The sequence below is a fragment of the Brasilonema octagenarum UFV-OR1 genome (assembly GCF_963888615.1).
GTDB classification, from domain to species: Bacteria; Cyanobacteriota; Cyanobacteriia; order Cyanobacteriales; family Nostocaceae; genus Brasilonema; species Brasilonema sennae.
Genome location: NZ_CAWPKW010000262.1, coordinates 1 through 47,344, shown reverse-complemented (window position 1 = coordinate 47,344; position 47,344 = coordinate 1). Strand labels below are relative to the sequence as shown.

The window sequence follows — 47,344 nt, the reverse complement described above, 5'->3', positions numbered from 1 at the left end:
ACTGGCTCACGCCACATGCCTCAACGCGGGGAACCCGCGCACGGCAGTGGCTCCCTTACACCCCCACACCCCTGTGTTTCTTGAAAGGCTACGCCAGCACAAAGCATGTCTGGAGGATACAGCCAGTCTGCTCTTTGGTAAGCGAGCTAATTCTTAAACTTTTCGATACCTCTTTAGGAGTAAACTTGATTGGTATAGACCAAAGAATGCTGTTACGTAGTCAATTTTCTTGGTAGATTTTGATTATAGGGGCACGCTTACCAGCCAAGAGAGAAAAAAATTAACATTACTAAACTGGAGGACAGCGACTACTCAAATGCTTCCGTCGATTTTTTAAATGCTAGAGGTTAGATAAAAGCTATATATGACAATATATAATTTATAGATACCACCAGAATTAATATTTTCTAATTGCTGCTATCATCTATTGTTAAATCTAAATTGCTTATATATTATTAGGTGTAACTTTACTATGGGTTTTACGATGAATCGTCTGTCTATTTTTGTAGACGGAAACAATATGTTCTATGCTCAACAAAAAAATGGCTGGTTTTTTGACCCACGAAGAGTCTTAGAATATTTCAGGCACGAACAATCAGACACAACCTTAATCAACGCTTTTTGGTACACTGGCTTAAAAGACCTACAAGATCAACGAGGATTTAGAGATGCTCTCATTAGTTTAGGTTATACAGTTAGAACGAAAATTTTAAAAGAATATTATGATGATTCATCTGGTCGTTACTCACAAAAAGCTAATTTAGATATAGAAATTGTTGTAGATATGTTTAATACAGTAGATCAGTATGATCGAGTTGTTTTATTTAGTGGAGATGGAGATTTTGAAAGAGCAATAGAACTGTTACGGGGAAAAAATACGCATATTACAGTAGTATCAACAGAAGGAATGATAGCTAGAGAACTACGTAACGCTACTGATAGATATATAGATTTAAATGATATTCGGGACAGAATAGAAAAAGTAGATTCTCAGTTACCTTAGCAATAATTTACAAGAGGAATTGCAAAGAAACTAAGGTAAAAAGTATTTTAAGTCACAAGTAAGAAGTCAACAACAAGCCGCAAATGAACACGACACAAGATAGAATCATCATATTTGACACCACACTTCGAGATGGTGAGCAGTGTCCGGGAGCAACACTGAACATAGATGAAAAACTAACTATCGCTAAGCAACTGGCACGTCTGGGTGTGGATGTAATAGAAGCAGGCTTTGCGTTTGCCAGTCCTGGAGATTTTGAGGCTGTGACTAAGATTGCCCAAGTTGTGGGGACACAAGATGGTCCTGTGATCTGTAGTTTAGCAAGAGCGCGACACGAAGATATTAAAACTGCAGCCCAAGCAATCAAGCCAGCTGCCAAAGGGAGAATTCATACTTTTATTGCAACAAGCGATATTCACCTCAAGTACAAACTGAAAAAGACAAGATCAGAAGTAATAGCGATTGCTGAAGAAATGGTGGCTTATGCCAAAACATTCACTGATGATGTAGAATTTTCTCCGGAAGATGCAGGACGCTCTGAGCCAGAATTCCTCTATCAAGTTTTAGAGCGAGCGATCGCCGCCGGAGCAACAACAGTTAATATTCCTGACACGGTAGGTTATATCACACCGAGTGAATTTGGGGCACTCATAAAAGGGATTAAAGAAAATGTACCAAACATAGATCAAGCAATTATTTCTGTTCATGGACACAATGATTTAGGAATGGCTGTCGCCAACTTCTTAGAAGCTGTGAAAAACGGTGCCAGACAGTTAGAATGTACTATCAACGGTATTGGTGAACGTGCAGGAAATGCAGCATTAGAAGAATTAGTGATGGGTTTGCACGTCCGTCGACAATACTTCAACCCCTTCTTTGGACGTTCCATTGATTCGGAAGAACCATTAACAAATATTGACACCAGACAAATTTACAAAACATCCCGTCTGGTTTCTAACTTGACAGGAATGCTCGTTCAACCGAATAAAGCAATTGTGGGTGCGAATGCTTTTGCTCACGAGTCTGGAATTCATCAAGACGGTGTGCTCAAAAATAAGCTCACCTATGAAATTATGGATGCCCAACTAGTTGGCTTGACAGAAAATAAAATTGTCTTGGGCAAACATTCAGGAAGAAATGCTTTCCGGACACGTTTGAGAGAATTGGGATATGAACTCACAGAAACTGAATTAAATAAAGCATTTGTCAGATTCAAAGAAGTCGCAGACAAAAAGAAAGAAATTTCTGATTGGGACTTGGAAGCAATTGTTATTGATGAAATCCAACAAGCTCCGGATTTATTCCGTGTAGAATTAGTGCAAGTTTCTTGTGGTAGTAATGCTCGTCCTACCGCAACAGTCACACTTCGGACTCCAGAAGGCGAAGAATTAATTGATGCTGCGATCGGTACAGGACCAGTAGATGCAGTTTACAAAGCCATCAATCGTGTTGTCAACGTACCGAACCAGTTAATTGAGTTTTCTGTACAATCAGTCACAGCGGGTATTGATGCGATTGGTGAAGTCACTATCCGTCTAAAGCATGAAGGTAGAGTGTTTTCAGGTCATGCAGCCAACACAGATATCATCGTAGCATCTGCTCAAGCTTACGTGAATGCATTGAATAGACTGTATGCATCCTTGCAAAAGAAACAACAGCAAGTCGTTGCAAAGAATGTGTCATGAACTAGGGGTGTAAGGGGGTAAGGGTATAAGGGTGTAGGGGATGCAATTATTCTCGTTACCAGGCTGCAGCCTGGTAACGAGCGTTGGCAGGCTCTGCCTCCTTAATCGAAGCTAAATAACAATAGTGCAGGATCTGAGTTATGATGACTTTTACAAGAAGTCTATTTAACGAGGATCATCCTCTGTAAAAGCGAAAGGTTGAGGTTCTCTCAAACGCATTTCGATTTGCTCTCGTCGATATTTAGCAAGTTCTTGGTAAATTTTTTTCCGAGCTAAATTCACGCTACCAATTGGTTCATGTTCAGGTAAAGTATGCCAAGGGTTGAAAGACAAACCCTCATCCAATCGTTTTCGCTCATCAAAGTCAAATTTTTGGCTAGGAATCTTGATAGTAGCTACCTTGATGAAAGGTGAATCTTCCTCTTTCCACTCCTGCATTGGATTTTCAATAGAAGTTTTTTCTTCATCTACATAAAGCTGAATGAGAAAGTCAAAAAAAGCATCCTGACCTTCTTGATCCAGATATTTGACGGCTGCTTCACGTAAATAATTATCAGCATCCGGTATTGAGTCGGGAACTGCTTCTATTTGTTGAGGTTTGACAGAAAACTTGATAGCTTGAGAACCTAATTTGTATGGTGTCGTACTCCAGTACTGAATGAAAAGTGGATTGCTGATTTTTTTACTAGCAATTTCCTGGAGTATTGCAAAAGAAGGTTGCATGGCTTGCGTTAATTCTGGATCAGCTTGTCCACTTGCTACTTTGGCAAGATCAACATAACCCTTGACATCTCGTAGGAAAAAGACTGGATGATTGAGAAGAATAAAATCCTGAGTTTTGTCTTCATCATCAAGAACTTTTTCGCCTTCAACACTCATCAATTTTATTGCCAAGCCATGAGCATTAGGTTTTTTATCTGAAGCGAACTTACCCCGCTTTTCTGCTTGTGCAGCATTAGAAAAACGAACCCAGATGGGATAGGTTTGAACTGTAGCGAATACGCCAACTTTTAGTGCAGCAGGAATGTCATTCTCGACGATAAATTCTCCCCAAACTAACGCATGGCTTTTCGGGTGTACTTGGCGTAAATCTGGTCCTTTTTCTTGCTGACTTTTTAAGTTAGCAGCTAAAACCGCATCTGTGATTGTTTCTTGCTCTGAAGCAGATAATTTTGAAATGGTCATACTTTCCTCCTCTCAATGTGTGCAATCAATGAAAAAGGTGGGTAGTGCCTACCTAAGCAATCACCAAGGAATCGGCTTGCGGGAATTAAAGAAACCACCTGTTGGACCATCTTCTGGAAGTGTAGCAAGCCATACGGGAGTGTCAGCACCTTGCTCTGCAGTGTAAGTAGCCTCATCAGTTCCCATGTCTGTTTTGCACGAATCTGGATCAGCAGAATTGACCTTTATGGGGGTGTCTTTCAGTTCGTACGCCAGCGTAACTGTAAAAGCATTAAGCGCTGTCTTAGAGGAATTGTAGCCCAATAATTTTGTATCGTATAAGGCATGGTTCGGGTCACTGTGTTGCGTCAGGGAACCAAGCCCACTCGACACATTAACGATGCGTCCTGCTGGACTTTTGTGCAAAAGCGGTAAAAACGCCTGAGTCACAGAAATGACACCGAAGAAATTTGTCTCAAATATCTCTTTGACCGAAGCTACAGAAACAGAACTTGGGAGTTGTTCCCGACCACCGAGAATACCAGCATTATTGACTAAAATATCAAGCTTGGCAAATTTTTCTTCAACAGTCTTAGCTACAGTTTCGATGGTAGAAGTATCTGTAACATCGAGTTTGATAGACTGCACATCAAACCCTTCAGCCTGTAATTTTTCCGCTGCTTCCTTACCTTTGGTTTCATCACGGGCACCTATCAGTACGGTAATTCCTTGTTTTGCTAATTGGCGGCTGATTTCAAAACCAAGCCCTTTATTCGCCCCGGTGACTAGGGCAATTTTTTTGTCGTTACTTTGCATAGAGTTCTCTCCTCATTTTAGAAAAATGGCTGTTGTAGAAGACCACTTTGAAGAACTAGACTGAGATTGTTGGAATTCAAAGTTCCTAAAAATGCTGATAGAACGAGACATGGCTGATACCCGAATGTTCTCATGCCACAACACCGCAAATATACCTTAAAGAAGAACGCAGAATACGGAAGGGATTCTAAATCATTCATGAAAAACCAAGTTCCCGGATTTCTGGTGAGAAGTCCGGGAACTTGGTTTTTCAATTCTCATAAATTAGGCAATTTGGGGAGTGTCAAAAGCTTGTGCAATTGCAGTTTGACACTCTGCAACTGTTGCACGTTCTCGCATAGAATTCACTAAGGCTTGATATGCCGACCAGTTTTCTTCCAAAAGCGTTTTGGCTTGGAGTGTACAAAAGCGCTGTTTCTGATCACCTAACGATTCAGAAAAACCTAATTTTGTCAATACCATTAAGAGCTTGCTTCTGTCATCAGCTCCTCCTTCTGAGTTTTCGTAAACTAATGTTTCAGCAGCAATACCAGCCATCCAAATGGTACAGTAACGGTCTAGCTTTTGAGCACTGATTGTACCCCGTTCTAGTTGGGATGCTAATTCGCCATCATCAAAACTCACACCACCTTGTCCTGGTTGTCTTTGTTTGAGTGCTTCCCAGGCACTTAGGGTATAGTTCATCACTGGAATTTCTAGTAGATAAGCAACTAGAAAATGTCCGGCTTCGTGATGAATGATGCGTTCTCTGTGTTCTGGAGAAAAACCCGCTATCCAATCTATAAGTAAACTACCACCCTTGCCTTGTAAACTAAATGAATCAAGAGTTGCTATTCCCAAAACGCTAAAGGTTAGTGTTGCCGGGATTACAGGTGATATGTGCAACAATGGTCCCAAGAGGCTAGACATCGTCATGATAAAGATAGATATTGCTATTAAGTTTAGAGATATTTTGCTCATATTAAAGACAGTCCAGCTTCATGTTTCTTAACTCTTTTTTAATTATGATATGAACTCAACAGAAAATACTACCTATAGGAATTCGGTTTGATTTGGTGAACAACTCGTCAGGGCGCTTAACAGGGAACGCTTAACGCTTAACAGGGAAAAAGCAATGAAGGTATACTGAGTTTTTTTCTAAAATCAAATAGGAGTCCTATATCATATGATATTGGGATCAATACTTATAAAAAACCAAGAACCTTACTAGTCTGCAGCACCCTCTGGGCGAGATCGCAGGGGATTGGGATCAGGTTACGCAGGAAATATAAGTAATTAAGCACAGTTGATATTAAAGGTTATTTATAAAGTTCTGTAAGACATAGAGCATATTTTCAATTTTGAATTGTTTATCATAGGGCTGGACGAATCTAGAATGTCCGGAGATACCATGCCAAAACGGATAATGATAGGATTAAAGAGTTGGCTCCAAAGAGATACCATCGTACGTAATCTAGAGATTTTTCAAGACTTTATTGTCATCTCTCTTTGTCTTGGTTTGTTCTGTGTGATGCTTTTACGATTGGGAGATATGTTCTTCTCTTTTTTGCATCCACTAGATTTACGGCAAGTTACATCTGATATTCTGTTTATTTTGATTCTGGTAGAATTATTTAGACTATTAATTGATTACTTACAAGACCAACGAATATCCGTAGTTGCAGCAGTAGAAATTACTATTGTTTCTGCTTTGCGAGAAGTTATTTTACGCGGTGTTCTCGAAATTCCTCGTGACCAAATCTTTGGAATCTCTTTATTTCTGATAGTCTTAGGCATAATTCTTGTGGTTTTACCTTGGATGTCTAACTTTTTTGAACACGTTAAAGTTGTTAACAACAACAAAATAGAAGATAAACCCACAAGCTAAAATCTGAAGAGGCAGTTTGCACACTTGGAAACTTTGAGGTTGTCTGAAATAAGCAATATAGCAGTCTCGTTTTAGCGGTTCAATAATTCTTACAACTCAAAAAGAAGTGCGATGGCTGCTTTACTCATTCAAACACGACTGTTTTATTACCATACACTAATACACGATTCTGTAAATGTAGACGCACTGCTCTTGCTAAAACAACTCGCTCCAAATCCTTTCCTTTTCTAATCAAATCCTCAACTTCATCACGGTGACTTACTCGTACCACATCTTGCTCAATAATTGGTCCTGCATCTAAATGATCAGTCACATAATGAGAGGTTGCACCGATAATTTTTACACCTCTTTCAAAAGCTTTGTGATAGGGATTTGCTCCAACAAAAGCTGGTAAAAATGAATGATGAATATTAATAATTTGTGGAAATTTGACGATAAATTCTCCACTAACAATTTGCATATATTTTGCTAAGACAACTAAATCTATTTTGTACTGCTGTAGTAATTCTAATTGCTTGGCTTCCTGTTCCTGTTTGTTTTCCTTGATGATGGGGATGTGGTGATAGTCGATATCAAACTGTTCTGCTACTACTTTTAAATCAGGATGATTACTGATAATGACAGGTATCTGTGCAGCAAATTCTTTTGCACGTTGTCGCCAAATTAAATCAAATAAACAATGATCTTGACGACTCACCCAAATCGCAATCCGCTGGACAGTATCAGAAAAGTGCAATTCCCATTTAGCTTGCAGTGGTTGAGCAATGGCATTGAATGCTGGTGCAATTAAGTCACGCGGCAAATTAAACCCATCTAACTGCCACTCAATACGAGTGAGAAATAACCCTGCTGTAAAGTCTGTATGCTGATCCGCCTGGATAATATTACCACCATTAGCATAGATGAAGTTGGCAATTTTTGCGACCAATCCTCTTTGATCGGGACAGGAAATAAGTAGTGTTGCGGTTGGACTTATCATGAACACATTCTAAAGACTAGCAAGTTCTTGGAAGCGGTCTTTTCAGTAGAATTACTCTTGAAAAAAGAATTTTATATACATTATTAATGTAAGAGAACTTTATAATTTGATAGCAGGTTTTATGGAAAGTGAATAACTTCTCTTTTTTGTTTTGTTTAGAATAGAGTTGAGTCCTACTTGAAAGTATACGTTATACGAAACAATAAAAAAAACATATACATGATATACCTTAACTAAGGTCTTGTTATAAACGTGAGGCAAGATCTCTACTGTACTTGGTTTTATTTAAAACTATATTATCATGACACCAATGCTTATTACTTACCTTGTAATTATAGTCTATTTAATCATGGCTTCCTGTTTTTTTAATCAATGGGTGGTATTTTTTTTAGCAGATGAAGACATGGATTCAGAGCAACGCTTCTATTCTACTATCGTTTTGGTTGTAGCTACTATCTTGTGGCCAATCATTGTTCCTTTAGCTTACTTGGAATTACTGAAGTTCCATAAAAAGCACAAAAATATCATCGATTTACTGATAAACGTATCTGAACCTGGCAGTTATGACGAGTGAAGTTTGTTGAAAACAAACTATACCATCACCTCAAATAATAAAAGCTGTTATTTGCTGTTTGCTGGAGTTGGTTTATCAGTATTGGGAGTGGGTTTTTTTCCATTATCTATAGATGTCTCACTACTAGGAGTGGGTTTTTTTCCATCATCTGTAGATTTCTCAATACTGGGAGTGGGCTTTTTTCCATCATCTATGGGTTTAGCAGTATTGGGAGTGGGCTTTTTTCCATCATCTATAGGTTTCTCAATACTGGGAGTGGGTTTTTTGCCATCATCTATAGGTTGTTTCCACTCTGATAGTTCTCGATTAACTGCATTTTCAAAATCCGTAGATACTAATAGCACATCATTATTGCCACCTGGTTTGTTCTGAGGATCAATTTGAGCATACAGGAAACGGCGGTTAAAGTCAGGCTTACCCAAAATTAACTGATGTGTTTTCTGATTTTTTAGTTTGATATCGATAGTTGTTTGAGGCTGATCTAAGCCGAATTCTGCAAGCTGGTTGGGTGAGATGGATACAATGCGATCGCTCTTTCCCTCCACTAGCAAATTCATCAAGTAACCTACAATAGCACTACTTGCTGGAGCGACTTCAGGAGATTTCATCATCCACTTGGGTTCTTCAGACTTGTCAGTACGTTCCAGATTTAAAGTCTGATTTTGAGTTTTGACTGTCAAAGACTGCACATCATCCTCTTTGAAAGAGAAGATTTTTTGCTGCTGCTTGACTTCCTTTGGTTCAGGTGCATTCTTTATTTCATGGAAGTAGACAAAACCACCTAAACCAAGCGCTAGCAGTATCAGAATTAAAGTTGTTCGCTGTAATTTCATCTTCGTGTCCACCAGAAAATAGCTGCCACCACTAGCCCGATCAGAGGTAAAATCACCAGAGATGATAACTCTAAAAGCAGGGCTTGTACTCCTGTTAGGTTGATGCGACGGTTTATGACTTCTTTTGGACTAATTGAAAGCGGTTGTTGATCCTGCTGACTTAGCCAAGTGACTGAGTTGAGAAACACGTCTCCATTGAGTTGCTTGTCGAACAAGCCATTGATGATAAAATCTGAATTTCCTAACACCACCATTCGTGACTCACCCGAGGTTGATGAGGGAGTCGGGCTGGCTGGAGTTGCAGTTGCTGTTGGTGTAGTCGTGGGAGTCGGGCTGGCTGGAGTCGCTGGGGTTGTGGGTTTGGCGCGCTGAGTCGGGCTGGCTGATGTTTGAGGTGTAGCAGCAGCTATCGGTTTGGCGCGCTGAGTCGGGCTGGCTGGAGTCGCTGCAGTTGTGGGTGTGGCGCGCTGAGTTGGGCTGGCTGGTGTTGCAGCAGTTGTGGGTGTGGCGCGCTGAGTCGGGCTGGCTTGGGTTTGAGGTGTTGCAGTTGGTGTCGGTGTGGGGGTAGAGTTAGATGTAGCTTCAGATTTTGCTGATAGTTTCCTTGTTAATGCTACGCCTAATGTTAGTGGACCTTTGCGATCGCTCTCAGGATTAAATTTCAAGTTCTCACTTTGCTGGTCACTTTCTGCCCAGCTATTAGGATAAGCTTTGGTGAGTAACAAGGGAGTCGCCTGAATACCAGGTACTGGATTTGTGTCAATCGGTCGTGCTAAGGGATAAAAAGAGATACCGTTGCCAAAATCTTTGGTAATCGGGTGTTTTCCATATTGAGTTACCAAAGGTGCTGCAGGACCAAGTCCAACACTTGCAGAAACATCAACTGCCAAACGGTTATCTAATTTTACACCCCACTGGGCAAGCAAGCTTTCGAGTTTGGGGTCTGTATCTGGATCAATCATCAGCATTACATTTCCACCTCGATTGAGGTAGTCTTGTAGTGCTTTGACTTCGTTCTCAAATAGCGATCGCTTCGGACCTGCAACGACTACAACATTAGCATCTTGAGGAATACTAGACTTTTCTACCAGATTCAAAGCTGAAGTGGTGTAACCTTTATCATTTAATGCTTTAACCGCTTGCGATATAACTCCTTCGCCTTTACCAGAAAGTTCGTGTTCGCCGTGACCTTGGAGGAGGTAAACTTTAGCAGAGCTTATACTGCTGATTTGTTGCAGACTATTTGTTAATTTTACTTCTGATAAACGTTGCTGCGGACCTACTACCTGAACTAATTGCCGTTTATCGCCAAATTCCAAGTAAACTTCTCCATAGTCTTTGACACCAAACTTACGTGCTAATCCTGGTCTTGCTTGTGGATCTATATACTCAAAACTAAACTTAGAGCTTTGCCGACGATAATTTTCTAGTAAGTCCCTGTCTACGGGGTCTTGATTAACGTCAAACAGCAATATTTTTGCTGGTACTTGTAAGTTGCGTACCAATTCCCGTGACTGGGGTGCAAGGGTAAACAACTTAGTTTCTGTCAAGTCAACTCGTGTATCGTAGCGAGTTCCTAAAAAATTAATCAATCCTAAAATCGCTAAAACTGCCAAAGTCGCAATCAAAGCATTAGTACTAGCTTGGGTAGAACGTTGTCCCAACCAGTTATTCTGCTTGTTTTGCCATATCAGCCACAATACAATGATGAGTGTTCCCAAAATTATCAATGTGAGTTGAATTGGTCCCCAATTCTGGGATACGAATCCAGATGTTAAGCCTGCAGCAAGGAGGAACGGACCAAACCAAAATAAAATTTTTAAAGGTTTCTTTTTAGCGAGAAGTTTCATTTTTTTTGTTGTGTAAGAGGGGAACTGTTCCCTCTTCCTCCCTATGAACGTTGAAAACGCAATGCATCAATTGATTGAGCCGTAAGAAAGATGCCGAGAAGAATGTAACTGGCAAATAAAATCAGGCTGCTCGTATCGAATATACCTTGTACTAAGGTGTTGTAATGTTTCAGCAATGATAGATGTCCTAGTGCGTCTCCCATAGAACCACCAATATTTTTGGCAATTAAATCAACGAACAAGAGTAATAACATTAGTGCAAATGTGAAAACTGCAGACAGAATTGTACTATCTGTCAAAGAAGAAATGAACATTCCCAAAGATAAAATTGCTGCTGCTAGTAAGATGAGTCCTAAATGTCCTAGTAAGGGTATGGCTGGTGGCATTGGTGGACTTGACGCACTCAAAGCAATGGTTTCTAATCCCATGATCGGCACTACCATTGTGATGAAAAATGTCAAAACTCCTAATAATTTACCAACAGCTACCGCCCAGTTTGTCAGTGGTGATGTGGCGAGAAGTTCTAAAGTGCCGCGCTTGCGTTCTTCGGCATAAAGTCCCATAGAAAGAATTGGCAACACAAACAACAATAGCCATCCCATTCGATCCAAAAATGCCCTGACAAGTTCGTAAGGAACATCTATTGGTGGAACTGGCACTCCAAATTGTTGTCCTTGTAAATCTAATGCAGTGACTGTTTGCAGAATGCCTTCTGATCCCATCAAAATAAGCACGAAGAATAACCCAGATAGAAGCCAAAAGACACCAGCAATTGCATATGCCAAAGGTGATACAAAATAACTTTGTAACTCTCGGCGGTAAATGGCAATAATATTACCCAGTACGACACCCATTTAGGCTGCTTCTCCTTCTTTTTCCTCTGCGATTTCTGTTTCAGTCTCCAAAATTTTTTCTTCTGTAGTTAGTTGTAAAAATACATCTTCTAGAGTAGCGTTAACACGCCGCATTTCTAGTAAACCGAATCCTGTTGTGATCAACGCCGCTGCAATATCTTTTCCTGGTTCTGTTCCTGGTTGTGATATCACCCGCAGGTATGCTTGGTTTTCCTTTAAGGAGGTATGACTGTGCATTCCCAGCGCAGAAATTGATTCGACAAAGTTTACCCCTGCTACATTTTGCAGGACTTGTTTGGCGAGAGCCGCTTCTCCTTCAATTTCTATTTCATATCCGGAACCTTTTGTCAATTGGTTCATGAGATTGTCGGGTGTATCTGTTGCGACAACTTTCCCACCGTTGATGATTGCGACACGGCTACAAGTCATGCTCACTTCTGGCAAAATGTGAGTAGAGATAATGATTGTGTGGCTTCCCGCAAGACTTTTAATTAAATTTCGCACCTCAATGATTTGCCGGGGGTCGAGTCCGACTGTGGGTTCATCTAAAATGATGGCTGGTGGATCGTGGACAATTGCTTGAGCAATGCCGACTCTCTGACGATATCCTTTGGAAAGTTTGCGAATAATGACGTGACGTTTTTCTTGTAAATTGCAGCGTTCGATTGCGGCTGTGATTTTGGTGGCGCGATCGCCCGCCGAAACTCCCTTAATCCGCGCCACAAAATACAAAAATCCCTCCACCGTCATCTCTGGATACAACGGCGGCGTCTCTGGTAAGTAACCAATCCGTTGGCGCACCAACAGAGAATTGTCATGGACATCAAAGCCAGCAATCCGCGCTGTGCCACTCGTCGCTGGCAAATAACCAGCCAAGATTCGCATGGTTGTGGTTTTGCCAGCACCATTTGGTCCCAAAAACCCCAAAATCTCCCCTGGTTCGACGTCGAAAGTAACATCAGTAATTGCTGAGGTAGAGCCGTATGTTTTACTCAGATGTTCAACTGAAATCATCCGCTTTAGCTACGTGCAAATGGTAATTCATCAAACCATGATAAAACAACAAAACAGTTCTGAGCGTTGAGCACTGAGGAGCTACTGCATCTTTGGGTGTGGAGTCGGTCAAAAACTTGACAATTATAGGTGAGACATTTTATTTTTAGGGAGTGGGTTGAAATTTTATCGACACCACTCCTCCGATCCTTGAAAACCGCATAACTTCGTTGAGTGGTGTCGATTGCGCTTGTAGCAAGGTTTCCAGCTTACGAAATGAGAGTTTTATTGAGAAGAATCTTGCCCTTATTGACATTTAAAAAAGTGGTGTCGATTTGGGGGTCTCAAACTCTCTCCCAGTAAGGCTTCTACAAGTGAACTCTTTACAGAACCCTTTCCCTGCAAAGGGATGGAAACATTTTTAGATATCCAAGCCATAGCCTGGACTTTATCTTCTTTACAGAACCCTTTCCCTGCAAAGGGATGGAAACGTTTGAATATAACCCTTCTCCGTTATCTCCACTGTATTCTTTACAGAACCCTTTCCCTGCAAAGGGATGGAAACCAGCCATGAGCAACGACGTAAACGTGTTCACTAGAAAGACTTTACAGAACCCTTTCCCTGCAAAGGGATGGAAACTGTAGTAGCTAAGCCTACTCCTGGTATCATAACTGCTTTACAGAACCCTTTCCCTGCAAAGGGATGGAAACTTTAACTGTGAACGATTGAGCAGTCAAACCTAAAATTCTTTACAGAACCCTTTCCCTGCAAAGGGATGGAAACTTGCGGTGTTGTCGCCAGGGCCAACCTGGATTTCTCTTTACAGAACCCTTTCCCTGCAAAGGGATGGAAACGTTTTGAAAACAGAAGGAATTTTCACTTTTCAGCTTTACAGAACCCTTTCCCTGCAAAGGGATGGAAACTCGACGGTGTCCATTCCAAGTTTATCTTGAAGAATTCTTTACAGAACCCTTTCCCTGCAAAGGGATGGAAACTCTTTCCCTAGAAGATAGACGGCGCCCACTTGGTACCCCCAATCCTCCTTTACAGAACCCTTTCCCTGCAAAGGGATGGAAACGTAAGAGCACTCATTTCTTCGACAATCTGACGTGTGCTTTACAATGCTTATTCCCCGTCAGGGGATGAAAACGACTTATGCCGCTAATTCCATTGTTAAAACTCACCACTCAAACTGAGATCTTGCACTTGTGCCAACAACCGCCTAGGGTTTAAACCCGCCTGCTCATAGTAAAAGTCGTCTAAAGACGACTGCATAAGCTTTTGAGTCTACTTTAGTAGACTTGAACTGTGAGCCTGGGAATTGATTCCCAGGCGGACGAGGTTGCGTTCTTGAGAATGGTGCAAGATCTCAGCGTTTTTGATAACCTCTTCCCCCAACGGGGATCAAAACCTCAATAAACGTAAAAAAGTTACATAGGTGTGCTTGTGTAAACGCAGTTGTAGAGTTATTTATGATTGTGATATTCAAAATTTGTTTATTCGTCACTAAATGGTCAACTCTACCGTCGTTGCCACACTTACAATTTATGTCAACCCTACAATTGGCAATGATGCCAATGCTGGGACACGGTTAAATCCTTATAAAACAATTACCCGTGCCCTGAAGGTAACCACAACACCCAAAGTCATTCAGCTTGCCTGTGGAACTTACAACACTGCGAGTGGTGAAATATTTCCACTCATCATTCCAGTGGGTGTGATGCTGATCGGTCATGAAGCAACCAAAGGTCAAGGAATTGTGATTTCCGGCAGTGGAAAGTATGAAAGCGAAAGTTTTGGGATACAAAACATTACGCTGGTATTACTAAATTATGCTCAATTGATGGGCGTCACTGTTGTAAATCCTACAAAAAAAGGGACTGGTGTCTGGATTGAATCCACTTCCCCAATTTTGGCTAATAATACTTTTACCAAATGCGGTCGGGAAGCTGTGTTTGTCAGTGGTAGTGCCAAACCACTGATTCAGGACAATGTATTTCTGGAAAATGGTGTCAGTGGGTTGGTTATGGCAGGTGATAGCAAAGCAGAAGTGTTAAACAATTTTTTCCAAAAAAATATTTTGGGTCTTGCCGTCAGTGATTATGTTGAATGTAATGTTCTTAAAAACACCTTTATAGAGAATAGAAATGCGATCGCCCTTTCGCGAGATGCTCGTCCTATCCTGCGAAATAATCTGATCGAAAACAACATTCAAACTGGATTGTTGGTGAATGGGAATGCCGCTCCCGACCTGGGTAATCCTCAAAACCCCGGTGGTAATATTTTCCGTGATAACGGACAGTTTGATATCGAAAATGCAACCTCTGCCCACTTACTATCTGTTAGTAACAATTTAAACTCTAGCAAGATTAAGGGAATCATAGAGTTTATTAATCCAACAGAGGATATTGTTCCAGTATCAGTTAACACAGATTTTTCTGACATGGCTGGGCATTGGGCAATGGCCTTTGTAGAAGCTTTACATAAAAATAATTTGATGAACGGCTTTCCTGATGGCACTTTTCGACCTGAAGCGCCTATCACTCGTGCTGAGTATGCCGATGTTATTGCTAGGAGCTTTCAGCTACCTTCCGGAAAAAAAATACGCAAATTTACAGATGTCAAACGAAGTTTTTGGGCATCGTCAGCTATTGAACGTGCTGCTAGTATGGAGTTTATCAGTGCATTTCCGGATGGGACGTTTCGACCAATGCAAAATTTAACAAGGATTCAAACAATAGTCTCTCTGGTGAATGGACTCAAACTAAGTGGGGGCAATCCAAATATTTTAGGTGTGTTTGGCGATAGCGCCCAAATTCCTAGTGCTGCCACAAAAGCGGTAGCGGTTGCGACTGAAAATTTATTGATAGTCAATTATCCTCAGATAAAACTATTAGAACCACTCAGGGACATCACCCGCGCTGAGGTGGCAGCTTGCATCTATCAGGCATTAGTGGCTAGTGGGAAGCAAAAGCCAATTTCTTCTCCCTATATTGTCAATCCTAACGTGGAGATTGCCTCCGACACGGAGGTTATGACACACTGGGCAGCAGGATTTATCCAAGCATTGCTCAGGATGGGTTTGACTCACGGTTTTGCCCATGAGACTTTTGAACCAGATAAACCAATCACTCGCGCCCAGTATGCGGCTTTAGTTGCGGTTTGCTTTAACCCAACTGCCAAACATCCTGCAACTGAGTTTACGGATGTGCCCAAGGATTTTTGGGCGTATAATGCCATCAAAATTGCTGCGCAGGCGGGCTTTGTTGGTGGATTTCGCGATCGCACCTTCCGCCCTGAGCAAAATGTTCTCCGATTACAAGTAATTGTCTCTTTGGTCAATGGACTTGGTCTCAAAGCCGCTGATAACAACAGCTTACTTGGCTTGAGCGATCATAACATAATTCCTAGCTATGCTCGTTCAGCAGTTGCTACTGCCACCCAAAACAAAATTGTTGTGAATTATCCCGATTCTAAACAATTCCACCCAAATCGAGAGGCGACACGAGGGGAAGTGGCTGCTATGGTTTATCAAGCATTAGTGGTGGTGAGGCAAACTCCCAGCATTAATTCACCCTATATCTTTTCCCATTCTTGATATCAAAAGTAAAATGAACACCACTTCCCCTCTATACTTGGAAGCACTGACCAAAAAAACTATAGATCATCAAAACAACATAGGCTGTATGGGATGGGAGCAAGATGTGTACCTGCCTGAAGCCGAGAGTCAGATGTTCACACCAAACCCGGACACATCTGCTGACTTGGCAATAGCCCTGCTAACTCATTATAGTTTCGACCTTGGTGGTTATAACGCCAGTGAGATAGTGGGTCTTTGGCAAAAGCAATACCCAGGCAACTGGCTACACATGGCAGTGATTGAAGCACTTTATCAAGGGCGCTACAAAGCTGTTTCAGTGCAGCAAATATTAGCGTGTTGGCAGCGACGTGGACAAGCGATTTTTCATTTTAACATGGAATTTGAGCGCTTGATTTGCAGCAAATTTCCACAAAGCCTAACGGCACTTCCCCCAATTTCCTCATCTTTTGTAGAAACAACAACAGCTGTTGAGGAAACTTCCCTAGAGGAATTTCACCCGCCAGCCCCCTCAACTGTGGACACTGGAACACCCAAATGGCTTCCCTTGAAGAAAGCGTCCCGAGACTTGCAGACATCAGAACACGGGGATACAGGAAAATCACCACCACACCCCATCTCACCCCAACAGCAGTCATCTCAACGCAGAGAACCGGATCAGGCGAAAACCTCCTCTATAGAAACCCCCAGATCCGCATCTGCTAACCAAAATGATCAAGATAACTTTCTTCCTGGGGCTACCAATAATCCCCCAATTGAGCAATTCACCCCGCAAACAAGCGCAGGTTCAGAGTCATTTACATCAAAACTCAAAGCAATTTCTAACGAAAAGCTGCAGCTTTCTGGAAAACTACTCCCGAGACGTTCACACAGTTTTATGTCACAAGAAATAGGATAGGAGATGATTATAGCTATTAGTAACACTCCCACGTATGTTTAAAATTATATAAAATTATATGAATCCTCCACGTATCCTCCAGCCTGGTACTAATGATACATTTAGCAAATATTTTGAATTACCATTAGCGCTAGCAGACATTCTCACAGAATTTGATTGTACTTATGAACTTGACATACTCACCGCCCTAAAGGGTCGGTGATTCTTGACGCTTCGTTGAGATGTGCTGGCAAGCCAGTCTTACCTTCTCTGTGCGTCCATTTAGAGTCGTGGCAATGCCCTATCCCGACTTTTACTATATTTTTAGCTGCGTTTTCATCTCTGTCTTGCTCAACTCCACAGTTTAGGCAAAGAATGGAACGCACTTTTAAATCAAGCTTGCCCCACTTAAAGCCACAATCAAAACAAATTTGACTAGTTGGTTCCCAGCGACTGATGACACGGAACGTTCTGCCCAGCTTCTCGGATTTTGCTTCGCAAAATGTCCGAAATTCACGCCAACCTTGCAAACTAATCACTCGTGCTAGTTTGCGGTTCTTAACCATTCCTGAGACATTCAAATCTTCCAAAACAATAGTTTCGTTTTCACTGACCACTTTGGTCGATAGCTTGTGCAAGAAATCTTTTCGGGTATCGGCTAACCGATTGTGCAACTTGGCTATTTGAATTCTGGTTTTGTTTCTACGTTTCGAGTCTTTTTGCTGGCGTGCTAGTTTGCGCTGTTTGCGACGTATTCTCTTGTCTAACTTTGAGTAATTGGGACTGGTAGCTTTTTCACCATTGCTCATCACTGCAAAAGTTTTTATCCCCAAATCAATACCAATGCTTTGGTTTTTAGCCTCGATATCGACTGATTGAACTTCTACTACGAAGCTAAGAAAATAACGATTAGCACAGTCCTTGATTACAGTGACTGAACTTGGCGCTGACGGCAAGTGTCTCGACCAAATTGGCTTAATGTTTCCAATTTTGGCTAGGTAAACCTCATCTCCTTTGATTGAAAAGCCACTGATTGTCAATCTTGCTGATTGCTGATTTGTACGTTTTTTGAATTTAGGACTGCCGACTTTCTTGAGGCAGCGCGTTGCGGGGGTTCCCCCCGTTGTAGCGACTGCCGTCCCTTTCCGTTTACCTTTGAGCGAATTAAAAAAGTTTTTGTAAGCGACCCCTAGATCTGCAACCGATTGTTGCAATGCTGTACTCGAAACATCTGCTAACCATCCACGGCGCTCCGTTTTCTTGGCTTGAGTAAGTACTAATTTTTGAAGGTCGTTGTTACTTGGCAGCTTTTCCGATTGTTTGCAAAGTGCCAGAGCGTCATTCCACACCACCCTTACACAACCAAACAACTGAGACAGGCTCACTCGTTGTTGGTCGGTTGGGTAGAAACGGAATTGGTATCTGGCTTTCATCTTCCTTCTTAATATGCTATATATTGCAGTATACCACTATCAAAAAAAATACTGCCATGCCTTTCCGGAAAAATCATGAATATAGATGGAAACCAGAAAACGAGATTGCCTTGGACAAATCTCCTATATGTTTCAAAGGTCGAGTTGGGCAGAAAGAAGCGCTTAAAGATGTCCCCGACTGGCAAGACCAACTTAGAGATTACCTTGATGAACTAATTAATAAAAAGCCGTCCTAGAAGGACGGGGCTTTAGACCCATTAATTACGGTAAGCGATTAGATTTGCCAAGGGATGAGGGAAGTATTAAATGTATGGAGAGAGAAACTTCCTCCATCAACCCAGAAGCAAAATGTTCAACAGTTACCAGTAAACAGTGAACTGTTTACTGATAACTGATAACTGTTTACTGATAACTGATTCAATTCACCGGCTCAACCACAGCTTTCAAACCATTATTATTCAGTATTTTAATCATGCTATCTGCGTTATTGCGGGTGTTGAAGACACCAATTTGCATCACTCCCTTACCGCGCCAGACAGTGGGAAAAGCATTAGGAGCAAGGAATTTGACTAACTCTTGCTCTTTTTCATTTTGGACTTCCACCACAACTCGGTAACGTAAATTCATTTGACTTTCTCCCCTAGGCGATGGGGATGAACTGTCAACATACGCTGTTGTTGAAGATCTTTGAGGTACTGCCACTTTTCGCATATTACTAGTATTGCCCAAAGGGATATTGGTATTGGGAACGGGCAAAAGAGCTGCTTCACCGACAGGCGCAGCTTCTAGTCTTGGCAATCCAGACTCTCCTTGAGTCTGCACTCCTTGTACGGGTGCTAGTGCGACTTGGTTAGAGGAAGTTGCATTGACTTGTGGTAGTTGACGCCCAGATGGGGGAAGGGGAGAAGGCGCAGTCATCTGTGGTAAATTCCTCGCATCCCGACTTTCCTGTATCCCTGCATCAACAGTGTTACTTGCTGTTTGGGGTGCGGTGAATTCTACGCTTCCAGGAGAAATGCGTACGTAATTTGCTTGTCGTGATGTATTAGATGTATTTGCTAATGGTTGAATTCCTCTTGTTGGGGCACCTTGCCGGGGTGGTAGTGTCCTAGTTGGAGATTGTCCGCCATACCTTGTTAAGCTATTAGGAGTTGGCAAGCCAGAATTTTGAGCATAAAGCTGTTGTTGATTGGTTGCAGTTGCAGAAAGTGGAGAATTAGCAGGTGTTAATGGTTGTAGTTGATTGTTCAATCCTGCTGAAACATTGTTAGAAGATGTGGGCAGAGGAAGACGGGGTGAGGGACTCAGGTTTGCAGGAGAGTTCCCACGCGCCAATGTTGTCCCCATTCCTGCGTCTGCAACTGCTGTTGTTCCAGTCAAGTCTACCTTGCCATTGATGCGGTTGTTGGCAAGGTTGTTGCCAAAAACAGGAAAGATTTGCTTGGCGGCGCTGGCGTTAATGTCGTAACGAGCATTGTTGCGAAATTGATTACCACCTGGTTCAGAGGCGGTGCCTAAATTGGGCATAGCTTGAGAAATCGCTACCAACCCATCTTCTTTGCTACCTTGAATGAGATTGTTTCGTAGTATTGGGCGAGCATTGGCTTGTACTACAATGCCACTTCTGTTGTCTTGAATAGAATTACTAACTACGATTGGCTGAGCATTTTCGGTAATATTAACACCAAAGCCCGTTTGTTGAAACAAATTTTCCCGCACCTCGGCTTGGGAATTTCCAGAGAGGGTGATTCCATTCGCTCCATTTTGATAAAAGAAATTATTGCGAATGTTAGGGGTACTGTTACCAGTCACTGCAATTCCATCTTGGGTACTACCAGTAAAGGTATTTTCCACAATTACTGGATTACTGTATTCAATCCATAAACCGTAACCACGAGAGTTAGGATTGGTGATTGTTACGCCAGTCAACTTAGATTGGTTCGCGCCAACAATCGTGACGTTTTTACCACCAAAGGTGCGACTAAGGTAAGTATCTCCTCCTTTGATCACAATACCACGACCTTTACTGCCAGAGTCCCCTTGAATAGAAATGTTTGGTTTGAGTATCAAAGGAAAACTCTCTCCAGTTTCAGCAGTGTAAGTACCGCTTGACAGCATAATGACTGTATTGGGACCAGCAATTCGTAGCGCTTTGCTGATAGTTTTAAAAGGAGTACCTTCACTGCCATTGTTTACCTTGTCATCTCCAACACTTGGGTTGACAAAAAGGGTGTTAACCTGAGAGATTGTTTTGACATCCAGTTGTTTCCCATCTGTTGTTCTGGGTATTTGAGCAATGGCAACATCAAGGTTTGCGCCAAGCATTGCCATGTATGCCATTCCCATGCCAGTTGTGAAACACAAAATTAAGAAACGAAACACCGATAATATTATTTGATTGAGGAAAAAGTATGATTTGTCATCCTTGGCAACTCGCTTTCGGATCAGGTTGTTTACGATATAAGATTTAGAAAAAACGTGGGGGTGAATCACTTTTACGGCACTCCTTCAACCAAAAAACTTTTGATACTTTTGTAGATGTCGTAGATCAAGTCGATAAAGTTACTCACATATTGACTACTTCGATCTTTTTGATACACATTTAAGTTAGTTAAGAATCAATAGAGATGCGGAGCACATTGCCAATATGAAAGAGGCTGACTGTTACGATGAAAGCACTAACGGGGTTGTTGTAATGGTCGAGCCATACAGCCAAACAGAGCAAATACAGCAAGTTGTTTACCGCATTTTAGATGCAAATTTAGATCGCGCTCGTGAAGGTTTGCGAATTATTGAGGAATGGTGTCGCTTTGGGTTGAACAACGCCCAATTGGCTGCCCAATGCAAAAAAGAGCGACAAGAAATAGCTCATTGGCATACTGCTGAACTGCGGGCGGCGCGAAATACGCCTGGAGATCCTGGAACTGACTTAACTCATCCTCAAGAAGAGCAACGTACGAGCATCAAATCTTTGTTGCAAGCTAACTTCTGCCGAGTGCAAGAAGCCCTGCGGGTGTTGGAAGAATACAGTAAGCTTTACAACCCAAACATGGGCAAAGCTTGTAAGCAGATGCGTTATCGCATTTATACCTTGGAAAGTACTTTGATGGGACGTCATCGACAGCAACTGCTGTTGCGATCGCGTCTGTATCTTGTCACCTCCCCTGGTGATCGGTTGGTGGAAACTGTCGAAGCTGCCCTTAAAGGAGGATTAACACTCGTACAGTATCGCGACAAAACAGCCGATGATACTGTGCGCTTACAACAAGCGAAAAAGCTGCGGCAACTATGCCACGATTACGGTGCTATTTTTCTTGTCAATGATCGCTTAGATTTAGCTCTAGCGGTAGATGCTGATGGGGTACATTTAGGACAACAAGATTTGCCTATTGCGATCGCCCGAGAATTACTCGGTCCTCACCGTTTGATAGGTAGGTCTACCACAAAAGCGGCAGAAATGCAAGCAGCGATCGCTGAAGGTGCAGATTATGTTGGCGTGGGACCAGTTTACGAAACTCCAACAAAAGAGGGGAAAGCAGCAACTGGCTTAGAATACGTTCGCTATGCGGCTAAAAATTGTTCAATACCTTGGTTTGCCATTGGGGGAATAGATCCAAATAACGTGAATGAGGTGATCGATGCAGGAGCAAACCGTGTCGCCGTGGTGCGTAGTCTGATGCAAGCCGAACAACCTACCTTAGTGACACAATTTTTCCTCTCACAGCTGATAAGTCGCATGAAACCAGAACTTGGTATGTCTTATGTCTGATAATATTACACTACTTGTCAATGGGGAAACTCGTAGCAGTTTACCGCAAACACCTTTACCGGACTTACTTCAGCAACTGGGTTTTAATCCTCGCTTGGTAGCAGTAGAGTATAACGGCGAAATTTTACACCGTCAGTTTTGGTCAGACACAAAAGTACAAGAGGGCGATCGCTTGGAAATAGTTACCATAGTTGGTGGTGGTTAAGTTGACAAACACTCGTAGCGAGACTCAGGAATGTAAATTGAGCGGTGTAAGGTTTTGCATTGAACTAATTGTTTCCCTCTACGACCGAGTTGTTCACGCAGCTTTTGGTCTTGACACAACCGTTTGAAAGCATGAAAAACTTCATAACCGGAATTGGGATTCACTAGTATGCCATTTTCCTCGTGATGAACTGTATCCACTACACTCCCCAAGCCAGAAGCAATCACAGGTTTCCCAAAATAACCTGCTTCTAAACAGACGATACCTAAACCCCCAACTCTGGGGGTTTTATCATCTCCCTGAGTCAGCATTGCAAGTATGTCAGATGCTGCATAGTATGCGCTTAATTCTTGGTCAGGCACATATCCAGCAAAATGAACTCGCTTGTGCACCCGCAAACGACGGGCTAAATGTTTCAGTGCAGATTCATAAGGACCTTGTCCACACAGTATGTAGTGAACGTCCATCCCAAAAGTTAGTAGGAGTGTTAAATTCTCAATCACGCGATCAAAACCTTTACGCTTCAGCACCCGTCAGACTGAGAGAATCACAACTGCTGTTTCTGGAATGCTATATCCATTGCGCACCCTGACACGTAAATCATCCAGATTTTCTTGATAAGATGAAACACCAAATTTTTCGACTCTCACAGCAGGGTTGATAACATGAGTTGGTGTGGCAACATCAAAATGAACCTTGAGGTAATCTTGAGTATAGGAACTGTTACAAACAATCCCTTGCGCTCGTTTTAACGTGCATTCAAATAGAAAACGCAGTATGGGGTTAGTTGAGAATCCAAGAATATCCTTTCCGTGTAAGTAGATAAAAAACCGGATGGGTAGAAGATAACTTAACAGCAGAAGAGAAAGAAAATGGTAGCCATGACCCCACTCAATATAACGGTAATGATAGCGAAAATAAAGTTTTATGGCGAGCACAAATGAGCAAACACAATTGAGGAAAGGTTGCAGCATACTCTCCACAAAACTACTATGCCAGTATCGAGAAATCGGCCAGCGATAGATTGGAAACTTTTGCGCTTTATCAAATAGCTTATCTCCAGAACAACTAGCCGTCAAAACAATCACTCGTTCTGGGTCTTGTAAGCAACGATTATAGATATACTCTTCAATTCCACCTTCTTTTGGTTGGAAGCTACGAGATATGACTAGGATATCCGGGTCTGACATAGTTTTGTCTCGGATTGTTGCTCTTATGCGTGAAATGTTTTCCATCAGATGATCACTAAACGTTAAAATCGCATAATTTTTTACATTAAGTTTGGCAACCTTTGTTCTTCATACTTTTAACTAAAGTGAAGAAATTCAGATGATTTTGTTCCAGGTTTATTTGACCTAACAAATACCTGGCATTTTTCTTGCATGGTAGAGCAGATAAATAGTTATTTATCATTATTCATTTAAAGAATCACTTTGAATGACTAATGATAAATGACTCTTACATCTAATTTGATTATGAACATTTTTTTATATTTAGAAAGCTTAATTTGGCGAAAAGAATTCGCTAACTTTTTCTATATATTTCAAGTTTTTTGATGATGAATATTTTATTTGTATCATATATACTGTTTTTTGTATATACGAATTGATAAATTTTTTAAATAGAAGTGAAAGTAAATATGAAGATAAAATAAGTTCTACACCTGCTAAGTACGTAATATGGAAATATGTAAATGTTTTGATCTTCCGGGTATCCTCTATGCCTGCGGCACGGCTTGTTCATGCTTTTGTCTTACGTAATGAGATTTTACGTTTGATACTTCTTTGCATTACTTTTTAATACAGCGATATTTGGAGTTTATCCTAATTTATACTGATAATTAAAAGACGTCAAATCGCTCCTATTAAGACTTTGAAATCTAGCTACTTTTAGTATAATATCTGAAGAGCACCCAAGATGTTATGCCAAAATGCCAAAAGCTATTTTGGTTAATTATGTTTTTCAAAAAATAAAATTATTTATACTCTTTACTCTCAAGACAAGTATAGTGAGAAAATATACAAAGTATTTGGTTGATTTGCAAATTTTCAATAATTATGAAAAAGCTATGAAAATTATTTTTTAAAATGAAAAAAAAGTAAAAACAAAAACTTGTGCACAGAGCAATTCTGGTACAACAGAGAAGGAACTGGCTTTGTGAATATTGAATTTAGAAGCTTCAATAACTTGTCAGGTACGGTTATCTACTCCAGAAATCCGCCCAAAGCATGCTGCCCGTGCAATACGGTAGACGGTAAATTGGAAATGTAGTCTGTACTGGCATAAAGAGTGCCAACGACTGTTTAAGGCTACGGGCTGGCGTTATTGAACAAGTACAAAACTCCAACCAGCATAGGGAGAAAAGATAACCAATACTGTTTTTCAAGCCACTGTGTCGTCATGCGTAAAAAACTACAACAAGCTACTAAACCCCTTTTAAAATCTCTGCTCCTCTTATGCCTTGTTATTACATTGGCATTTAGTCACACCGATGGAGCGCTAGCCGCCAGTGGGGGTAGAATCGGCGGTGGTTCTTTCAGAATGCCCTCATCAAGCCGTCCCTACTCCTCTCCTCGCACCTACGCACCAGGTGGAGGTTATGGTGGGGGTTACTATGCTCCCTATCCTGGCGGTGGTTTTGGCTTTCCCTTCCTGCTTCCGTTTTGGGGTATTGGGGGAGGATTTGGCGGTTTATTTAGCATTTTGATTTTTATTGCGATCGCTAACTTTTTGGTGCGAAGCTTCCGTCGCGTTGCTTCTGGTGACAGTGAAGCAGGTTACAATAGCGAAGTCAGCTACAACAGCAACCCTTCTGTTTCCGTAACTCGTTTACAAGTTGGCTTGTTAGGTAGCGCCCGTAATTTGCAAACTGAACTCAACCACATTGCAGAAACTGCTGATACGAACTCCCCAGAAGGTAGAGCAGAAATTCTGCAAGAAGCCAGCCTAGCTTTGCTACGCCATCCGGAATATTGGGTTTACGCTGGTGGTGGTAGCGAACAAGCGCGTTTAAACGCAGCTGAAGCTCAATTCAACCGTTTCTCATTGGCAGAACGCAGCAAATTCACAGGAGAAACTCTTTCTAATGTGAACAACCAGCTCAAAGCAACTGCTCCCAAAGATGCTTTACCTGGTGGTGGTGAACTCGACAACCCAACCCGTCTGATCACTGAAGGACCTGGAGAATATATTATCGTCACTTTACTAGCTGCAACCTTGGGTAAACTCCAGCTAGGGGACATTAACAGCGCTGACGATTTGCGTCAAGCTCTACGTCAATTTGGTAGTATTACTGGAGAGCAACTGCTTGCGATCGAAGTTCTTTGGACTCCACAAGCTGAAGGTGATACCCTTACCTCTGATGATGTCCTCGCGGAGTATCCAGATTTGAAATTAGTTTAAGGCGTTGTGTAGTAAAAGAATAACTTTTCTGGGGTGGGTATCTTACCTGCCCTTATTTTTTCATACTATAGCAGGGAACGCTTAACAGGGAACAGGGAAACCACCCAAACAAATCTAAACAGACCAACTTGACACCACTCGAAAGCCGCATATCCTCAATCCGCCATCCGGTTCATTCCAGCTACGACTGGCGCTACGGCAAAGCGCAGAACTAAAACTCCAAGAACCACCGCGAAGCACGCGACGATTATCGTCGCCACCAACTTCCCAAACAGATCCATCTGTGGGTGCGCCATCATAATTTTTGTGCCAAGGATCAGCACACCACTCCCAAACTAACCCATGCATATCGTATAAGCCAAAGGCGTTTGCCACCTGAAAACTACCTACAGGTGTTGTTTCTTTTCGGTTTTTGGGTTTTTGTTCCCAAGTCTGAGTCTCCTGACTACAGTTTGCGAATTCAGTCGTAATTGTTTCGCCAAAATGGAAGGATGTCGTTGTTCGGGCACGACAAGCATACTCCCATTCGGCTTCACTGGGTAAGCGATATTGTCGTCCAGTTTTTGCACATAGCCTGGTACAGAATTCTATTGCTTCGTGCCAAGAAACGTTTTCAACTGGTCGATTTGCACCTTTAAATTTTGATGGATAAGGATTTAAAGATTGTTTGACTTTAGGTAAAGCTGCGACTGCTTTCCATTGTGCTTGGGTGACGGGAAACTTGCCCATAAAAAAAGGTTTGATATTCACCTGGTGTTGTGGACGTTCGTCCCCATCCCCCTCATTGTCTTTTGAACCCATCATAAAAGTATCGCCAGGAATTCCTACCATTTCCAACGTCACTTCGCTCCCCAAGTTTTCTGCATAAAACTTTCCATTTCGACACTCACGGCTGATTTCATCACCTTGTGCGTCTACTGTCACCACATCAAAATTAAAGGTTTGTAAGGAGTCGAGTTCTGAAGAAGCTTTTATTTCAGAAATTGGCGTTGTGACTTTGTGTTTTTCAAATGGTAACGATTTTGCTTGAGGAATTGCCACTATTGGTTGTGCAAAAAATTTTGTTGCATTCAATTCTTGCAAAACTTCTGTTGCTGATTGATATCTATCTTTTGCCAAATGTTTCAGCAACTTATCCAGAATTGCCCTCAAGTCATTGCCAATAGTAACCCCTTTTTCCTGTAAATACTCTCGCCATAACCATTCACCATTCATGGGGTTGTAAAGAGTATCTTGAATCTGTCCCCCATCGGGATTTTGTATGGGCAAACATTGAGTCATAAGACGCGCACAAGTGACTCCTAAAGCGTATAAATCGCTCGCCTGACAAGCAAATCCAGCCATTTGCTCGCTAGGTGCATAACCGATTGTATATAGTACTGTAGCTTGTCTTGATAAACTGGTTTGCGTCACCTGCTTCGCACCACCAAAGTCAATTAAAACGAGTTTGCCATCAGTTTGGCGGCGAATAATATTTTCTGGTTTAATATCCCGATGAATAACGTTACGCTCGTGAATGAATTGGAGAACAGGTAATAAATCTTTTAAAAGATCTCGGATTTTTTCTTCACTAAAAGGTTGTTGCTGGAGTTCTTGTAATAGAGTTTGCCCTTGAATAAATTCTTGCACCAGATAAAGACTAGAACCTTGTTCAAAGTAAGCAAGTAATCTGGGAATTTGCCAGTGATTTTCTCCCAGTTCATAAAGTCGCTTCGCTTCTTCCTTAAACAATTGTGCAGCTTTTGTACGTTCTGAAGTCCCCTGAATTTGTGGGAAGAACTGTTTGATGACGCATGGAGCATCTAGTCTATCAACGTCTTCGGTTGCATATGTTCTGCTAAACCCACCCTCGCCTAACAATTCCAACACACGGTAGCGGTTTCTAAGGAAGTAGCCAAAGTTATTTTGTCCACAACTGGTGCAAAATCTATTGCTGTCAGAGTTGAAGGGATTGGAGCAACTGGGATTTTGACAAATTTGCATAGTGAGCCATGTATCGCATCTTGTCCAAAGTTGGCTCTAACTTGAGCTGTTCAAATACAGAAATGTATCTTTACACAAACATTTCTGACTGTCTGCTCACACCCACAACACCAAGCACACAGATAAAAAAGTTCTGCGCATCTGCCTATGTAGGGTGAAAAGTTTCTAAGTTAGAAGTTTATAAATATAAGTATGTATGCACGCAAGGATTCCGATCATATAAAATAATATTATGATAACAGTCCTAATATTGTCAAGTCGTTTGGAAAATAGATCAAGATCATGATCAATGACTAATAGACGAATGACTAATGACTATTCTTTCTTTGTCCTGACGCACGAATTAACTCAGCTATAAGAGCGACAATCCCAGAGACTAAAATCAAGATAACACTCAGAGCATTAATATCTGGTTTAACTCCTGTTCTGATGCGGCTAAAAATTTCCATAGGTAGAGTGTTGGAACCACTACCAGCAGTGAAACTGGCAATGAGAAAGTCGTCTAAGCTGAGGACAAAGGCTAGTAAACAACCAGCGACAACACCAGGTATTAACTGAGGTAACAAGACTTTGATAAAGGCTTGCACTGGTGTTGCTCCGAGATCCAGTGCTGCTTCTTCTAAATGGGGATCTAAATGAGTGAGTTGAGAAGATACAACAAGACAAACATAGGCAAGACAAAAGACGACATGAGCACAAACGATTGTCCAGATGCTTAAGGGAATGGCAAAGGCTGCTAGAAAAACTAGGGTAGCTACTGCGATCGCAATATCAGGAATAATCAATGGTAAGTAAGAAACACCGCGATACAAACTCTTACCCAAGAACTGATAACGCGCCAACCCCACTGCCATCAACGTTCCTAGTATTGCAGCAATCCCTACTGCACAAAAGGCTACTATCAAACTGTTTTCTAAAGCCGATAAAATCCGCTGATCGCTAAACAACTTGCCATACCATTCCAAAGTCAACCCTTGCCAACGTGCACTGTAGGGCGACTGGTTGAAACTATAAAACGCCAGTACCACTATAGGTAGGTACATGAAAACAAACATGAGCATTGAGAAAACCGCTTGCCATGTCAAGACACGCGGTTTCTGACGAGATACATTTATCTTCATGTTTTGTTCTTTTTATTTCGCACCATCATATCATTTGTTGAGACTATGACACTGCGCAGTAGACCTCTCCAAAAATGATTTTTAGTGCAAGCGCGGGGTATTGGTTTCATAGCCATTTTTGGAGAGGTCTAGTCATGATTTGGCACCGTAGCCACTGGAAAAATCCTGTAGGCAAATGCTGTTGCTAGCTTTATCACAGGTGTGTCGCTTCAAAAACTGCTGAATCATTGAATCCTAGACTTCTACGACGACATAAGAGGCGATCGCGAAAAGTTAAGTTACTGGTAATTTTTCGTACAAATGATTGTCGGCGAAACGACAAGGTAATAAAAGTTCTGAGTTGCAAGCCATGATATTACAGTCATTTTTGTTACTAACTTACGATTCTCTTCAGCATTTCATCTTTGTACTGCTTTTAGTATCATTACATACTCAGTAAAAAACTGCACTGACTTGATGCTAGCGTTAGCACACAGAAACAAATTTTATAAGTGTAATATAACGGACAAAGTAAAAGTAAAATTTTTAACTAATAAAAAGACTATTTATACTTACTTACGTTAGTACAAATGTTCATGTTGTTTCCGTCAACTTAAGTATTTCATCTTTTCAAGCAGTATTTTTTAATGCTACATTTTCAGTATCGGAAACAAAGACATCGGTTTCCAGATAACTCAACTAAGTTCAAGGAAAAAAGTCATGAATCCACTTTTCACTGAAATTGCAGCATCTCAAGCAACCAGCGTTGTCGGCGGTTACGCTAAAAGCACAGATTCCACCAGCTACAGCAACCAAGCTACCCTTGGAGGTACTGTTGCAGCTAGCACAGAAGTGGACAACGGCACCTACTCTACTGATATCAATGGAACCGTAGAAGCAGATGACCAGAAGACTACCTCGTCATTAAATATTAGCGCAGTAATTAGCTACTAAATTATAACGAAGCGCTAGCTCAGTTCTTAAAACAGTCACAACGTTTAGTAGTGTTGCATTGGCTCACATGTTCCTATCGTTGCTCCAGGCTATACAGCAACGATAAGGGAGTGAAGCGCGTTGCAAGAGCGCCAAAGTCTGCCGGGGGGAGTATCCCCCCGGCGAGCTTTGTCCCTACGGGGCGCTTCGTGCCGTAGGCTGGGAGTGAGGGAGTCAGGGAGTAAGGGTTAGTGTTGAGTGTTCACTGATTTCAAACACAGGAGACGTAGAGACAAGCATTTCTTTATGAAATACGCTCATATTTTACAATACAGTGAAGAAGATTGCGGTGCTGCTTGTCTAGCTTCTATAGCTAGACATCATGGACGTACTTTTACGCTGAATCATATCCGTGAGGCAGTCGGTACTGGACAATTAGGCACAACTTTATTAGGGCTGAAACGAGGGGCAGAAACACTCGGATTTAAAGCTCGCCATGTAAGAACTTCGGCAGAATTGTTAAATCGGATGAATGAAGCGCCCTTACCAGCAATTATTCACTGGAAAGGGTGCCATTGGGTTGTTTTATACGGCAAGAAAGGCAAAAAATGTGTCGTCGCCGATCCAGCAGTAGGAATCCGTTATCTTTCTAAAAAAGATTTAGCCGAGGGTTGGACGGATTGGTTGATGCTTTTGGTAGAGCCAGATCCAGTTCGCTTTTTGGAGCAAAAGAACGATGAGGTTGGAGGCTTTTGGCGTTTTTTCCGACGTGTCTGGATTTTTCGCGGAATTTTAGCGCAAGCTTTGCCGTTAAATTTCATTCTGGGATTACTCTCTTTAGCTTCCCCTTTTCTGCTGCATCTCCTAACTGATGATGTGCTGGTGCGTGGTGATACGAGACTACTGACGACTGTGGCGATCGCCGTCGTAGTCATGAATTTGATTGCTAGCAGTCTTTCCTGGGTGCAGTCTAACTTAATCGCTCACTTTGCCCAACGTCTACAACTAGGACTAGTCCTAGAATTTGGAAGAGCGATTCTGCGATTACCTCTTTCTTACTACGAATCTCGACGCAGTGGGGAAATTGTGAGTCGGTTGCGAGACATCAACGAGATTAATCAGTTAGTTGCTCAAGTTGTTATCTCTCTACCCAGTAGATTTTTTATTGCGATCATTTCTTTGAGTTTGATGGTTTTCTATAGCTGGAAACTAACGATAGTAGCGATGTTCATCTCTGTGGTGATGACTTTATCTACGATAGTCTTTCAGCCTAGTTTACGGCAAAAAACTCGTGAACTTTTGGTCACAGAAGCAGAAACACAAGGCATTTTAGTAGAAACATTTAAAGGCGCACTCACTCTCAAAAGTACCACAGCCGCACCCCAATTTTGGGATGAATTTCAAACCCGATTTAGCCATTTGGCTAACGTCACACTCCGGACTATTCAGATTAGCATTATCAACAATAGCTTCTCTAGTTTGGTTTCTGCTATTGGCAGTATTGTTTTACTATGGTTTGGCGGTAATTTGGTGAGTAACCCAGCGGAGAATTTAAGTATCGGGCAATTGCTAGCATTTAACTCGATGAATGCTAATTTCCTGGGCTTAATTAGTATTATCATTAATTTTGTTGATCGATTTACCCGTGCCAAAACTGCCACACAACGCCTGACAGAAGTTATAGATGCGACTCCAGAACATAGTGAAGATGACGCCAAAAAGCCATTTGCTCGAATACAACCAAATGCCGATATTATTTGTCGTCAAGTTAACTTTCACTATGCAGGTCGGCTTGACTTATTAGAAGACTTTTCTATAACAATCCCTGGTGGAAAAGTTGTTGCCTTGATTGGTAAATCCGGCTGTGGTAAAAGCACTTTAGCTAAAGTCATTGCTGGGTTGTATCCACTGCAATCAGGAAATATTCGTATTGGACTGTATAACCTAGATGACCTTCCTCTTGATTGTCTGCGTCAACAGGTAGTTTTAGTTCCTCAAGACGCTCACTTTTGGAGCCGTTCAATTCTTGAAAACTTTCGCATAGGAAGACCACAATTAGCTTTTGAGGAGATTGTGCAAGCTTGCCAAATTGCAGAAGCCGATGATTTTATTAGTAATTTACCCGAGAAATATCAAACGATTTTAGGTGAATTTGGCGCAAATATTTCTGGTGGACAACGTCAACGGCTAGCAATAGCACGAGCTATAGCCACAGATCCAGCAATCCTCATTTTAGATGAATCTACCTCTGGACTCGACCCTGTGAGCGAAAACCTCGTGCTGGATAAACTGTTTAAACATCGTCACGGTAAAACCACGATTTTGATTACCCATCGTCCCAAAGTTATTAATCGTGCTGATTGGGTTGTAATGTTAGATCAAGGCAGATTAAAACTTCAAGGAACTCTTTCAGATTTACGCTCAAAAGAAGGAGACCATTTGGACTTTTTGATAATTTAGTTAATGGCTAATGGCTCAGAGAAGAGATTTATAAACTCAAGTAGCAATTAACAATTAGCAATTAGTCATTATGCATACACATAATCAAAAACTTCTCCCTTCGCATAAAATTTCCTCAGTTGAAGGTGAGGGATTTCTCCCTCCTGTTAGTCCTTGGACATCTTTAGCTGGAGTATTTCTTGTCGGAACTGTCGCTACTATATTTAGTCTAGCCTCTTCTATAAAATACAATGTCACAGTAAAAGGTAGTGCTAATGTGCGTCCCACAGGGGACCTCCGGCTAGTACAACCAGAAATAGAAGGAACTGTTAAAGAGATTTTTGTAAAAGAAAATCAAATGGTCAAGCAGGGAGATGCGATCGCCGTCCTTAATGATGATCAACTGCAAATCAAAAAGAGCCAGATCAAAGGCAATATTGAGCAAAGCAAGTTACAACTTATTCAAATGTATGCTCAAATCAAAAGTTTAGATGTTCAGGTTAGTGCTGAAAAGCAAGTCATAGAACAGACCATTTCTTCTGCAAAAGCGGAATTAGCACGTAGTCAACGGGAATATCAAGAACGACAAATCACAACGACAAGCGACTCGCTAGGTGCAGAAGCAAATTTGCAGAAAGCAGAAGCAGACTTGCAAAAAGCCAAGGTAGATTTAGACTTTGCTATGGTAGATCGCGATCGCTATCAGCTTTTGTCAGAAACTGGAGCAATTGGTCGGCGTGATTTTGAACAGAAAAAACTCGTTGTTGAACAAACAAAATTAATACTACAAGGTCAACAAAAAGCCGTTGATATCGCCAAAGCCAAAGTCAAATCAGCTAAAGCTGCTGTTAATCCCAGCAACGCAACGGTTGAGATGGCAAAAAAACGCATTGAGCAAGAAATTGCTAAAGGTCAAGCAACGATCGCGACTTTGCTCAAAGAAAAAGAAGCTTTAATTCAGCGGCGTTCTGAAACACAAAACCAAATCAACCAATCTCGAAAAGACCTGCAACAACTTGATACTCAACTCAAAAGTAGCATTATTCGTGCCACTAGTAACGGCATTATTCTTAAACTCAATGTCTATAACCCTGGTCAAGTTGTCCGTACTAGTGAACCTATTGCCCAAATTGTTCCTCTTAACGCTCCTCTAGTTATTAAAGTTATAATTCCTTCTGCTGATGTTAGAAAAGTTGCAGTTGCTCAAAAGGTGCAATTGCGAGTTGATGCTTGCCCCTATCCTGATTACGGCACTCTTAAAGGTACTGTTAGCACCATTTCTCCAGACGCCATAACATCTGGGAGCAATTCAGGTACAGGAAGCACTGGTTCTTCAACTGCTGGTAATAGCAACTTTGAAGTCACAGTAAAACCAGAAACACTTTCTTTCGGACATGGTGACTACAAATGTCATCTTCAAGCTGGGATGTCTGCAATGGCTGATATTATTTCTAGAGAAGAGACAGCGCTGCAATATCTCTTGAGAAAGGCAAGATTAATAACGGATTTGTGAGTAGCTATAGCAATCCTAGATGATAATCAAAACATTAGCTCGACTCTTCCCTCTCTAATGTTTTGATTATCATTTTTATATCTAATTATTTCCTTATATACACTTATTGACAAAATGCACGCTTTTTTAATCTATTACCGATGGTGTCCGCCAAAGGCGACAAGTAGTAGATGTGTTTAATCACACCAAATAGTAAGTGCAAATAGTAACCTGGAACAAATCAATTTTTGGGCGCACTTTTTCATGATAACCAAAGACGAATTTCTAGAAGTAATTTCTGTTAGTGCCTACACTCTGGGAATATTTGCAGTGAGCATTGGTGGGGTAGCACTGGTGACATCTGCAACTAGTACTGCATTGATTTCAGTGGGTCGTGCACTAGAATCACAACGTCCAGCGATCCACAAACTTATGGTTTTTAGCTGTGCAAGCGACAGTGGTGGTGTACTGATGGTTGTTGGAGGATTAGTGATCGCGCGTTTGCGAAAATCCCCAACTCCAAACACACCACCACCAATCAAGCCCCCACTGTTGATTCCCATTGCGTGCAGCAGCTGCAAGTATTTTTCGGGAGAGATGCTCCTTCCTTGTGCGGTGCACCCTGAATTGAAGGAAAATTGTAGCGACAGAGAGCGAATCTAGCTGGTGCTTGATTCGCTTCAGCTTGTAAGCTCAGTAGGTGCTTTTTTTTGAAAACAGGGGAATACAAACAAGCATATCTGTATCAACCACACTTGCGTTTTACTATTCAGTATCAGTTGGTGGATACAGATAGAGTGACCAAAAGTCTGCATCATCGCTTTTGGTCACTATAGCGTATTAACCTTTAGCAGTTCTTTTCTTTGAATGAGCGTACTAAAGTCATTGCTTTACGTTTAGCTTTAGTGACTACCCCAAGAAGGCTACAACAGGACAGTAAAGCCAGAGTAGTAGAAGGTTCTGGTACTACTACTCTAGCCCGATTTTTCTTAACTTCTATTAAAGCGACATTTGTTTCGTTGGCAAAATAACGTTGCACAGAACCCTGAATGGAAGCTGTAGCAGATTCTTGATTTCCTCCAAAATTAGACGTGGTGAGTGGATTATTCAAACTCACATTGTCGCTTTTTTGAAATGCGATAAAATCGTTATCGCCTAGAGTCTCTACATTTCCTGTTAAGTCGAAGAAATCTAAGATAGTGTTATTCGTGGTGTCGATCAATGCGAAAGATATATCTCCGGCGGCTCTTGCATTTTCTGCTGGTGGATTATCTATTGATGTTTCCAGGTTTAAATTTGTTCTAAAGTCAACAGACCATTGTGTATTTGCATCTACAACGAAATGACCGATAACTGTAGCCTGAGTATTTGCTTGTCCTAAATAATCTCTACCTTCTCCCAAAGCTTGGCTCAAAGAAAAATTGGATGCTTCTGAAGTAGGACGAGTTACAAAAGTTGCTGTTGCTTGAGATAAAGCTTTGACCATACCACCTTTGCCAATAGCAAGGGTATTGGCGTTAACATCAGTTGCTATCGTCAAAGGTCTTTGACTAAAGTTAGTAAAATCGAAGTCACCTTGAGAGTAAGCAAAAGTAGCAGCTTGACTAGGTGCTGCTACTAAGGCAGAACTAGCCATTAATGGCGTAACGAACAGCACACGCCGAATAAAACGCAAATGTTGTTTCATACAATTCCTTGTCTAAACTTAGTCATTAGGTTGGGTCACTGGGTGTATCAAAATCCCTAAGCAGCATAAATCTGCTTTGAAAATTCAAAGCGTGTAATCTGCTGTGTCTGCAGTTATTCTTTGATTGGGTAGATAAAGTAACTTATTTGCACCAAAATGCCAGTAAGAAAACCTGTGGTCTGACGATGGTATAGCTCTTATTTTTTACTGTGCTTTTAAGTAATAATGTTAACAAATAAAGCTAAGTATTTAGTAATCTTTTTTGTAAAGTGACGATAAAAATTTTTTGTACCAAAACTTCGTGAAAACACCAATCAAATTTCTTACTCCCTTCCCACTCTAAAATTACCTATCAAGCGAAGCGTATTTTCTCTGCGTTCTGTGCGCATGGTGCGATTTGAAAATCAGTAATCTTTTGGTGGTAAAAAGTAATTATACCAATTCAAAATTCAAAATTCGCTCATGAAATCCGCAAAAAAGCCTAGACGAAACAAGGGTTTGGGAATGTGTATCTGTCGCATTCTTTTTTAAGACTGGTATTATTATTTACGAAAAAACGTTAGGGAATAATGAACACAGGTACTGCTAGAGTTCAGCCACACTAAGTTTGTTTTTCAAGTAGTTCCTCTGCTCGACTAAGTCAGCTATGGCAGGCTTAGTCAGCAGTTCTTATTCAGCAGCCTCAAAATAATATTGTCGCTTTTTGTTTTGATATCAAGCCTAGAACACCGATTCATTAATACCAAAAACCCCCTCTGCGCGAGTTCGCAGAGGGGACAGGGGGTGAGGTTCTTGATTTTTTACCCCTTCGGGGTTCGCCAGTCGCTCATGGGGGAAACCAACGCCAGACACCTACGGAGGGAAACCCTCCTGCAGTGCTGGCTCCCCAAGACCGCGCTGGCTCACAAGTATTCATCCGGGCATGATATGATTCATGTTTCCTCAGTTAGCTACACAAATGGGTATAACTAACTGAGGTTTTGAGAGTTACGCTGCTGCTACTAAGCCATTATGCTTGAGCAAAGCTTCAGTACTGGGTTCACGACCCCTGAACGACTTAAACACGTCCATTGGGTGCTTACTACCACCAAGAGCCAGCACTGTATCACGATAACGCTTACCTGTAGCTTTTATAGCTTGTTCGTTATCTAAGCCAGCTTCTTCAAAAGCGGCAAAAGCATCAGCACTTAATACTTCAGCCCATTTATAACTGTAGTAACCAGCCGCATATCCACCAGAAAATATGTGTCCGAAAGCACACAAAAATGAATCTTCTGGTAGTGGTGGCAAAACAGTAGTGGTCTCGGCGAGGCGCGATCGCACATCTTTTGGAGTCTCGCCGCCATCCGCACGATAGCGGTGGTGCAGTTCTATGTCAAGGCTGCTAAAGTGGATTTGTCGCAATGTACCACTACCACTCATGTAGTTCTTTGCTGCCAGTAACTTTTGGTAATAATGTTCCGGTAGAGGTTCACCAGTTTGGTAATGCTTGGCCATACCAAACAAAGTTGGTCTGTCGTAGCACCAGTTTTCCATAAACTGGCTGGGCAATTCCACTGCATCCCACTCAACGTTATTGATGCCTGCGGCTGCAGCATACTCTACTTTGGTGAGCATATGATGCAAGCCATGACCAAACTCGTGGAACAAAGTCTCCACTTCATTGAAAGTCATGAGGCTAGGCTGATCACCAATTGGGGGAGTTTGGTTACACACCAAATATGCCACAGGTAAGCGGGTAGTCGTGACTCCATTTTCTGTGACTTTGCCACGGTTAATACAAACATCCATCCAAGCACCGCCACGTTTTTCTTCTGGACGGCTGTAGGGATCAAGGTAAAAGTAGGCAATTGGCTGACCTGTTTCGTTAGCAATTTGGAAGTAACGCACATCCTCATGCCAAACTGGGGCTTGCCCATCATTCGGGGTAATAGTGATGCCAAATAGTCGCTGCACTAGTCCAAACAAGCCATCCAGCACTTGAGGAAGTGGGAAATAAGGGCGTAATTCTTCAGCCGTGAAAGCAAATTTTTCTTCTCGTTGACGTTCTGCCCAAAAACTAATGTCCCAGTGCTGCAAATCGTTTGCTTCTGGTGCACCCTTAGATCCAGCAAAGGCTTTGAGTTCTTCCAATTCCTTAATAGCAGCATCATAACTAGCACGACGCATTTCTTCTAATAAGGACTCAACTGCTTGAACATTAGGAGCCATTTTACTGGCTAAGCTTAATTCAGCATATGTTTCAAAGCCAAGTAGTTTTGCTAGTTCTTGACGCAACTCCAAAATGCGTTCAATTAACGGGTTGTTATCCAACTCACCATAAGAAGCACGGGTAATAAAGGCTCTGTATAGTTTTTCCCGCAAATCCCGTCGGGTGCTATGCTGCATGAAAGGACCATAACTGGGCGAGTCCAAAGTAATCCGCCAAGGGCCATTTTCTGGAGTAGCATTTTCTTCGCCTGCAGCCTGTGCTGCTTGTGCGGCTAAACTCACTAAACTGGGAGGTAAACCCTCGATTTCTTCTGGATTTGTCAAAGTCATACTAAACGCTTTGGTTGCATCTAGCACATGGTTGGAAAACTTGGTAGACAGTTCTGCCAACTCCATCTGAATGGCATTAAAACGTTCCTTTGCTTCGCCCTGCAAACCAACGCCAGAAAGTTCAGCATCTCGGATCGCCGCTTCTACAATACGCTGTTGAGACTCCTCAAGTTTTGCCCAAGCATCACTGGCACGGAGTGCCTTAAAGGCATTATAAATTGGTTGGCTTTGACCGAGCTTGTTGGAAAATTGCACGACGTGCGGCTGTACGCTTTCGTATGCCTCGCGAAGTTCGGAGCTATTTTTCACACCCATCAAATGGCTTACAATTCCCCAACTCCAATTCAGGCCTTCTGTCAGCTTTTCCAGAGGTTCTACTAAACCGTTCCAAGTAGGTTTTACATTAGCTTCTAAAGTCGTAAGTTCCTGATCGAGTTCTGCCAGCAGTTGATTAAATGCTGGTACAACAGACTCTGCTGAAATCTCCCCAAAGGAAGGCAAACCAGAACCTTTTAGTAAAGGACTCTTGGAAATAATGGTATTTGTACTCATAGTTTGATCTGAGGAGCGGGTCAATACGCAGTAAAAAGCGATTTTTCTTTATATATCATCTAATGTAGCAATAGCTTTCTCTATTGCAGATTCTTCCCAAGTAAAAGTAGTAACAACCGTACTGACATCATAATTTGGTCAGTCAGACCTATAGCGCAAATCAACAAAGGGCACGGTCGGATTGCAGTAACCAACCAAACACCTTATTGACTAGGTGCTACGACCACTCCCGCTTGGAAAACTTGCCCAATCACTTCTTCAACTGACGGTTCTGTCACTGTCAAATCTACAATCTCCAAATCTGCTAAAATCTTTGCGACAGTGCGAGTGAGTGTCTCTTGCGGCACCATAAAACACACAGAGCGCCCTTCTATTTGTCGTACATCACCGTATAACATCAGCTTCTCTTTGGGCAACTCATTGGTTAACTCCAAATGAACTTCCCGGTAAGGGGCAAAACGTTCCTGCAAACCATCTAAACTACCATCATAGATCAAATGTCCTTGGTGAATCAGCAGTACCCGCTGACACAAAGCCGTGATATCTGCCATGTAATGGCTTGTCAAGAGCACCGTCGCTTGATATCGCTGATTATAATCGCGTAAGAAATCACGCACTCCCACCTGAGCATTCACATCTAACCCTAGTGTCGGTTCATCCAAAAACAGGACTTGTGGACGGTGTAAAAGTGCTGCTAACAATTCCGCCTTCATTCGTTCACCTAAAGACAGCTTCCGCACAGGCTGGGTTAGTTTTCCTTCCAGCGATAGCATCTCGGTTAATTCCCCCACCCGGTGGCGGAACTCTTTGTCAGAAATGTTGTAGACAGCAGCATTAATCTTGAGAGAATCTAGAGCAGGCAAGTCCCATAGTAGTTGCTGTTTTTGCCCCATCACCAGGGTAATTTTTTGCAAAAACGCTTCCTGGCGACGAAACGGAACGTGTCCAGCCACTCTAACTTGACCAATAGATGGATGAATCAGCCCTGTGAGCATTTTCAATGTCGTGGTTTTACCAGCGCCATTTGGTCCCAAAAAGCCCACCACTTCACCAGGTGCAATTTCAAAGGAAACATCTTCAACTGCTTTGATTTGTCGGTAAGTGCGGCGGAAAAAGTGGGTAAGTGTCCCGACAATACCTGGTTCCTTAACAGCGACAGGATATAATTTACTCAGGTTTTGAACCGATATTATACTATAGTCACTTGCACTATTGTCACGGTATACGGGAGATTCTGGAGACATAAGCCGTCATATAGGGACGATTTGTCTTTAAGTGTAACATTTTTGTAAGTTGCCAAATGGGAAAGAATAGCCCATATTTCGGTTAGTTCCATCTCTTGCCCTATTTTTTACTACTTTGTCTCCAATTTAAGATCTTAAATCTGCAATCAAGATAAGCGTTTAACTATTGTTTCTATTCATTCAACTTCCGAAGAAGTTTAGAAAAGATACTGTATTTCACTCAAGTTCAAACTGCTATAATTATATGCTTGACAGTAAATTTTATGAAAAATTTCTTCACATTATCAACAGTTGTTTATAGCGTCATTGTCACAGGTTTACTGTTTGCTGTTCAAAAGTTAGGAGTGCTAGAACCATTAGAAATTAGGCTTTTTGACCAGATGATGCAAATGCGAGCAGATTCTGGTACAGATTCCCGCCTGCTAATTGTTGCAATCACTGAAGATGACATCAAAAAATGGAAATCGCCCACTTCAGACCGTTTATCGGGGCAAGTTCTCGACAATCTCTTGGGTAAACTTGAGCAATATCAACCGCGAGCAATTGGTCTTGACATTTATCGTGACTTGCCCATTGAACCTGGTCACAACAACTTATTGAAACGTTTGCAACAGAGCGATATTATTATTCCAATTTGCAAACATCGTGATAATAATGAGCCTGGAGTATCTCCTCCTGAGGGAATTGAGCCATCGAAAGTCGGATTTATCGATGTTGTAGAAGATTCTGATGGCACAATACGTCGTAATTTACTGTTGTTTACCCCAGCAGCAAATGACGCTTGTGCAGCAGAATATTCCTTAAGTTTACAACTAGCACTAAAATACTTGAAAGCTAAAAACATTCAACCGCAAAAGACTTCCAACCAAGAGTTGCAACTTGGCGAGACTATATTTAAACGTCTAGAAAGTAATTCTGGTGGTTATCAAAATATAGATACTGGTGGTTACCAAATTATCCTCAACTACCGCTCTTCTCAGGTAGCTGAAAAAGTTACTATGACAGATGTGCTTGAGGATAAAGTTAATCGTGATTTAGTGAAAAACCGCATCATCTTGATTGGTTCAACCGCACCCAGTTTAAAGGATATTTTCAATACACCCTATAGCACTGGCAAGTCAGACACATCCGGTAGAATGGCGGGAGTGGAGATTCATGCCCAAAGTGTCAGTCAAATTCTTCGCCCTGTTCTCGACAAACAAACTCTATTTTGGTTTTTGCCTGAATGGGGTGAAGTGGTTTGGATTTTGGTATGGAGTTTAGCTGGAGGTATAATTGCATCGCGCATTCAGCACCCTTTATATCTAGCAATTGTCGGTGGAACAGGTCTTGTAGTATTATTTGCTGGTAACTTTTTTATTTTTACCCAAGCAGGATGGATTCCAGTCATCTCACCAGCACTGGGGTTTGTGTTAGCAACTGGTAGCGTTCTTGGTTATACGGTATATCAGAGTAAGCAAGAGAAAGAAAAAATAGCACAACAGGTTCAGCAGCAAGAAGAAGCCATTATCCAACTGCAAGCATTTATAAACCAGAGGGGCAATTCCTCAAGTCTAACAACACCACCTCAAATTCCCTCCGAGACGCACCTGCTGAAAAGACGCTATAAAATCATCGAACCTCTAAGTCATGGAGGATTTAGTGAAACTTATTTAGCTCAAGATACTCAGCGTCCTAGTCATCCTCAATGTGTGGTCAAGCAATTACGACCCGCTCATCAAGAAGAAACTTTTTTAAGGGTTGCTAGACGACTTTTCAACACTGAAGCAGAAATTTTAGAAGTTCTGGGTCAGCATGACCAGATTCCTCAATTATTGGCTTATTTTGAAGAAAATCAAGAATTTTATTTAATTCAAGAATTTATCAAAGGGAATTCCCTTGAAAAAGAGATTACTCCTAATAAAAAGTTTGCAGAAGCTGATGTTGTATCTCTACTCAAAGAAGTTTTGCTGATACTTGTTTTTGTTCACGGTCATAATGTCATCCATCGAGATATCAAACCTAGTAATTTAATCAGGCGAGAAAGTGATGGACGGATTATTTTAATTGATTTTGGTGCGGTCAAGCAGATTCAAACTCACCAGCAAAATAGTACGGTCGCAATTGGTACTCCTAGTTATATGCCTCCCGAACAAATGAACGGACAACCAAGACTAAATAGCGATATTTATGCGTTGGGAATACTGGCTATTCAAGCCTTAACAGGGAGACATCCTAAAGCGTTTCAAAGAGACTTTAACACTTTAAGGGTGGTTATATCTCGGCAAGATGGTAGCTTGCAGAATTGGCACAATTTAGCAGAAATCAGTGACAAATTTGCTGCGGTATTAAATAGAATGGTGAATCAAAACTGCAATTTAAGATATCAGTCGGCTACAGAGGTATTAAATAGTTTAGAAGGTCTTTAACGAAGACGGCATGACTGGGAAGAACCAGCCAAATTTTCAACAGTAGCGTTGGGTGTTTGGGAAACCAGTGTCACTTCGCCCTTACCGTTGAATACCCAACCCGTAGCAGGTATAATTTCAACTGTATCAGATTCAGACTTGGGTTTTGTTGCCGTAGTTTTAGAATCTAGTCGCTGTTTGGCGATCGCACGCAAACGAGTATCTTCCCAGACTGCATCACTGCTGAGGGGTTCATCAGGACTGGGGGGTAAACCACCGCGTCCAGTCACTTTAAAGTCACTCGCATTTGGTTGATCAAAAGCTGCACAACCTTGGACGATTTGGTTGGAGGGGTCAAATACATATGCAGGTAGGGAGACTAAACCGTTACTGGGGTCAAGAAAAGTAAAAATATTTAGGTTGCTTCGGGAACTTGCAACAATGTCATTTGTTGGTAATTGACGCGGATCTCGATTGGCAGGAGATAACTTTTCAAAGTCAAGCCGACTAGGTACTACAAAGCCATAAATTCTCCCAGTAGCCACAATGTTAATATTACCTCCCTCACCAGTAAAAGCATTAGTAATAATGTCGTTATTTTCATTGGGGGGAGCAACTAGAAATTTGGTACGGAGTGTTAAGTTGCCTTCATTGCCACCCTCTTGTGGTGTGCCGGAAGTGTTAGAGATTAGGCTATCACGGCGCATTAGTAGAATGTCTTTCACATTTAACTCAGTATTACCACCAAAACCTGTTACAGACGTAGCTGTGAGTTTTCCTTGGTTATTTAGAACAATAGAATCAGCATTTACTTGCAGGTTGCCTGCATTACCGCTTCCCAAATTGCTTACCGTTCCCTCTGCCCCATTAACGATATTTAACCGCTTAGTAGTAATATTAATACTTCCTCCTTTCCCCACTCCACCAGAAGCTACAGCGCTAAATGCTCCACTGGGAGTACTGCCGCTTACTCCATTAAATACGACTTCTTTACCAACAATCCTAACTTCACCTGCGTTTCCATTTCCAAAAGTGCTGGCTACTAATTGAGCGCCATTATCAACCGTCAGTTTATCTGCTGTATTAATATTGATGAGTCCACCATCTCCCGATGCTCCTTTTTGCACTGTACTAAAAGCACCGCTGGAATTGCCATTGGTATCAGTGCCACTGAATTTTGCATTACGGGTATTAACACTGATATTCCCTGCTTTTCCTTGTGCAGAAGTGCTAGTATCTAATCGCGCACCATTGGTGACAGAGAGTGACCCAGTTGTAATGTTGATGTCTCCACTATTACCTCTGGCGTTTGGAAAGACAGTTTCCTGAGGAGGCTCAACGGTAACTACTGGACGATTTTGTTCATCCAATTTAATACTAACTATAGGTGCTAACCTAACGCCTGATGTATTGGATACAGCACTTTTAGCACCATCAAGTGAGGTTGTATTTGCGGTTATCGTTATGTTACCAGTATTGCCCTCTCCTAAAGTCCTAGTAATAACCCCTGCCCCATCCCGAACTAGCAAGGTATTGGTTTTGATTGTCAAATCTCCTGCATTCCCTGTTGAGTTTTGCCCTGTAGAAACTTGCAAGCTACTGGAATACCGAGCATCAGCGCTTGTACCAATGATTTGCACATCTTGGGCATCAACGCTCAAATTTCCCCCCTTGCCCGCACCGAAAGTGCCAGTAAATACCTGTGCCCCATCTCGCACTAGCAAGGTATTGGTTTTGAGCGTTAAATCACCCGCATTTCCTGTTGAGTTTGAGCCTGCTTGTGCAAACAAGCCACTGCCAAACTGACCATCAGCGCTTGTACCAATCAATTGCACATCTTGGGCATCAACACTCAAATTTCCCCCCTTGCCCGCACCAAAAGTACCAGTAAATACCTGTGCCCCACCCTCAAGCCGCAAGCTGCTAGCACTGATATTGACATCGCCTCCCTGTCCGTTTGCTTGTTGTAGCACCACATTCTCAATGAAACTATTGTTGAGATTTATCGCTCCTGTAGCATTAACCGAAATATTTCCTGCCTTACTATTACTAGAATCCAGTCCTGTCCCTATCCCTGCTAACAGTTCACTGCTTCCTGTCATCTCTAAATTCCGGGCATTAACCGCGATACTTCCACCACCACCAGCAGGAACATTTACTTGAGCACCATTACTAAGGGAAACATCGCTTCTTTCTACACTATTGGGAAAACTCAAACTCAGATTATTGCCATCCCCATTCAGCCCAACTGTTCCCGCACTTCGTAACCCACCTAACTCGACTCGCCCACCAAAAGCAGACAAACGTCCACCATCCATTTTGATATCACCGCCTACCAGCAGTAAACTTCTTCCGTCTGGCACACGCAAGCCTCTTGCTGTAAAGCTAGAAGATGGATTTAAACCAGCGTCGGCAACTGAGTTATTTTCAATTCGTGCAGCAGCTGCTATTTGATTGAAAAATAAAGCTGAAGGATTTACCGTTAGCAGTGCAGGATTATTTGGATTCGTTGCACTCCAAAAACCTTGATTACCAAATTGAATCGCATTTGCTGTCGTTCCCACGAACGAACCACCAACATTCAAACTAGCATTAGGACCAAAGATAATCCCATTTGGATTAATCAAAAACAGATTAGCTGTACCCAACGCTTTAATTATTCCATCAATATTTGAAACTGACGTACCCGTTACCCTACTGAAGATGTTTTGAATATTTACAGCATTATTAAAAGAAGCCGTATTAAGCGTTGGTACAGAAAACTGTTGGAAGCTGTGGAACAAGTTGCGTCCGGCAATAGTTCCCCCATCGATATTGAAGGTGTTGCCATTTATGGTGACAGTGGAATTATTTGGTAGAGTGGCATCTGGTGTAATTTGGGCAGAAGCAGAATTTGCAGCTAAGGCGAATGTCAGCGACACGGCTGCGCCGAACGCACCCCCCACCGCAATCCCCAAAAACCAACGAGTATTTCTAAAGGACATCGCACCCCCAAGGAAACAGCAGTTGCCCAACATACAGTGAACAGTGAACAGTGAACAAGGGGTGGACGAGTCCGTTTCCTACCAACTGATAACTGCGGCTGGTACTTGATAACTGGTAACTGATAACTGATAACTGTTAAAAGTAAACCATATTTGCGTAGACGGGAAAATAATCTCGGCTAACTCCCTTCTTGGTCAAATTAGTGCTTGTTTTGGGCGGAAATTGCCATTTTTTACAGAAATTCGTCCTGATGTTACTTTACAAAAATTCATCACTCCGAAGAAAGCTACGTATGCGCAAAGCGCACGCTACGCGCTTCGCTGCGGACAATCGCGCTTGGGGCGATGCTCCCAAGGGGAGCCGCGCCTTGCGCGATCGCACCTGCGGAATCTGGGATTAATGGTTAAAAATCAAACAATTTTGACTGTTCTTTGTAAATTAACGTAAAAATAACTTTAACGAAGATGGCATGACTGGGAAGAAGCAGCCAAATTTTCAACAGTAGCATTGGGTGTCACAGAAACCAGCGTCACTTCGCCTTTACCGTTGAATACCCAACCCGTAGCAGGTATAATTTCAACTGTATCAGACTCAGACTTAGGTTTTGTTGCCGTGGTTTTAGAATCTAGTCGTTGTGCTGTCGTCGCACCCAAACGAGTATCTTCCCAGACTGCATCACTGCTGAGGGGTTCATCAGGACTGGGAGGTAAACCACCGCGTCCAGTCACTTTAAAGTCACTCGCATTTGCTTGATCAAAAGCAGAACAACCTTGGGCGATTTGGTTGGAGGGGTCAACTACATTTGCGGGTAGTTCCACTAATCCCCGGTTAGGGTCAATATCAGGTGTGTTGATATTTATTTGACCACTTAAAGTCGGGTTGGTTTGGGAAAATGCTGTAATATCATTGGTTTGTAGCTGTTGTGGATTGAGTAGGTTTGGATCATCAGTTCCCAACTCCCGCGCCAAGTCTTCTCCACTACGTTGAGTGAAGTTAAAAATATTTAAGGAGTTGATATTGATTTTCCCACCACTGCCATTAAAAGCATTAGCGGTGATGTCGCTGTTTTCATTTGGAACGCTGACGATAAAGCCCGACGGGGCATTAATAGTGATGTTACCGCCATTGCCACCTTTTTGATTAGTACCCGCAGATGTGGAAATTTGGCTACCACCGCGTAGGAGTAATAAGTCTGTGACTCGCAGATTGATATTGCCGCCATTACCTGATGCTGATTCAGCGTTGAAACTCGCTGAGTTGTCCAAACGAATTTGGCGTGCGGTCACTTCAATGTTACCTGGATCCCCTTGTCCTAAACTCTTGGCAAAAAGTGAAGCGTTATTGGTTAAAGACAGAGAATCAGCCTTAATTTGTATGTTTCCACTTTTTCCTTCTCCAATGAATGCTGAGGTGAAAGCATAACTGTTATCAAAATCGACATTACCACGGGCATCAATTATCACATTCCCTGGATCCCTTTTTCCTATGGTGCTGGCAAAAAAATAAGCGTTATTGGTTAAAGACAGAGAATCAGCCTTAATTTGTATGTTTCCACCTTTTGCTTCTGCACCTGATGACACAAAATTAAAGATGCTGCTAGCTACGAGTGTTATTTTCCCTTTTGCATTCAGCACAATATCTCCCGCCACAGTGCCATCAGAACCTAAATTAGATCCAATGCCAGCACGGAGACGACTTTCGTTCATGTCTAAATTTCGAGCGTTGATTATAATGTTACCGCCTCCTGATGCGTATACATACACAGCAGCGTTGTTAGTAAGTGATACATCAGCTAAGGCACTTTCAGTTGGAAAGCTAGCGCTCAATTTATCGCCATCCACATTTAGCCCCACATTTCCAGAGGCAGCTAATCCTCCCAACTCAACTCTCCCACTATAAGCATTCAGTCGTCCACGATCCATGTTGACATTGCCACCCACTAGTAGCAAACTTTTACCATCCGGAACACGTAAACCAAATCTATCTAATCCTTCTGGATATTTTCCGGCTGATGCTACTGAGTTATTTGTAATTGATGCAGCAGCTATTTGATTGAAAAATAAAGCTGAAGGATTTACCGTTAGCAGTGCAGGATTAT

Annotated in this window: 33 protein-coding genes, 2 pseudogenes and 1 CRISPR repeat array; of the genes and pseudogenes, 16 read left to right on the top strand and 19 right to left on the bottom strand. The window is 41.9% G+C overall.

All coding sequences use genetic code 11. The features are described 5' to 3' along the window. The 3 genes from AC5590_RS21705 to AC5590_RS21695 all read left to right on the top strand — a co-directional run. A partial coding sequence (locus tag AC5590_RS21705) for a hypothetical protein (RefSeq protein ID WP_211178471.1) occupies nt 1-236 on the top strand: 236 nt, incomplete at its 5' end. 236 nt (nt 237-472) lie between these two features. Beyond that, the gene (labA, locus tag AC5590_RS21700; RefSeq protein WP_048866685.1) at nt 473-1,003 is read left to right on the top strand and encodes a low amplitude/bright protein LabA; all 531 of its coding nucleotides are present in this window, start codon (nt 473-475) and stop codon (nt 1,001-1,003) included. 83 nt (nt 1,004-1,086) lie between these two features. Beyond that, nucleotides 1,087-2,688, top strand: a complete 1,602-nt coding sequence (locus AC5590_RS21695) for a 2-isopropylmalate synthase (RefSeq protein WP_169265495.1) — start codon at nt 1,087-1,089, stop codon at nt 2,686-2,688. A gap of 165 nt (nt 2,689-2,853) precedes the next feature. Here AC5590_RS21695 and AC5590_RS21690 read toward each other — a convergent pair whose 3' ends face one another. The 3 genes from AC5590_RS21690 to AC5590_RS21680 form a co-directional block, all read right to left on the bottom strand. Continuing rightward, complete coding sequence (locus tag AC5590_RS21690; RefSeq protein ID WP_169265494.1) at nt 2,854-3,873, bottom strand: catalase family protein; 1,020 nt, start codon at nt 3,871-3,873, stop codon at nt 2,854-2,856. Nucleotides 3,874-3,933: 60 nt separating this feature from the next. Beyond that, nucleotides 3,934-4,668, bottom strand: coding sequence for an SDR family oxidoreductase (locus AC5590_RS21685; RefSeq protein ID WP_169265493.1), 735 nt, complete (start codon nt 4,666-4,668; stop codon nt 3,934-3,936). A gap of 264 nt (nt 4,669-4,932) precedes the next feature. Then, nucleotides 4,933-5,628, bottom strand: a complete 696-nt coding sequence (locus tag AC5590_RS21680) for an ATP-dependent Zn protease (RefSeq protein WP_169265492.1) — start codon at nt 5,626-5,628, stop codon at nt 4,933-4,935. A gap of 430 nt (nt 5,629-6,058) precedes the next feature. Between AC5590_RS21680 and AC5590_RS21675 the strand changes: the two genes are divergently transcribed. Next, on the top strand, nt 6,059-6,535 hold the full coding sequence (locus tag AC5590_RS21675; protein ID WP_169265491.1) for a phosphate-starvation-inducible PsiE family protein: 477 nt from the start codon (nt 6,059-6,061) through the stop codon (nt 6,533-6,535). Between the two features lie 124 nt (nt 6,536-6,659). Here the strand turns inward: AC5590_RS21675 and purU are convergent, their stop codons facing one another. Next, nucleotides 6,660-7,514 (bottom strand): formyltetrahydrofolate deformylase, encoded by an 855-nt coding sequence (gene purU, locus AC5590_RS21670; RefSeq protein ID WP_169265490.1) that lies wholly within the window; start codon nt 7,512-7,514, stop codon nt 6,660-6,662. Between the two features lie 403 nt (nt 7,515-7,917). Here purU and AC5590_RS21665 point away from each other — a divergent pair, with 403 nt between their 5' ends. Beyond that, on the top strand, nt 7,918-8,088 hold the full coding sequence (locus tag AC5590_RS21665; protein WP_498823835.1) for a hypothetical protein: 171 nt from the start codon (nt 7,918-7,920) through the stop codon (nt 8,086-8,088). A gap of 236 nt (nt 8,089-8,324) precedes the next feature. On the opposite strand, the pseudogene AC5590_RS21660 reads toward AC5590_RS21665, so the two are convergent. The 4 genes and pseudogenes from AC5590_RS21660 to AC5590_RS21645 all read right to left on the bottom strand — a co-directional run. Continuing rightward, a pseudogene (locus AC5590_RS21660) lies at nt 8,325-8,921 on the bottom strand (DUF4340 domain-containing protein); the annotation flags it as partial. Then, a complete protein-coding gene (locus AC5590_RS21655; protein WP_169265487.1) occupies nt 8,918-10,771 on the bottom strand; it encodes a GldG family protein in 1,854 nt (617 codons plus the stop codon). The pseudogene AC5590_RS21660 and the gene AC5590_RS21655, both read right to left, overlap by 4 nt. Before the next feature lie 41 nt (nt 10,772-10,812). Next, entirely contained in the window at nt 10,813-11,625 is an 813-nt protein-coding gene (locus AC5590_RS21650; RefSeq protein WP_169265486.1) for an ABC transporter permease, read from the bottom strand. Continuing rightward, a complete protein-coding gene (locus tag AC5590_RS21645; protein ID WP_169265485.1) occupies nt 11,626-12,639 on the bottom strand; it encodes an ABC transporter ATP-binding protein in 1,014 nt (337 codons plus the stop codon). Between the two features lie 360 nt (nt 12,640-12,999). Further along, a CRISPR array of direct repeats spans nt 13,000-13,697; the repeat unit is 36 nt; unit sequence CTTTACAGAACCCTTTCCCTGCAAAGGGATGGAAAC. Between the two features lie 432 nt (nt 13,698-14,129). Here AC5590_RS21645 and AC5590_RS21640 point away from each other — a divergent pair. The 3 genes from AC5590_RS21640 (at nt 14,130) to AC5590_RS21630 (ending at nt 17,317) form a co-directional block, all read left to right on the top strand. Continuing rightward, nucleotides 14,130-16,217 carry an S-layer homology domain-containing protein gene (locus AC5590_RS21640; protein ID WP_169265484.1) on the top strand — a complete coding sequence of 696 codons (2,088 nt, stop codon included), beginning with the start codon at nt 14,130-14,132 and terminating at the stop codon, nt 16,215-16,217. 133 nt (nt 16,218-16,350) lie between these two features. Beyond that, nucleotides 16,351-17,115, top strand: a complete 765-nt coding sequence (locus tag AC5590_RS21635; RefSeq protein ID WP_407650777.1) for a hypothetical protein — start codon at nt 16,351-16,353, stop codon at nt 17,113-17,115. Nucleotides 17,116-17,173: 58 nt separating this feature from the next. Further along, nucleotides 17,174-17,317 carry a hypothetical protein gene (locus AC5590_RS21630; protein ID WP_169265483.1) on the top strand — a complete coding sequence of 48 codons (144 nt, stop codon included), beginning with the start codon at nt 17,174-17,176 and terminating at the stop codon, nt 17,315-17,317. Here the strand turns inward: AC5590_RS21630 and AC5590_RS21625 are convergent. Then, nucleotides 17,295-18,527 (bottom strand): RNA-guided endonuclease InsQ/TnpB family protein, encoded by a 1,233-nt coding sequence (locus AC5590_RS21625; protein WP_169265482.1) that lies wholly within the window; start codon nt 18,525-18,527, stop codon nt 17,295-17,297. The genes AC5590_RS21630 and AC5590_RS21625 overlap by 23 nt on opposite strands. A 56-nt stretch (nt 18,528-18,583) precedes the next feature. On the opposite strand from AC5590_RS21625, the gene AC5590_RS21620 reads away from it, so the two are divergent. Further along, complete coding sequence (locus tag AC5590_RS21620; protein WP_169265481.1) at nt 18,584-18,763, top strand: hypothetical protein; 180 nt, start codon at nt 18,584-18,586, stop codon at nt 18,761-18,763. A gap of 181 nt (nt 18,764-18,944) precedes the next feature. Here the strand turns inward: AC5590_RS21620 and AC5590_RS21615 are convergent, their stop codons facing one another. Continuing rightward, on the bottom strand, nt 18,945-20,858 hold the full coding sequence (locus tag AC5590_RS21615; protein ID WP_169265497.1) for a DUF1565 domain-containing protein: 1,914 nt from the start codon (nt 20,856-20,858) through the stop codon (nt 18,945-18,947). 316 nt (nt 20,859-21,174) lie between these two features. Between AC5590_RS21615 and AC5590_RS21610 the strand changes: the two genes are divergently transcribed. Further along, the gene (locus tag AC5590_RS21610) at nt 21,175-22,296 is read left to right on the top strand and encodes a thiamine phosphate synthase (protein WP_169265480.1); all 1,122 of its coding nucleotides are present in this window, start codon (nt 21,175-21,177) and stop codon (nt 22,294-22,296) included. Further along, on the top strand, nt 22,289-22,501 hold the full coding sequence (thiS, locus tag AC5590_RS21605) for a sulfur carrier protein ThiS (protein ID WP_169265479.1): 213 nt from the start codon (nt 22,289-22,291) through the stop codon (nt 22,499-22,501). The genes AC5590_RS21610 and thiS overlap by 8 nt, the downstream gene beginning before the upstream one ends. Here thiS and AC5590_RS21600 read toward each other — a convergent pair. Next, nucleotides 22,498-23,736 (bottom strand): annotated as a pseudogene (locus AC5590_RS21600) (glycosyltransferase family 4 protein). The gene thiS and the pseudogene AC5590_RS21600 overlap by 4 nt on opposite strands. 1,165 nt (nt 23,737-24,901) lie before the next feature. Between AC5590_RS21600 and AC5590_RS21595 the strand changes: the two are divergent. Continuing rightward, the gene (locus AC5590_RS21595; protein ID WP_169265478.1) at nt 24,902-25,903 is read left to right on the top strand and encodes a DUF1517 domain-containing protein; all 1,002 of its coding nucleotides are present in this window, start codon (nt 24,902-24,904) and stop codon (nt 25,901-25,903) included. A gap of 114 nt (nt 25,904-26,017) precedes the next feature. Here AC5590_RS21595 and AC5590_RS21590 read toward each other — a convergent pair whose 3' ends face one another. Further along, complete coding sequence (locus tag AC5590_RS21590; RefSeq protein WP_169265477.1) at nt 26,018-27,886, bottom strand: bifunctional serine/threonine-protein kinase/formylglycine-generating enzyme family protein; 1,869 nt, start codon at nt 27,884-27,886, stop codon at nt 26,018-26,020. A gap of 308 nt (nt 27,887-28,194) precedes the next feature. Further along, nucleotides 28,195-29,007, bottom strand: coding sequence for an ABC transporter permease (locus AC5590_RS21585; RefSeq protein ID WP_169265476.1), 813 nt, complete (start codon nt 29,005-29,007; stop codon nt 28,195-28,197). Between the two features lie 699 nt (nt 29,008-29,706). Between AC5590_RS21585 and AC5590_RS21580 the strand changes: the two genes are divergently transcribed. From AC5590_RS21580 to AC5590_RS21570, 3 genes are all read left to right on the top strand, one after another. Continuing rightward, the gene (locus tag AC5590_RS21580; RefSeq protein WP_169265475.1) at nt 29,707-29,940 is read left to right on the top strand and encodes a hypothetical protein; all 234 of its coding nucleotides are present in this window, start codon (nt 29,707-29,709) and stop codon (nt 29,938-29,940) included. Between the two features lie 285 nt (nt 29,941-30,225). After that, nucleotides 30,226-32,379, top strand: coding sequence for a peptidase domain-containing ABC transporter (locus AC5590_RS21575; RefSeq protein ID WP_169265474.1), 2,154 nt, complete (start codon nt 30,226-30,228; stop codon nt 32,377-32,379). Nucleotides 32,380-32,446: 67 nt separating this feature from the next. Then, the gene (locus AC5590_RS21570) at nt 32,447-33,871 is read left to right on the top strand and encodes a beta-barrel domain-containing protein (RefSeq protein ID WP_169265496.1); all 1,425 of its coding nucleotides are present in this window, start codon (nt 32,447-32,449) and stop codon (nt 33,869-33,871) included. Nucleotides 33,872-34,158: 287 nt separating this feature from the next. On the opposite strand, the gene AC5590_RS21565 is transcribed toward AC5590_RS21570, so the two are convergent. The 4 genes from AC5590_RS21565 to AC5590_RS21550 form a co-directional block, all read right to left on the bottom strand. Beyond that, nucleotides 34,159-34,413 (bottom strand): hypothetical protein, encoded by a 255-nt coding sequence (locus AC5590_RS21565; protein ID WP_169265473.1) that lies wholly within the window; start codon nt 34,411-34,413, stop codon nt 34,159-34,161. Nucleotides 34,414-34,697: 284 nt separating this feature from the next. Beyond that, on the bottom strand, nt 34,698-35,537 hold the full coding sequence (locus AC5590_RS21560) for a hypothetical protein (RefSeq protein WP_169265472.1): 840 nt from the start codon (nt 35,535-35,537) through the stop codon (nt 34,698-34,700). 987 nt (nt 35,538-36,524) lie between these two features. Continuing rightward, the gene (locus tag AC5590_RS21555) at nt 36,525-38,630 is read right to left on the bottom strand and encodes a M3 family metallopeptidase (protein WP_169265471.1); all 2,106 of its coding nucleotides are present in this window, start codon (nt 38,628-38,630) and stop codon (nt 36,525-36,527) included. A gap of 203 nt (nt 38,631-38,833) precedes the next feature. Next, nucleotides 38,834-39,874, bottom strand: coding sequence for an ABC transporter ATP-binding protein (locus AC5590_RS21550; protein ID WP_169265470.1), 1,041 nt, complete (start codon nt 39,872-39,874; stop codon nt 38,834-38,836). Nucleotides 39,875-40,137: 263 nt separating this feature from the next. On the opposite strand from AC5590_RS21550, the gene AC5590_RS21545 reads away from it, so the two are divergent. Then, nucleotides 40,138-42,282 carry a CHASE2 domain-containing serine/threonine-protein kinase gene (locus AC5590_RS21545; RefSeq protein ID WP_169265469.1) on the top strand — a complete coding sequence of 715 codons (2,145 nt, stop codon included), beginning with the start codon at nt 40,138-40,140 and terminating at the stop codon, nt 42,280-42,282. Here the strand turns inward: AC5590_RS21545 and AC5590_RS21540 are convergent. Together AC5590_RS21540 and AC5590_RS21535 are read right to left on the bottom strand one after the other, a co-directional pair. Then, entirely contained in the window at nt 42,279-45,245 is a 2,967-nt protein-coding gene (locus AC5590_RS21540) for a two-partner secretion domain-containing protein (protein WP_169265468.1), read from the bottom strand. The two genes, AC5590_RS21545 and AC5590_RS21540, sit on opposite strands and share 4 nt — an antisense overlap. A gap of 456 nt (nt 45,246-45,701) precedes the next feature. Beyond that, nucleotides 45,702-47,344, bottom strand: a 1,643-nt coding sequence (locus tag AC5590_RS21535) for an autotransporter outer membrane beta-barrel domain-containing protein (RefSeq protein ID WP_169265467.1), incomplete at its 5' end; no start/stop codon positions are given.

Bases quoted from the DNA above. Each gene is read 5' to 3' on its own strand.
- AC5590_RS21625 (WP_169265482.1), bottom strand. From the start codon at position 18,527: ATGAAAGCCAGATACCAATTCCGTTTCTACCCAACCGACCAACAACGA.
- AC5590_RS21640 (WP_169265484.1), top strand. From the start codon at position 14,130: ATGGTCAACTCTACCGTCGTTGCCACACTTACAATTTATGTCAACCCT.
- AC5590_RS21610 (WP_169265480.1), top strand. From the start codon at position 21,175: ATGAAAGAGGCTGACTGTTACGATGAAAGCACTAACGGGGTTGTTGTA.
- AC5590_RS21585 (WP_169265476.1), bottom strand. From the start codon at position 29,007: ATGAAGATAAATGTATCTCGTCAGAAACCGCGTGTCTTGACATGGCAA.
- AC5590_RS21695 (WP_169265495.1), top strand. From the start codon at position 1,087: ATGAACACGACACAAGATAGAATCATCATATTTGACACCACACTTCGA.
- AC5590_RS21630 (WP_169265483.1), top strand. From the start codon at position 17,174: ATGAATCCTCCACGTATCCTCCAGCCTGGTACTAATGATACATTTAGC.
- AC5590_RS21675 (WP_169265491.1), top strand. From the start codon at position 6,059: ATGCCAAAACGGATAATGATAGGATTAAAGAGTTGGCTCCAAAGAGAT.
- AC5590_RS21650 (WP_169265486.1), bottom strand. From the start codon at position 11,625: ATGGGTGTCGTACTGGGTAATATTATTGCCATTTACCGCCGAGAGTTA.
- AC5590_RS21680 (WP_169265492.1), bottom strand. From the start codon at position 5,628: ATGAGCAAAATATCTCTAAACTTAATAGCAATATCTATCTTTATCATG.
- AC5590_RS21575 (WP_169265474.1), top strand. From the start codon at position 30,226: ATGAAATACGCTCATATTTTACAATACAGTGAAGAAGATTGCGGTGCT.
- AC5590_RS21620 (WP_169265481.1), top strand. From the start codon at position 18,584: ATGCCTTTCCGGAAAAATCATGAATATAGATGGAAACCAGAAAACGAG.
- AC5590_RS21590 (WP_169265477.1), bottom strand. From the start codon at position 27,886: ATGCAAATTTGTCAAAATCCCAGTTGCTCCAATCCCTTCAACTCTGAC.
- AC5590_RS21545 (WP_169265469.1), top strand. From the start codon at position 40,138: ATGAAAAATTTCTTCACATTATCAACAGTTGTTTATAGCGTCATTGTC.
- AC5590_RS21565 (WP_169265473.1), bottom strand. From the start codon at position 34,413: ATGGGAATCAACAGTGGGGGCTTGATTGGTGGTGGTGTGTTTGGAGTT.
- AC5590_RS21555 (WP_169265471.1), bottom strand. From the start codon at position 38,630: ATGAGTACAAATACCATTATTTCCAAGAGTCCTTTACTAAAAGGTTCT.
- AC5590_RS21635 (WP_407650777.1), top strand. From the start codon at position 16,351: ATGTTCACACCAAACCCGGACACATCTGCTGACTTGGCAATAGCCCTG.
- thiS (WP_169265479.1), top strand. From the start codon at position 22,289: ATGTCTGATAATATTACACTACTTGTCAATGGGGAAACTCGTAGCAGT.
- AC5590_RS21690 (WP_169265494.1), bottom strand. From the start codon at position 3,873: ATGACCATTTCAAAATTATCTGCTTCAGAGCAAGAAACAATCACAGAT.
- labA (WP_048866685.1), top strand. From the start codon at position 473: ATGGGTTTTACGATGAATCGTCTGTCTATTTTTGTAGACGGAAACAAT.
- AC5590_RS21615 (WP_169265497.1), bottom strand. From the start codon at position 20,858: ATGGCAATGCTTGGCGCAAACCTTGATGTTGCCATTGCTCAAATACCC.
- AC5590_RS21580 (WP_169265475.1), top strand. From the start codon at position 29,707: ATGAATCCACTTTTCACTGAAATTGCAGCATCTCAAGCAACCAGCGTT.
- AC5590_RS21550 (WP_169265470.1), bottom strand. From the start codon at position 39,874: ATGTCTCCAGAATCTCCCGTATACCGTGACAATAGTGCAAGTGACTAT.
- AC5590_RS21655 (WP_169265487.1), bottom strand. From the start codon at position 10,771: ATGAAACTTCTCGCTAAAAAGAAACCTTTAAAAATTTTATTTTGGTTT.
- AC5590_RS21665 (WP_498823835.1), top strand. From the start codon at position 7,918: ATGGATTCAGAGCAACGCTTCTATTCTACTATCGTTTTGGTTGTAGCT.
- purU (WP_169265490.1), bottom strand. From the start codon at position 7,514: ATGATAAGTCCAACCGCAACACTACTTATTTCCTGTCCCGATCAAAGA.
- AC5590_RS21645 (WP_169265485.1), bottom strand. From the start codon at position 12,639: ATGATTTCAGTTGAACATCTGAGTAAAACATACGGCTCTACCTCAGCA.
- AC5590_RS21685 (WP_169265493.1), bottom strand. From the start codon at position 4,668: ATGCAAAGTAACGACAAAAAAATTGCCCTAGTCACCGGGGCGAATAAA.
- AC5590_RS21560 (WP_169265472.1), bottom strand. From the start codon at position 35,537: ATGAAACAACATTTGCGTTTTATTCGGCGTGTGCTGTTCGTTACGCCA.
- AC5590_RS21595 (WP_169265478.1), top strand. From the start codon at position 24,902: ATGCGTAAAAAACTACAACAAGCTACTAAACCCCTTTTAAAATCTCTG.
- AC5590_RS21540 (WP_169265468.1), bottom strand. From the start codon at position 45,245: ATGTCCTTTAGAAATACTCGTTGGTTTTTGGGGATTGCGGTGGGGGGT.